The sequence below is a fragment of the Sodalis sp. (in: enterobacteria) genome, assembly GCF_047607725.1.
Taxonomy (GTDB): Bacteria; Pseudomonadota; Gammaproteobacteria; order Enterobacterales; family Enterobacteriaceae; genus JBLKSS01.
Genome location: NZ_JBLKSS010000008.1, coordinates 1 through 50,625 on the forward strand (window position 1 = coordinate 1; position 50,625 = coordinate 50,625).

A 50,625-nucleotide genomic window follows, 5' to 3' on the forward strand; every position below is an offset into this window, starting at 1 on the left:
GCGAATCACTACGCAAAGAGCAAGGAGTAGCCAGCACAGGAAAAATAGACTAAAACTGAGTCAGAAGATGAGCGAACACGTGATCGAATATCACTGGAATGGGTGATCGGAAAATATCGGAATAACTGATCGGATGTCGCTGGAACAGATGATCGGATACGTCGGAATCTGCACTAATTATAAACAACGTGAATTAGTTATTTTTATTACACCCACCCGCATATCAGGATAGACTACCGCCGCTTAAACCGGACGAAAGCGGGTATGTGGTAACAATTTATGCGTTTTTTTCGTTATCAATTTGACGCTGTCGGCGATTTCGCTTACAAGGGTAACCCATTGAGCATCGCTGATTTTGCGGCAAATGTCATACCGGTGGTGATACCGGGGATCCGGCTTGCGGTGTAGGCATCAATTTAATCGGTTGCCAAACTACCCGGAGTGTTGAGATAATTTTCGCCTGATTCTCGCACTAACGCTCATGAGGTTTCAGTTTAGGTCCCGCCGCTAATTTGATTGGCGGGGCGGGTTGTCATTAACGAATAATCTTAGTAATACCGAAAAACATGGCAGAGAAACGCAATATCTTTCTGGTTGGGCCTATGGGTGCCGGCAAAAGCACCATTGGGCGTCAGTTGGCTCAACAACTTAATATGGAGCTTTTCGATTCTGATCAAGAGATTGAGCGACGCACTGGGGCTGATGTAGGCTGGGTATTTGATGTGGAAGGCGAAGACGGCTTCCGCGATCGAGAAGAAAAAGTCATCAACGAACTGACCGAAAAGCAGGGGATTGTGCTGGCTACCGGCGGTGGCTCCGTGAAATCGCGCGAAACACGCAACCGCCTCTCCGCCCGCGGTGTGGTTGTTTATCTCGAAACCACCATTGAAAAACAGCTGGCCCGTACGCAGCGTGATAAGAAACGCCCGCTGTTGCAAGTAGAAGCTCCGCCGCGCGACGTCCTGGAAGCGCTGGCTCGCGAGCGTAACCCGCTGTATGAAGAAATAGCGGACGTCACTATCCGCACCGACGAACAAAGCGCCAAGGTTGTTGCTAACCAAATTATCAATATGCTGGAAAGCAGCTAATCTGAATTAACGAGATGCCGAAAAGGTCATTGAGCGTCCCATGGAGAGGATTACCATTACATTAGGGGAGCGCAGCTACCCGGTTACCATTGCCGCCGGGTTATTCAATGATCCGGCGTCTTTTTGGCCGTTAACGCGTGGCGATAACGCCCTGCTGGTGACCAATGACCGCCTCGCGCCTTTGTATCTGGACTCCCTGAGTGGGCGACTGAGCCAGGCCGGCATCAAGGTCGATCGGGTGGTCTTGCACGACGGCGAGCAGAACAAATCGCTGACGGTGCTGGATCAGGTTTTCACCGCGCTGTTGGCCAAACCCCATGGCCGCGATACCACCATCATCGCGCTCGGTGGCGGCGTCATCGGTGATCTGGCCGGCTTCGCCGCCGCCAGCTATCAGCGGGGCGTGCGTTTTATTCAGGTTCCCACCACGCTACTTTCTCAGGTCGACTCGTCGGTAGGCGGTAAAACCGCGGTCAACCATCCTCTCGGCAAGAACATGATCGGCGCCTTCTATCAGCCCGCCTCGGTGGTTATCGATTTGGACTGTCTGAATACGCTGCCGCGGCGGGAATTATCCTCAGGCCTGGCGGAAGTCATCAAGTACGGTATTATTCTTGATGCGGCGTTTTTCGCGTGGCTTGAGGACAATCTTGACGCGCTGCTGGCGCTGGAGCCCCAGGCGCTCGCCTATTGCATCCGCCGCTGCTGCCAGCTGAAGGCGGACGTGGTGGCCGAGGATGAACGCGAGCAGGGGCAGCGCGCGCTGCTTAATCTCGGTCACACCTACGGCCACGCCATCGAAACCCATATGGGTTATGGCAACTGGCTGCATGGCGAAGTCGTGGCCGCCGGAATGATGATGGCGGTGCGCGCCGCGCGCCGCCTCGGTCAGTTCAGCGATACGGACGCCGAGCGGGTCAGCGCGCTGTTGCTGCGTGCCGGCCTGCCGGTCAGCGGGCCGGCGGAAATGGCTGCGGAAGATTACTTGCCGCATATGATGCGCGACAAAAAAGTCATCGCCGGCCAGCTACGTCTGGTGCTGCCGGTGACGCTCGGCAACGCTGAAGTGCGCGCCGGCGTGGCTGATGATATGGTGGTGGCATCGATTAAGGATTGCCAGGCCTGAGCCGGTCGGCCGCACGCCAGGGCGCGTGGCATGGCCGGTTTAGTGTGATAACCCTTCCCGCGCTCCGGCGCTGGAAAAACCCCTCTCAGTCGGAGAGTTTTATATGGATGAGTTCAAGTCGGAAGACGAACTGAGACCCGATAGCAGCGATCGCCGTCCCCCCCCCGCCAGCGGAAAGGTCCTACCGTGCTGAAAGTGCCGGTATCCAGACAGCATTTGATGATAGGTATCGGCATTCTGGTGCTGCTGTTGCTGGTGATTAGCATTGGTTCGGCGCTCAAATCTCCGTCGCGTACCGATTCAAGCCGCCAAGGCGCTGACAATAACGGCCAGCGTAATATCGATCTCTCCGGCTCGACCTCCGGCTCCGACGCCACGCCGTCCTCCCCTGGCGCCACCGCGCCGCAAGAGCTGCGTGGGCCGCAGGTCGCCCCAACGCCAACGGAAGCCGCGCCGGTCACCACACCGAGCGGGCAGCAGCGCGTGGAATTACCGGGCAATATGGCCGACGCGCTGTCCCAGTAGGGAAATCAGGTTAACGGCGTGGCCGCGCAAATGAACGGTCAGGTGCCGGTTTCGACCCTACCCACCGCGACGGCCACTCTGACGCCGGGCAGCCGCAGCGGCGCACAACAGAACAAATCACCGGCGAAGGCGCCTGCCGCCGCACGCCGCGAACCGAAACAAACGCCAATGGTGCCGAGCGCCGGCCGCCAGCGCGCCGAAAGCGACCTCGAGCGCCCGAGCGCCGTCCGCCTCTTCGCCGTCCGCAGCCGCGGGCAGCACAGCGGGAACGATTCAATCTGCACCTGCCGGTTTATTACACGCTGCAGTTAAGCAGCGCTTCGCAGTCGGCTACGCTTAACGCCTATGCGTGCCAACAGCAGTTGAGCCATTATTGGGTGTATCAGACCCGCCGCGATGGCAAGCCTTGGTACGTGCTGGTAAACGGGGTTTATCCTTCGCTGTCGCAGGCCAAAAACGCGGTGGCGCAATTGCCCGCTGATGTGCAGGCCCAGAAACCCTGGGCGCGGCAAATCGGTCAGGTTAAAAAGGACCAAAATAATTAAGCGTTCCTGAAGATAGCGCTGTAGCGCTATGGTAAACAGGGTACAATCCGCGGCTCTGAAGAGTGTGAGTAAGTAGCGAAGGCATGAAGAAGAACCGCGCGTTTTTGAAATGGGCCGGCGGCAAGTACCCGCTGATTGAGGCTATCCGCCGTCACCTGCCGGCGGGCGATTGCCTGATAGAGCCTTTTGTCGGCGCCGGCTCGGTGTTCCTCAATACGGATTACGACCGCTACATCCTCGCTGACATAAACAGTGATCTCATCAATCTGTTCAATATCGTTAAAGAGCGCCCGAACGACTTTATCCGCGACGCCCGTGAGTTATTTGCCGCTGACGCCAACATCTCGGAGGTTTACTACCTGCTGCGCCGCGAGTTTAATCTCTGTACGGACGCCCACCGGCGCGCGGTATTGTTTCTTTATCTCAACCGGCATTGCTACAACGGCCTGTGCCGATATAACCTGAGCGGTGAGTTCAACGTCCCTTTCGGCCGCTATAAAAAGCCGTATTTTCCGGAGTTGGAACTTTACCGGTTCGCCGAGAAAGCCCGCCGGGCAGTGTTTGTCTGCGAGCACTATCAGCAAACGCTATCTCGCGCCGTACCGGGCTCGGTGGTGTATTGTGATCCGCCCTATGTGCCGCTCTCTACCACCGCGAACTTTACGGCATACCATACTAATAGCTTCAATTTGACCGAACAGCAGAATCTGGTGCGCCTCGCCAGCCAGCTGGCTCGCGAAAGCCGGATACCGGTGCTGATTTCCAATCACGATACCGCGCTGACCCGGAAATGGTATGGCGATGCGGTGCTGCATCATGTCACGGCGCGACGGACCATCAGCAGCAATATCTTCGGGCGCAGCAGCGTAAATGAGCTGTTGGCGTTATATCTTTGAGCGGGGTCGCCCCGCCGCAGACTGACCGTAACTGACGGGAGACATGGATGAAAAACTTTTTAATCGCCCCTTCCATCCTTTCCGCGGATTTCGCCCTCCTGGGTGAAGATACCGCCCGAGTGATATCCGCCGGGGCGGACGTCGTGCATTTTGATGTGATGGATAATCATTATGTTCCTAATCTGACCATGGGGCCGATGGTGCTTAAAGCGCTGCACAGCTATGGCATTACCGCTCCCATTGATGTGCATTTGATGGTGAGACCGGTCGATCGCTTGATCCCGGATTTTGCCGCCGCCGGCGCGAGTTATATTACCTTTCACCCGGAGGCATCGGAACATATCGACCGCTCGCTGCAGCTCATCAAGGAGCACGGTTGCAAGGCCGGACTGGTATTTAATCCCGCCACGCCCCTGAGCTGCCTTGAGTATGTGCTGGATAAGCTTGATGTCATCCTGCTGATGTCAGTCAACCCCGGTTTCGGCGGTCAGTCGTTCTTACCCTCTACGCTGGATAAACTGCGCCAGGCGCGGCGGCTAATCGATCTTAGCGGCAGGGATATCCGGCTGGAGGTGGACGGCGGCGTCAAAGTGGACAACATCGGCGCTATCGCCGCCGCGGGCGCCGATATGTTCGTCGCCGGCTCCGCCATATTCAGCCAGCCGGATTACCGTACCGTCATCGATGCCATGCGTCACGAATTGGCGGGAGCGGTGGGGAATGCGTGAAGAACGGCCTATCCACGGTATCGTGTTTGATCTTGATGGCAACCTAACCGACAGCGCCCCCGGCTTAACCGCCGCTCTCGATCGGACGCTTTCAGAGCAGGGCCTGCCCCCGGCCGGCCTGGCGCGTATCGCCACCTGGATCGGCAACGGCGCCGATGTGCTGGTGGCGCGCGCGCTGCGCTGGGCTACCCAGACGGAACCGGACGCCGTGCTGCAGCGCGCCACCCGCCGGCGCTTCGATGAGCATTATGCCGGAACGGTGGCGGCGGGCAGTACACTGTTTCCCGAGATCGCGGATACGCTGGCGCGGCTGGCGCTTCAGGGGCTGCCGATGGCGGTGGTGACCAACAAGCCCACGCCCTTCGTCGCGCCGCTGCTGGCCTCGCTCGGCATTGAGCGCCATTTCGCGCTGATTATCGGCGGCGATGACGTTTCGGCCAAAAAGCCGCACCCGGCTCCGCTTTATCTGGTGCTCGGCCATTTGGGGCTTTATGCCCGCGAGCTGCTGTTCGTCGGCGATTCACGTAATGATATCCTCGCGGCCAAAGCTGCCGGCTGCCCAAGCGCCGGCATGACCTATGGCTATAACTACGGTGAAGCGATCACCTTGAGTCATCCGGATTACGTTCTGGACCGTTTTGCCGATCTTTTGCCCGTGCTCAGGCTGTCACCTTCCGTTAATCAGGACGTTTAAAATGAGTAAGCCCATCGTATTCAGCGGCGCGCAGCCGTCAGGAGAATTGACCATTGGCAACTATATGGGTGCGCTGCGTCAGTGGGTCAGTATGCAGGATGATTATGACTGTATTTATTGTATCGTTGACCTGCATGCCATCACCGCCCGTCAGGATGCCCCGCAGCTGCGCAAGGCGACGTTGGATGTTCTGGCGCTGTATCTGGCCTGCGGTATCGATCCCGCCAGAAGTACGGTTTTCATTCAGTCGCACGTGCCGGAGCATAGCCAGCTGGGCTGGCTGTTGAACTGTTATACCTATTTCGGCGAACTGAGCCGGATGACCCAGTTCAAGGATAAATCGGCCCGTTACGCCGAAAACATCAACGCCGGGTTGTTTGATTATCCGGTGCTGATGGCGGCGGATATTCTGCTCTATCAGACCAATCAGGTGCCGGTCGGGGAAGATCAGAAACAGCACTTGGAGCTCAGCCGCGATATCGCCAAGCGGTTCAATGCGCTATATGGCGACATTTTTACCATTCCGGAGCCGTTTATTCCTAAATCCGGCACACGGGTGATGTCGTTGCTGGATCCGACGAAAAAGATGTCGAAATCAGATGATAACCGCAATAACGTGATTACGCTGCTTGAAGATCCGAAATCCGTGGTCAAGAAACTCAAGCGTGCGGTAACCGATTCCGACGAACCGCCGGTGGTGCGATACGATCCCGTGACGAAACCCGGCGTTTCCAATTTGCTGGATATTCTCTCAGGCGTGACCGGCACGCCGGTGGCTGAGCTGGAGCAGGCGTTTGCCGGCAAAATGTACGGCCATCTGAAAACCGCCGTCGCGGATGCGGTGTCGGAAATGCTGACCTCGTTACAGGCCCGCTACCATGCCCTACGCGCCGACGAAGCCTATCTGAATCACGTCCTGCGCGACGGGGCGGAAAAAGCCCGCGCTCAGGCCAGCGTGACCCTGGCCAAGGTCTATGAAGCGGTGGGCTTTGTCGCCAAACCCTGAGTTATTCACCCCCCACGCGCGCCCAGCCTGATGCCGGTATGCTCAGGCCGGACACGCCTTTTCTCACGCTTTTTCTGCGCCGCCCGGTAAAGGTAATGAATTATAAGCGGTTGTTATTCTGCCGCGGTTACGCTATCTATCATTCAGGCCCCTGATAAAAGCGAGGTAACCCGTGCCTAATCCCCTGCTGCAGACTATCAGTCACGTCCGACTGCCCTGGCGTGAAGGTTTATGGCAAATCACCCTCGAGCAGGGAATCATCCGCCGTCTGGCGCCACAAAATTACGGCCAGCGGGACGGCGAAGGGGTCCTCAACGCCGAGGGCGGATTGGCTATACCACCCTTTGTGGAACCCCATATTCATCTTGATACCACCCAAACCGCTAGCGACCCGCGCTGGAATGAGTCCGGCACGCTGTTTGAGGGTATTGCCCGCTGGGCGGAGCGCAAGGCCGAGCTGACCCACGAGGACGTCAAAACCCGCGCCTGGCAGACGCTGAAGTGGCAGATCGCAAACGGCATTCAGCACGTACGCAGCCATGTGGACGTCTCCGATCCGTCGCTGACGGCTTTAAAAGCGCTGTTGGAAGTCAAGCAGGAAGCGGCGCCCTGGGTGGATTTACAGCTGGTGGCGTTTCCCCAGGAGGGGATCCTCTCTTTCCCGGACGGCGAGGCCCTGTTGGAGGAGGCGTTGCGGCTGGGCGCGGATGTGGTTGGCGCGATCCCCCATTATGAATTTACCCGCGAGTATGGCATCGCGTCTTTGCATAAAGTTTTCGCGTTGGCGCAAAAGTACGATCGGCTGGTGGACGTTCATTGCGACGAGATAGATGACGAACAGTCGCGCTTTGTGGAAACCGTGGCGCCGCTGGCGCTGGAGGCCCGCCTGGGCGGCAGGGTCACCGCCAGCCATACCACCGCCATGCATTCCTATAATGGCGCCTATACCGCGCGCCTGTTCCGCCTACTGAAAATGTCGGGCATCAATTTCGTCGCCAATCCGCTGGTGAATATCCACCTGCAGGGCCGTTTCGATGATTACCCAAAGCGCCGCGGCGTCACTCGCGTGAAAGAGATGCTGGCACAGGGCATCAATGTCTGTTTCGGCCATGATGATGTGTTTGACCCCTGGTATCCCCTCGGCACCGGCAATATGCTGCAGGTGCTGCATATGGGCCTGCACGTATGCCAATTGATGGGGTATGAGCAGATTAATAACGGGCTGAACCTGATTACCGGCAACGGCGCCCGGATGCTCAATCTGAGCGAGTACGGCATCAAATGCGGTTATCAGGCCAATTTGCTGATCCTGCCGGCGGAAAATGGTTTCGATGCCGTACGGCGCCAGACGCCGCCGCGCTATGTTATCCGCCGCGGGCGGGTGATAGCTCAGACCCAGCCGTCGCAGTCGATGCTCTGTTTGCAGGAGCCGGAGAGCGTAAATTTCCGCTAAAAGGATCGCTCGCTATTGCCCGTCCTGCGCCGCTTCCGCCGCCGGGGTCAGCAAAGCGCAGGCTTCCAACTGCTGCGCTACCGTTTCGCCGATGCATTTTACCGCCGCCTCAATAGCCGGGGTCATGCGATTGGCGTAATTGAGGCGCAGGCAGTGGCGGTATTTCCCGGAAGCGGAGAAAATGGGCCCCACCGCCACCTGTACGCCTTTGCTTTCCAATTGACGGTTTAGCCGCAGGGTATCAAACGCCGGCGGCAACTCTATCCACAGCAGAAATCCCCCCTGCGGTCGGCTGATCCGGGTCCCCGCCGGAAAATAACGCTGCACCCATTCCGTCATGATGTCGCGATTTAGCTGATAGCGTGCGCGCATCCGGCTTACGTGCTTCAGGTAATGCCCCTGACGCAGAAATTCGGCAATGGCCAACTGCGGCTGTGTGGAAGTGGCGCCGGTGCCGATATATTTCATATGCAATACCTGCTCCATATAGCGTCCCGGTTCGATCGTAAGCGCCCCGTGGAGGACGTCTTGAATTATTGGTGGGTTTGTTGTATGGCCCGGTAAGAATATGTTCCACTACGATGCCTAGTGAACCCACATCCTATAAGGGACGGCTGTCAGATCATGGATAATCCGGCGATGATAGTGTCCACTTAAATTTTAATGGACACTATCACAAACTTCAGAACCACTAATTTTATATCACTCAAATCGGGATGGAAATAAAAGTTATTAAAATCAATACAATGTGAAAATGCAATGAGCATAAGCGTGTAACGTAGGTTTACTGTCTCGTACAACAAACCCACCAATAATTCAAGATGTCCTTCACGGGGCGCTTACGTTAAAAGAGGGTGAGAATTTCAAAGAGTCAATTATCAGCATCTATGAAAAGGGACTGAAAAATAAAGCATCATCGACTGAAATTCTTATCGACATTATCGTAAACACCTACGCGGCATTAGGTCATCAAGGGGGTAGCCATGAGCAGATATTATAATCAGACACGCGTTGTCCATAATGGCCTTGAAAAATGGGAATCAATCCATAACGGGTTTAACGTTTCTCGTAATGATAAAGGTCTTATCGTTATTGAATCTAACGAGATGGGCGTTGCGCACGTTAAATTTGAACTCACCGATGAGCAGCGCGACGATTTTGTGAAAGTCATTATGCAGGCATAAATAAGTCAGACATTCATATGCGCAAAATACTCAGGCGTAGAAAATTCCGTCTTTACGGCGGACCTTACCACGGAGCTACTATTATGCTGTATTCTGAAAACACATTAATTTTCACGGCGAAAGGCCAGCACGGAAGATACAAAGGCACCCACCCCGATTTATATTGGGAGGCGCTGCGTGTCGGCTAGAAAAGTATTTACCCCGCGCCCTTATCAGGCGCGGATGGTGACACATATTCTCACGCATCCACGCTGCAATATCTGGGCAGGCATGGGTATGGGCAAAACCGTCGCGACATTAACGGCGCTGGACACTTTATTCAAATCGGGCAGCGAAACGCGACCGGCTCTGGTACTGGCCCCACTGCGCGTCGCGACATCCACCTGGCCGGATGAAGCGCTTAAATGGACGCATCTGCGTGGTCTTGAGGTGCAACCCATCACAGGCACGCCAAAACAGCGGCAGGCGGCGCTGGCGAACAGCAACGCCAACTACGAAAACGTGCTGTGGCTGGTTGAAACGCTGCGCGGGCGCTGGCCATTCGGCAACGTTATCGCTGACGGGAGCACCCGTCTTAAGTCTTTCCGGCTGAACTCCGGTGGAAAGCGTGCGGCGGCGTTGGCGAAGATCGCACATAAATTCGTTGACCGCTGGGTCAATCTGACCGGCACGCCCGCCCCTAACGGCTTAATCGACTTGTGGGGGCCGGTGTGGTTCGTTGACCAAGGTAAAGCACTGATGAAAAACTTCGGTTCGTTTGAAAGCCGCTGGTTCAGGAAGCTACAGTTCCCCGGCCAGCCGTTCTCAAAGCTGATACCACTGGAGTACGCGCAAGAGGAGATACACGAAGCACTGGCCGAGTTCACGCTATCGCTCAACCCTGCCGACTGGTTCGACATCGACCAGCACATTCACAACACCATTAACGTCACCCTGCCGTCAAAAGCCCGCAAGCAGTACGAGGAGATGGAGCAAAAAATGTTCCTCGAACTGGAAGATACCGGTATCGAAGCGCCCAACGCTGCCGCCCGCACGATGAAGTGCCTGCAACTTGCCAGTGGCGCTGTGTATACCGACGACAACGGCGAGTGGCTGAGCGTGCACGATGAAGAGCTCAAGGCACTGGAGAGCATCATCAGCGAATCCGGCGGTACGACCGTGCTGGTCGCCTATCACTATCACTGGAAGCACGACCTTGAGCATCTGCTTAACGCCTTTCCCGATGGCTGTCATCTGGATGCCAACCCCCAGACCATCAGCGACTGGAACGCCGGACGGATACCGCTACTGTTCGCCCACCCTGCCAGCGCCGGGCACGGGCTGAACCTTCAGGACGGCGGTAATGTCCTGGTGTTTTTCTCCCACTGGTGGGGCCTTGAGCAGTACCAGCAGATTATCGAGCGCATCGGCCCTACCCGGCAGGCACAGGCCGGGCACCCGCGCCCGGTATTCATTCACCACATTGTCGCCACCGATACCGTCGATGAACTGGTCATGGAGCGGCGCGACTCGAAGCGCAAGGTGCAGGACATTTTATTAGAGGCGATGAAGCGGAAAAAGAAGAGAGGTTTGAAATGATTGAGCAACCCGACAATCTGCTCACCCCGGACGAAGTATGCCGAAAGCTAGGTATCACGCAGAAAACATTATGTGAATGGAATATAAAGCACCGTCATCGCGCTGTACTAGTGCCCATACGTTTCAGCGCGAAAGTGGTTCGCTATGAGCGCCGTAACGTCGACGCTTTTATTCAGAAATACCGCAGTCAATATTAACCTCGTCTCCTGAGCAGTGCAATTTGCGCGAGTATGCTCCGTTCGTGGGCCTCGAATGCTTCACGCTTTAGCACGATCTCTTCCTGTAATATCTCATCTGAAAAATCGTAGTGCTTTGCCATAGGGTCATCGGACTTACTGGAGTGGTGAAGGCACAGGAGGCTTATTTCCCTTCGCTCTGATCGGGAATAGCCTCTCTCCTTCATCAAGGCGATAATATTACTCTTTAAGAATTTGCGGCACATAGTATTAAACGCCCCTTCTTTCCCCTTAATTGTCCCGTCATGCCTCATACCTTTAACAGCACCTTCAGGGCTGTATGTTTTCACCAATTTATCCAGCGATCTTTTTGAAAAGGGCTGCATTGGGTCACGTGGCTGCAGGAATACGAAATCTTTATTGCACTCGGGAACTGAATCTCGCCAAGATTTCTGCTCGCCGATAATATGCCGGAGCTCTGGTGTTATCGGCAAGCGGAAGGCCTTTTGTGTTTTCATGGCCCCACACATGCCGATAACTCCTTCTGGATAAACAATCTCGCCAGATTCCTCATAAACGTAGTCCCAGCGCAGGTTATGAACGTTTATCGGACGAACGCCTGTGATGATTATGAAGCGAACTGCATTCTTTTGGTGTATCGAGGTACACGCGGCCACATTACACCAGAGCTGGGCAATTGATTCGATGTCTGTAAAAAGCCGTGTAGAGGTTGGCTTCTGAACACGTGAGGAAACATAATCATCGGGCAGACTGGCAGCTACATTGCGGCCATTGCAAAGCTTCGGGGCGCAGAATTTCCAGAACCTGCGAAGCTCGGCGAACAGCTCAAGTGCGTTATTGTTCGAGCGGGTAGCGATCCATTTGTCCAGCACATCCACCAGTCGGTTGTATGTCACATCGCTGAATACTTCGCACTCGTCGAACGTCGCCTTAATCCGGTCGATGCGTACTCCGTAGGTAGTAAGACTGTCGGAGCTAAGTTTCTGCCTAGATACTTTGGCTTTAAGGTCATCCCGGTACATTTCCAGCGCAGCATGAACAGACTCGGCGCGCAAACCACCCTCCGCCATTCCTAACACTTTTTCGCGCGCCAGCTGGATTGCGAGCTCTGGCCATTCGCCGAGCTTTTTACCTTTGAGCCCCATCTTTTTTGGGAACTCGGCATAAAATGTAGCCTTACCCGCTTTACTGAAATCGATGCGGAGATAGTTCTCTTTTTCGTATTTGGATCGGCGGACTACACCGCAGGCTGTGAGGATGATTTTTGCAGCAGCAACACAGATTTTCATGTGTGCACTGGTATAGGGCGGCTTACAGGCGTCCCACTTTTCAGATGCGGCTAAAACATCGTCATTATTAGGGCTATCCGGTTTATGTGTTACAGTGCGTGGCATTCTCAATCCTTATCTGCTAAGGCGCAGAAAACAGGCTCACACATGCAGGTTTTTTCGACGGGACAAAATGCAATGTGTTGCGGTTTTGTGTTACGGAATTGAGTTTATTAGCGTTAAATACACTGGATAAACACACAGTAAGTTAATAATGGTGAATAATACAAAATCGCCATAAATTATTGATTTTAAATTGTTATCATGGTAATGCGTTGAAATGACTTTACTTATTACTAAGCGCTGCATCAACTGCGATATGTGCGAACCGGAGTGCCCGAACGAGGCCATCAGTATGGGCGCGGAGTATTATCAAATCGATGCCGACCGCTGTACGGAGTGTATCGGTCACTATGATCGCCCCACCTGCCAGCAGGTATGCCCTATCGACCACACGATTATTGCCGATCCTCAGCGTGTGGAAAATAGCGATGCGCTGTGGGAAAAGTTTGTGCTGCACCACCACGCCGATAGGCTTTAGCCCGATGACCACAGCCGCGCGGCGTCAGCGTTCAAAAATGACCGTCGCGCAAGTGTAATGCCGCTCATCGGCCAACGTGACGTATATGCCGGTAACGCCTAATCGGCTGGCCAGTTCCGCCGCCTGGGCAAACAACCGTAATGAAGGTTTACCCAGCGCATCATTGCAGGCCTCAAACTGCGCAAAAGCCAGCCCGTCACGAATACCGGTGCCAAGCGCCTTAGACGCCGCCTCTTTTACCGCGAAACGTTTGGCGAGGAAGCGTACTGGCTGATTGTGCTGCTGATATTGCAACCATTCAGCGGGACTGAGGATCCGGCGCGCAAGCCGATCGCCGCTGCGGGAAACGACCGCCTCAATACGTCCAATCTCGACGATATCGGTACCTATACCGACAATCGCCATCAGCCGCGCGCTTCACGCATCAGGCGTTTCATGTCTCTTACCGCTTCCGCCAGGCCGCCAATCACGGCGCGGCTGATAATCGCGTGGCCGATATTCAGCTCCTGCATAGGTGCCAGCGCGGCCATGGGCTTGACATTATGATAATCAAGACCATGGCCGGCATTGACCTTGAGGCCCAGCGTCGTGGCGTACTGCGCGCCCTGGCTGATGCGGGCGAACTCCGCGGCGCGCGATGTCTCATCGGCCGCGTCGGCATAGGCGCCGGTATGGATTTCAATGTAGGGCGCGCCCACCTCCGCCGCTGCCGCGATCTGACGCTCATCGGCATCGATAAACAGCGAGACCTGGATCCCGGCATCGCTCAAACGGGCCACGGCCTGACGCAGTTTGTCGCGCTGGCCGGCCACATCCAGCCCGCCTTCGGTGGTGACTTCCTGGCGCTTTTCCGGCACCAGGCAACAAAAGTGCGGCGACAAGGAGCAGGCAATAGCCACCATCTCCTCCGTCACCGCCATTTCCAGATTCATTCGGGTCTGAATCGTCTTGCGCAGCAGATGGACATCCCGATCGGTGATATGCCGGCGATCTTCACGCAGATGCACGGTAATGCCGTCGGCCCCCGCTTGCTCGGCGATAAAAGCCGCTTGAACTGGATCCGGCCAGGCCGTCCCGCGCGCATTGCGTAACGTTGCAATATGATCGATATTCACGCCCAGCAGCAATTCAGACATCCCCTTCCCCTGACTGTTGTCGATACTGTGTCGCAGTGTAAACCAGCGTGGTGGCGCAGGCCAGTTTATTGCTCACCCGCTTCACCGGCTGGCCCCGGCGGACCTGCATCGCGCGCCGCCGCATCGCCGGCGCCGGCCGGGCGCCGGTCGAGAAACTGGCGAAACAGTTCGCGGCTCTTTAGCGGTTTGCCGCCCAGATAGGGTTTCAGCGCCATACGGGTGAACCGCTTGGCCGCGCGCAGCGTGTCAACGTCGGGAAACTCGCGCCCGCTGAAGCTATAGCGATCCAAGAGGACGCTGGCGATAAAGCCTTTCTCCTCCCGGTAACGATAGGTCATGGCGTCGTCGACCGGCTCGCCGGAGCCGGCGCAATGCAGGAAATTGACGCCGTAACCCAGATGCGTCAGCAACGCCAGTTCAAAACGGCGCAGCGCCGGCTCCGGCGAACCGGTGGCACCCGCCAGCCATTGCAGACACTGGAGGTAATCGTAAAACAGCGTGGAGTAATCGGTTTCATGGGCGAGCACGCGCGACAGCAGCTCGTTAATATAGAGTCCGCTATACAGCATTAGCCCGGTTAGCGGCAGGCCCAGCGAGACGGGTTCGGCGCTACGCAGGGTCTTTATCTCGCCGCGGCCGCCCCAGCGAGCCAGCAACGGCGTAAACGGCTGCAGCGCGCCTTTAAGCGCGGAGCGGCGCGAACGCGCGCCCTTGGCCAGAACGCGCACCTGTCCTTGATGCTCAGTGAAAAAGTCCTGAAGCAGCCTGGTTTCGCTGTAGGGGCGTGCATGCAGCACGAAAGCGCGTTGCCAACCTTCCATCGGCGCTCCTAGAGGTCGTCGACATAGCCCAGGCTGCGCAGGGCACGTTCATCATCGGCCCAGCCCCTATTTGACTTTCACCCACAGCTCCAGATGCACCCGTGTCTCGAACATGGCTTCCATATCCTGCCGAGCTTCAATGCCGATTGTCTTGATTTTACTGCCCTTATTGCCGATAACCATTTTCTTCTGACCCTCTCGCTCCACCAGAATCAGACCGTGGATGTCGTAACCGCCGCGATCATTGGCGGCGAAGCGCTCAATTTCCACCGTAACGGAATAAGGAAGCTCATCACCCAGAAACCGCATCAGCTTTTCACGGATAATTTCCGATGCCATGAAGCGCTGCGAGCGATCGGTAATATAATCTTCGGGAAAATGATGCTCGGCTTGCGGCAGCGCCTTGCGCACGATACCGGCCAGAGTATCGACGTTCATGCCGTTCTCGGCGCAGATAGGCACAATGTCATGGAAAGACATCTGCTGACTGAGAAACTGCATATGGGGCAGCAGCTTTTCCTTGTCAGCGACGTTATCCACTTTGTTGATCGCCAGTACGACCGGGCAGCCAACGTCGCGCAGTTTGTTCACCACCATTTCATCGTCCGGCGTCCAGTGGGTGCCTTCCACCACGAAAATCACCAGTTCCACGTCGCCGATGGAGCTGCTGGCGGCGCGATTCATCAAACGGTTTATCGCCCGTTTCTCTTCAATATGCAGCCCTGGGGTATCCACATAGATAGCCTGGTAAGGCACCTCGGTGTGGATCCCCATAATGCGGTGACGGGTGGTTTGCGGTTTGCGCGAGGTAATAGAGACCTTCTGCCCTAACAACTGATTCAGCAGCGTGGATTTGCCGACGTTCGGCCGGCCCACAATCGCCACAAACCCACAATAGATCGTCTGTTCGCTCATTCAAGTTCCAACAGTTTAAGTGCTTGTTCCGCCGCAGCCTGCTCGGCTTTGCGGCGGCTTGAGCCATTGCCGACCACCGGCTGCACCAGCCCGCTGACCTGGCAGTGTATGGTAAATTCCTGATCGTGCGCCTCGCCGCGCACCTGCACCACCAGATAGGTAGGCAGCGGCAAATGGCGTCCCTGAAGGTATTCCTGCAGCCGGGTTTTAGGATCTTTTTGCTTATCGCCGGGGCTGATTTCATCCAAGCGTGTTCGGTACCAGTCAAGGATCAGCTTTTCGACGGTTTGTATATCGCTGTCCAGGAACACGCCGCCAATCAACGCTTCCACCGTGTCGGCCAAAATGGATTCACGACGGAAACCGCCGCTTTTCAGCTCTCCCGGCCCCAGACGTAAACATTCGCCCAGCTCGAACTCCCACGCCATTTCCGCAAGCGTATTGCCCCGTACCAGCGTAGCGCGCATCCGGCTCATGTCGCCCTCGTCGACGCGGGGGAAACGCTGATAAAGCGCATTGGCGATGACATAGCTCAATATAGAATCGCCCAAAAATTCCAGCCGCTCATTGTGTTTGCTGTTGGCGCTGCGGTGCGTTAACGCCTGTAACAAAAGATCGTGCTGTTGAAAAGTGTAGCCCAGTTTCTTCTGGAGCCTATTTATTAAGATGGGATTCATGCGTTACCAATAACTCAACCATGCGTGAAAAACCGCAGTTGACGGAACAGGCCTGGGAACGACACGCCTGTCCAAAACTGTTTCGTTTGCAGTGGCTCCCGCGAAGGGAGCCCGCCTTTCCTAACCTGAGAGGTATTCTACATCGGTAAGCGAAATAATGCTTCGCTAAAAAAGGAATTAATGAATGCCGCCAATACGACTTAAGCGTACGCCGGTCGGCCATTGGCCTTCCAGCTTATCGAAGCTCATCCAAATCGCCGTCGCTTTACCCACCAGATTTCTTTCCGGCACGAATCCCCAATAACGGCTGTCGGCGCTGTTATCACGGTTATCGCCCATCATGAAATACTCTCCCTGCGGCACCACCCACTCTGCCAGTGAACTGCCCGGCTGCTGATAGTAAATGCCCAGTTGATCCTGCTGTCCCGGCACCGTCAGCACATTGTGCACCACCCCACCCAACGACTCTTTGCGCTGCGCCAGGCGAATGCCGCCGTCCACCTGCCTATCGGGCGGGACCTGCAGAAAACCGCTACTGGCTTCGCCGTTGCCGGTCGAGTTGAAGGTCTGTACAAAATCGCTTGGGGCGAATTCGCTATAAGTAATGGGCAACGCCGTGGCGCAGTCCTGCCCGCTGGCGCAGCCAGACTGCACCGTCACGCGTTTGTTGACCGGATCATAGCTGACCCGGTCGCCCGGCAACCCCACGACCCGTTTAATATAGTCCAGGCTAGGATCGGGCGGGTATTTGAAAACCACTACATCACCGCGTTTGGGATGGCCGGTTTCAATGAGCGTCGTCTGGGTGATCGGGTCTTTAATGCCATAAGCAAACTTTTCCACCAGAATGAAATCACCGACCAACAGCGTCGGCATCATTGATCCCGAGGGAATTTGAAACGGCTCGAAAATAAATGAGCGCCCCACAAACACCAATAACAGTACCGGGAAAATGGACGCGCAGGTCTCGATCCAACCAGGTTTATGGCTGACCTTCACGGCGACGTCATTCCCGGCCGGCACTCCGGCGGCGTCAGCACGCTGCTGGCCGGGTTGCTGCGCCAGCCGGCGGCGGCGCGCAGGCGCCAGTTTAAAACGTTCCAGACACCAGAGGATCCCGGTGATAAGCGTCGCGATTGCCAGAATCAGGGCAAACATATTGGCCATGCCATCTCCTCAAACTTATTTGCTGTCTTTACCCACATGCAGAATCGCCAGGAACGCTTCCTGCGGTAGCTCAACGTTACCCACCTGCTTCATGAGCTTTTTACCTTCTTTCTGCTTTTGCAGCAGCTTTTTCTTACGGCTGACGTCGCCGCCATAGCACTTCGCCAGGACGTTCTTGCGCAACTGCTTGACGGTGGAACGGGCGATAATATGGTTGCCGATGGCCGCCTGAATGGCGATATCAAACTGCTGACGCGGGATCAGTTCCTGAAGTTTATCGACAAACTCGCGGCCGCGATACGGCGCGTTCTCGCGATGGGTAATCAACGCCAGCGCATCGACCCGCTCACCGTTAATCAACACATCCACCCGCACCATGTCCGAGTTCTGAAAACGCTTGAACCCATAATCCAGCGAGGCATAGCCGCGCGAGGAGGATTTCAGCCGATCAAAGAAATCCAGCACCACTTCGGCCATGGGAATTTCATAGGTCAGCGCCACCTGATTGCCGTGATAAACCATATTGGTCTGCACGCCGCGCTTTTCGATACACAGAGTGATGACATTACCCAAATAAGCCTGCGGCAGCAGCATATGACATTCGGCGACAGGCTCGCGCAGTTCGGCGATATTATTTAGCGGCGGCAGCTTGGACGGGCTGTCCACATATACCGTGTTGTTGTCGGTGGTCAGCACCTCATAAATAACCGTCGGGGCGGTCGTGATAAGGTCAAGATCATATTCCCGTTCCAGCCGTTCCTGGATGATTTCCATATGCAGCAGGCCGAAAAAGCCGCAGCGGAAGCCAAAACCCAACGCGGTAGAGCTTTCGGGCTCGTAAAACAGCGAGGCATCGTTCAGGCTGAGCTTGCCGAGGGCGTCGCGAAACGCCTCGTAGTCGTAGGAACTCACCGGGAACAGGCCGGCATACACCTGCGGCTTCACTTTTTTAAAGCCCGGCAGTACTTTATCCGCCGGCTGGCGCGCAAGCGTGAGCGTATCGCCTACCGGCGCGCCGTGAATATCTTTAATGGCGCAGACCAGCCAGCCGACCTCGCCGCAGTTCAGCACTTCGCGGTCGATACGTTTGGGAGTGAAAATACCCAGCCGGTCCGCGTTGTAGAGTTGACCGCTACTCATTACCTTAATTTTGTCGCCTTTGCGCAGCGTGCCGTTTTTGATGCGCACCAGCGATACCACGCCTAGATAATTATCAAACCAGGAGTCGATAATCAGCGCCTGCAGCGGTGCGGCGGGATCGCCCTCCGGCGGCGGAATATCGCGCACCAGCCGTTCGAGCACATCTGAGACACCGACGCCGGTCTTCGCCGAACAGCGCACCGCGTCGGTGGCGTCAATGCCGACGATATCTTCGATTTCCTGCGCGACGCGATCGGGATCGGCGGTGGGCAGGTCGATTTTGTTCAGCACCGGCACCACTTCTAAATCCATTTCCATCACGGTATAGCAGTTGGCCAACGTTTGGGCCTCTACCCCTTGCCCGGCATCCACCACCAGCAGCGCCCCTTCGCACGCCGCCAGCGAACGGGAGACTTCATAGGAAAAATCCACATGCCCTGGGGTATCGATGAAATTTAGCTGATAAATCTGACCGTCAGGCGCCTTATAATCCAGCGTTACGCTTTGCGCCTTAATGGTGATGCCGCGCTCACGCTCCAGGTCCATGGAGTCCAGCACCTGGGCCGCCATTTCACGCTCGCTCAGGCCGCCGCAGGTCTGGATTAAGCGATCGGATAGCGTCGATTTGCCGTGGTCGATGTGGGCAATAATGGAGAAGTTGCGTATGTTCTTCATCTTAATAAAGTTTTCTCTTAAACAGGCGCTCTATGTCGGTCCGGTGGTCGCCCTGCGGGGAACGTGGCCCCGATGGCCCACAAAATGATGGACGCATCTTACACTGTCTGGGGGAAGCAAGGAAGAATGGCGGGGACATACATTGCCGGGATCCGCCCCCTGATTTGGCGTCGCGGCAAAAGGGCGCGGTCAATCTGTAGCCGTGAGGCGCGTAATAGGCGGCGATGCAAAACGCGGCACGCCGGGCGCGCGCCGGCGTCAATCCCGGACATGCAGAGACGAAGGCGGCAGCGCCACCTGCAGAATCACCAACTGATTATTGTGCGTTTCACGCGTATGACGCGCCAGATAACGCGCGCAAAGAAAGCCCGCCACGCCGCCGCACGCGGCTGCCGGATCGGTACCCAGCGTGCCCTGCAGGATAGCCGCGCCGCCGATAAGCCCCAGTAGCGGCAGCATGTACACCAGAAATGCGGAGCGCAGCAGACTGCCTTCAGTGATGCCGACTTCGACGCGCTGTCCCGGCACCAGCGGCAGCGCGCTGGCCACCTCTAAATGATGCTGCGTTTCGGGCGCGATTTTATTCAGAATGCGGGTACCGCAGGATTGCTTGGCGTGGCAGCTGCCGCAGCCCGCGCGCTGTTCGCAGCGCAATTGCGCAACGCCATGCTGCCAAGTAACGACGGTGGCCCATTCTCTCATCATGGCTGAGCCTTAAATACAACGGCGTCGGCGATGCGTTTCGCGGTGGCCGGGGGCAGTTCGCCCACCACGGTGATTTCCCGGCTGCCGCGCTGTTCGGTATGAATGGTGCGCCGCCCGGTGCGGATCAGGCGCTCCCCATTGCCGGTGGTCGCCTGGCCGACGTTGACGGAGAAGCTGAATAATCCATCGGTGTACAGCCTGGCCTCAATCGGTTCATTGATGCCCGGCAGCGTACGCCGGCTGCGGGAGGCTTCGGTCACGCCCGCCGGCAACCAGTTAACGCGCCAGTCAAAATCCGCGGTCGTGGACGCCGGCAACGCCAATTGGGGCGGCAGGGTGACCTTTTCCAAACCGGCCATCGTGTTTTCGACCTGTCTATCGGCGTTGAACGCGATAACGCGGAACTGTTCCAGCGCTTCGCCATCGCGATCCAGCAGATCGACGCGCAGCGGCAATTTGGTCGTGGTATCAATCCAGACGATGTAGCTAAATCGGGTGCCGTCGCGGGCGACGACCCGCACAACCTCGCACAGGCGATCGGCGATGCGGGCGCGGCCTACGGAAATAAAATCGTAGAAGTGCGCTAAGCGCTCGAAATTCGTGTAGACAATAGAGGGAAGAGAATCAACGATATGATCGCCAAGCAGGGTAAACGGCTCCAGCCCAGGCTCAAAATAACTGATTTCACCGTTGCGCTGGACTATCTCGTGGCGTGGGCCGTCCATTTGCAGCAGCTGCGCCAGCCGTTGCTTATCGATAACCACATGGCGATAGCGCAGCGAGTCGACGCCCAGCTTGCTGACCAGCACGTAGGCATATTCATAGTCCAACGTCTGGCTGGCCTGACTCATTTGCGCGAGCAACGCACCGGATGCGGTGGTCTGAGCCGGAGCGTGGATGGAATAGAGCAGGCTGCCCGTCAACAAACACACGGCATACCAAATTTGCTTCATTACTGCGGCTGCATTCCTAATGATTGCGTACCCGGCACCTGTACGGCGGCCTGCTGCGCGTCTTGCTGATCGAACTGCAGCGTATCGGCATGCAGGCGGCGCTGTAGCTCATAATCCTGCAAAATAGCGTTGATGCGCCTGCGCTGTTCCTGCACCTGCTGGTTGCCGTTATCCACCCCGGCGCTGTTGGCCGACGGGACGCCCAGGCTGACCGGCGACGCCTGGCCCATCATCGGCAACGTATTGAACACCGGATTTTCCGGCTGACTGCTGTCCTGACCGACGCCCTGCTGCGTATTGTAATGCTGCACGCCGACGATGACCGCCAACGAGACACAGGCCGCGACGCCGATTTGGGTGAGGTGCGACGCAATGCCGAATTGGGCGATGCGCGCCGTAAACGGACGGGCTCTGCGCCAGAACGGGGACTTCTGCCAGGTTTCCGGCGCAGGCTGCGATTCTTTCACGGCCTGCGGCGCGATACGCACCGGTTCTTCGGCAATGGCGGCGGCCACGCGATCGGCAATGTCGAGATGGAGGACTTCGCCCGCGTCACCGCGCATAACGTCACGAATGAGGTGATACCGTTGCCAGCTTTGCTGCAATTTAACATCCCTGGACAAATCGTTGAACAGTTCGCTGTCGAACGATTCTCCATCCATCAGAGCGGAAAGCTTTTCATTTTGCATGCCTGGGTACCTTCTCCTGCCGCCGTCGTTAACGCTGAATAAGCGGTTGAATTTTATTGTCAATTGCTTCGCGCGCACGGAAAATTCGTGAGCGTACCGTTCCTACCGGGCAATCCATGATGGAAGCTATCTCTTCATAGCTTAGGCCATCCAGCTCCCGTAACGTAATCGCCATACTCAAGTCTTCGGGCAACATCTCGATAGTGCGGAACACTATCTGTCGCAACTCCTCAGACAACATTAAATTCTCAGGGTTCGATATTTCTTTTAATGCGCCCGCACTTTCGTAATTTTCCGCATCGCTGGCGTCCACATCGCTTGAGGGCGGACGCCGTCCCTGAGCCACTAAGTAATTCTTCGCCGTATTGACCGCGATACGGTATAACCAGGTATAGAAAGCACTGTCGCCGCGAAACGACGCTAGGGCACGGTACGCTTTAATGAACGACTCCTGCACCACGTCCGGCACATCCCCTTGCGGGACGTAGCGCGACACGAGGCTCGCCACTTTATGCTGGTAGCGAACGACCAGTAAATTGAACGCTTTCTGGTCGCCTTTCTGGACCCGTTCAACCAGCACCTGATCCGTTAACTGCTCGCTCATCCGAGGTAATGTCTCCTCAAATTTTTCTCCACGCGCAAAAAAATAGTACCGCCAGCTTCTGAACCAATATTACGAGCAAGCTCGCGATTGGAGTTAATGATAATCATAAAGTTCCGCCACGCCTGGTGTATTTCTTAAAATAAAGGGCGCGGCCACAATGACGCCAGGGCCGCCGGCCGGGCTGAGCACCAGATTACCATAAATAGGATGGCCGGTACCCGGATTCTCGTGGAGCCAAAGCCCCACGTGAAACAGCTGCAATAATTAGCGCAGGGTAACGTGAATTTGCCATGCTGTCAGTAAACATGCGTAAATAAAACCGCGTCAAAAAGCGGCAATAAGCGGTACAGCCGGGCTGCATTGGGTGGTACCATTACCAAACAGTCTTTTCTATCGGAATTCACACTATCCGCTATGCAACCATCAACTGAATATGCCACCGATGTCCTGGTTATCGGCAGCGGTGCGGCCGGGTTATCGCTGGCGCTGCGTCTGGCCGGGCATTGCGAGGTCATGGTCCTGAGCAAAGGTCCGCTGGACGAGGGCTCCACGCTGTATGCCCAAGGCGGCATCGCGGCGGTGTTCGATGAAACCGACAGCGTCGATTCCCACGTGGAAGATACACTGATAGCCGGCGTCTGTGATCGTGAGGCGGTAGAATTCATCGCCGGCAACGCCCGCCACTGTGTGCAGTGGCTTATCGATCAGGGCGTGCTGTTCGACACCGAAACCTCGACGCCGACCGCTACCACCTCACCCGCGTGGGCGGCCACAGCCACCGCCGCATTCTGCACGCCGCTGACGCGACCGGCAAGGCGGTGGAAACCACATTGGTCAGTAAAGCGACGGCGCATCCGGGCATTCAGATTCTGGAACGCTGCAACACGGTGGATCTGGTTACGTCCAACCGCATCGGGCTGCCGGGTACCCGGCGGGTGGTGGGGGCCTATATCTGGAACCGCGCCAAAGAGCGGGTGGAGCTGTGCCGCGCGCGGGTGGTGCTCGCCACCGGCGGCGCGTCCAAGGTCTATCAATACACCACCAACCCCGATATTTCCTCCGGCGACGCTATCGCCATGGCCTGGCGGGTCGCCAACCTGGAGTTTAATCAGTTCCATCCCACTTGCCTGTTCCACCCCCAGGCGCGTAATTTCCTGCTGACCGAAGCGCTGCGCGGCGAGGGCGCCTATTTGCGCCGGCCCGACGGCAGCCGCTTCATGCCGGATTTCGACGCGCGCGCCGAACTGGCGCCGCGGGATATCGTCGCCCGGGCAATCGGCCATGAAATGAAGCGGCTGGGCGCCGATTGTATGTACCTCGACATCAGCCATCGGCCGGAGGCGTTTATCCGCCAGCATTTCCCGATCATTTATGACAAGCTGCTGACACTGGATATCGATCTGACTCGCCAGCCGATTCCTATCGTTCCGGCGGCCCATTATACCTGCGGCGGCGTGATGGTGGATAAACACGGGCGCACCGATCTGGACGGTCTCTACGCTATCGGCGAGGTCAGCTATACCGCCCTGCACGGCGCCAACCGGCTGGCCTCCAATTCACTGCTGGAGTGCTTGGTATACGGCTGGTCGGCGGCGGAAGATATCCTGTGCCGGCTGCCGACCATCGCCCAGGTGCGCCAACTCCCCCCTGGGATGAAAGCCGGGTCAGCAATTCCGATGAAGAGGTCGTGCTGCAACATAACTGGCACGAGCTACGGCTTTTTATGTGGGACTACGTGGGCATCGTACGCACCACCAAACGGCTGGAGCGGGCCCTGCACCGCATAGAGCTGCTGACGCGCGAAATCGATGAATACTATTCCAATTTCCGCATCTCGAATAATTTGCTGGAAGTGCGCAATCTGGTGCAGGTCGCCGAGCTGATCGTCAAAAGCGCGCTGCAGCGCAAAGAGAGCCTCGGCCTGCATTTCACGCTGGATTATCCCGCTATGCAGCCTGACCCGCAGCCCACCATATTGCAGCCCTAATTGAGATTATCACCTGTTGAAGACTCGACAGGTGATGACTATCCGGTTTGCTATTGTGTTATAGCATATGGGGCATTCGGAAAACTCCACCCTCATTGTCTTGCGCGCCGATATCAAAAATGGAGAAGGCAGAGCCTTTCTGGGTTGCAAAATATCATGTAACATAAGGAATTACGCCAATCAGCCAACATAGTCTAATTGGCGTTAACGCTTACGCTGAAAACGCGCTGCGGGTAATAAGCCTGGGTCGCAAGAACTATCTGTTCTTCGGTTCGGATAGCGGTGGCGACCGGGCGGCGCTGATGTATACGCTGATCGGCAGTTGCAAACTGAACGGCGTGGAGCCGGAAGCGTATCTGCGCCATGTGCTGGCGATTATCGCGGATCATCCCATCAAAAAAATCAAAGAGCTCCTGCCGTGGAACCTCACTATCCCTGCTGAATAACTGTCAATACGGCGCTGGGCGTACGCTTACTTTAAGCGAACCTCCGCTACCCTTTTTTATCGGGTCATGGCCGTGATGGGGGTTGAACAAATTCAAGATCATGCCGATTTCAGACTCCTCAGCCGGCGTGCGTTAAAAGCGTTGCTGACTTTAAAAGAGAAAAATATTTATCTACGTGGCATGGTGCCGTTGGTTGGATTTAAAAGTGAAAAGGAATTTTATTCACGCGCAGTGCGCGTGGCTGGCGATACGCATTATCCTCTGACCAAGATGATCTCTTTGGCGGTGAGAGGGATCACATCTTCTTCCATCTATCCTCTGCGTATTATCTTTCACACCGGCTTTATCATCTGTTTGCTGTTAGTGTTGATGATTATCTATACCCTATATCAAAAAATAATCGGGAATACGGTAGAAGGATGGACATCGATATCTCTTGCTATTTTGTTTTTCGGTGGCGTGCAATTACTTTGTTTCGGTGTGGTGGGTGAATACATTGGCAAAATATACACTGAAGTCAAAAACAGACCGTTTTTTTTCGTAGAAGAAGAAATTAATTCTGAAGTTATCTCAAAAGCCACTGACGCAGCGCAGGCGGCTGATGCCCTACAGATAACGTATAATACTTTTAATAATAATGCTAAATAGAAAACGGCGCGCAATGAGTAATCCTAATACTTCCTCAACACTGAAAACGCAATTACTGAACGGTAAGCTTGCCATGCTCATCGCCGTTTTTCTGGTTGGGTTTACTATCTGATTTATCCATCAGCATTTTATCTATCCTATCTATTTTCATGGCGACTCCGCGGCCATGCAGGTTCTTGCCCGCGCTATCGTTGAAAAACACAGCCTACTGCCTGCGGATTTTTCCTATGGCAATCAGATTATTTTCCTACGTTCTAATTATTTCATCGCACTTGTAATGCTGTTGGGGATGTCTGGCTATAAAGCTTATATATTCGGCTCTGCGCTTAGTATTGCCTTCTGGTTTGTTATTACTTACCTCGCTCTATCTTCGGTATTCACGCGCCGTTCTAAAGCGTTGGCGCTCGCTGCGGCGTTGTTCATCCCGTTGGGATACAACGATCTGGATATGGTATAGGGCAACAATCGCAATTGGCAAATATTGTGTTAGCGCTTGTAGCGGCGATAATGACGTTTCAAGCGTCGCAGCGCCCATGCCGACATTATCTATTTTTGAGTTTTCTGCTAATAGCGCTGATGGCTTTAGAGGCACCCATTAGAGGTGCATTGGTTGCACTACCACTGATTGTGGTTTTATTTATTTGTTTCGGTTTCCGCAAAAGCGTTTATCCTTCCGCGTTATCATTAGCGGGTATCATCGTCGGTTATGTTGGCAACGCGGCATTGCTTAGACACACCGGTCCTCTTGAAGTAAATTATTTGCAGTCGTTAACGTTGTATAATCTACCCGATGTGATGACTAACCTATCACAACTCGTGATTGCCCTTCTTGGCTCAACAATGGCCACGGATGTTTTTGCAGGAATGAAGATTGTCAGCGAGGGTTTCCTGCTTTATATCTTAAGCATTGAAATGCTACTCTGTTACGTGGCCGATTTTATTTATGGCATTGTAAGGACCACGGAAAGAGTGAAAGAAAAGTTAGCCGCTGTTAATGATAATGAGCCTAGCTTACTCGACTTCTTCTTTATTCTCGCAGCGATAGGTATTGTAATTGGTTTATTCGCGGTGGCAAGTCTAAATCCTGATTCACCCCGCCACGTGCAATAGGCTATGTCGCTGCTCAAAATAACGTTGTACCTTTGGCTTTATGAACAATTATCACGCATTATCAAAACGAAAAGTACGCTGGCGATCATAACAATCATCATGGCTCTTTTGACATCGTGCTGGTATTCCGTGGTCAGCAATAAACATCTTAGTCTCAGTATTCATATTACGTTTCATCGCAATCGTGATTTCAATCGCGAAATTCTGGCGTTGATGCGGCAAAATAATATTTACCAAATTTACAGCGCAGACTTTTGGGGGATATTACCGCTGAATGCGATTGATAATCGGGTAAACGCCGGTGAACTTGCCATGAATGGTGACAACTTTGTTCCTCGACATTGGCTGTCGCGCCCAAGTTGGTTCTGCGCCACAGGGGAAGTGTTTTACTATTTAAACCAGGATGTCGAGGCAGACAGGTTGATAAAAGATCGGATAATGAAGCGCCATGGCGAATTACTTCTCACTAAAGGGGATGTGTGATTTGGAAAGGACCGGTGATTTGGGAAAATGACCGGCAATGCGTTAACTGAGCCCTGCTCGACTACGGGCGCAAACACCCGCGCCCGAGTCCCGCGCCGCGAGGGCTTCGCTATCACAACTGTTATCTTTTAAGACACCAGCTCCACCAGAATCAACAGCGCCGCGCTGCCGCCAAATTCCTTCGGCGCCTGATGAAAGCCCTTGACGTCAGGATGTTGCACTAGCCAAAGCGGCGTCTGCTGCTTCAAGATATGTTTACCGTGTCCGTGCATGACGCAAGGCGCAATATACATGTTCACGCCGGCAGGCGGCGATGAGCGCGCCCAGTTCCTGTTTTGCCTCCGCCTGCGTGAGCCCGTGCAGATCCAAAAACAGCTCTGGCGTAAATCACCGCGCCGCAGCTTTTTTACCTCATAGGGGCTCACGTCCGGCCGGACATAGCCCGGCGGCCCCTCTTCCTGAAGCAGCGGCTGGAATTCATCGGAAAAGTAGAAACTGGCGTCCACCTGCTCCTGGATCAATCGTCGCGGGGGCAGGGCGGTTTTCGTGCGCCGCGGCGGGGACGGTCTTACCCGGTCCTGGGGCAGGGGCTTAGCGCCCACCACCGTCTGCCTGAACAGCAGCAGATCATCCTCCGCCAGTGTAAATCGTTTTTTCATTGTTTCGCTCTGCGCCTAGCCTTTTATATCAGTTTACCCTTTCCTTACCGTTGACGGCGAAAAAAGTGGCGCCGTTTCCCTCCAAGGCTTACTGGCTGCTGCTTTGTCCGTCACTTCATGGCACACTAGCGCCTGTTGAAGAAAGTGAAGGCCGCGGAGGGCAGATTGGACAAAATTTTTGTGGATGAAGCGGTAGCGGAAATGCATACCATACAGGATATGCTGCGCTGGACGGTCAGCCGGTTTAACGCCGCGCAACTCTATTACGGCCACGGTACCGACAATCCCTGGGACGAAGCGCTGCAGCTGGTGTTGCCCAGTGTGTTCCTGCCGCTGGATTTGCCGCCGGAGATGCACGGCGCGCGCCTGACCTCCAGCGAGCGTGCCCGCGTGGTCGAGCGCGTGATCCGCCGGGTCAATGAGCGCATACCCGTGCCGTACTTGACCAACAGGGCCTGGTTCTGCGGCCTGGAGTTTTATATTGACGATCGCGTGCTGATCCCGCGTTCTCCCATTGGCGAACTGATTACCGATCGTTTTCGCGATTTGTTGCCGCATCCTCCGGCGCATATCCTCGATATGTGTACCGGTAGCGGCTGCATCGCCATCGCCATCGCCTGTGCCTATCCCGAGGCGGAGGTGGACGCGGTGGATATTGCCCCCGGTGTATTGGCGGTGGCGGAGCAAAATATCAAGGCGCACGGCGTTGAGCATCGGGTCACCCCGATTCGCTCCGATTTATTCCGTGACTTGCCGCCGCTGGCCTATGACGTGATCGTCACCAACCCGCCCTATGTGGATGAAGAGGATATGAACGATCTGCCGGCGGAGTTCCACGCTGAACCGGTGCTGGGCCTGGCCGCCGGCAGCGATGGTCTCAAGCTGGTGCGGCGTATTCTGGCCTGTGCGCCCGATTACCTTGCCGCGGATGGCGTACTGATTTGCGAAGTGGGCAACAGCATGGTGCATTTGATGGCGCAATACCCACAGGTGCCGTTCCGCTGGCTGGAATTTGCCCACGGCGGCGACGGTGTATTCATGTTGACGCGGCAGCACTTAATCGCCTGCGGCGAACTTTTCAAGCTGTACCGTGATTAAAACCCCTGGCCCGGCCGCGGAACCCGCGTGCGGCTGTGGCGTGTCTCTTTTATTTATCAGGAATTGGTAAGGAGTCCCGATGGCAGGGAACAGTATTGGACAATTTTTCCGCGTCACCACCTTCGGAGAATCCCACGGCCCGGCGCTGGGCGGGATCGTCGACGGCGTACCGCCGGGTATCCCGCTCAGCGAGGACGACCTGCAGCGCGATCTCGACCGCCGGCGGCCCGGCACGTCGCGCTATACCACGCAGCGGCGCGAGCCGGATCGCGTGAAGATCCTCTCCGGCGTCTTTGAGGGCGTCACTACCGGCACCAGCATCGGGCTGCTTATTGAAAATACCGATCAGCGCCCGCAGGATTACAGCGCCATCAAGGATCTCTACCGTCCGGGCCACGCCGATTACAGCTACGAACAGAAGTATGGCCGGCGCGATTATCGCGGCGGCGGTCGTTCATCGGCGCGGGAAACGGCGATGCGCGTCGCCGCCGGGGCCATCGCCAAAAAATATTTGGCACAACACTGCGGGGTGCAGCAGATACGCGGTTTTCTGGCGCAAATGGGCGATATTCGCTGCGAACTCAAAGATTGGGCGCAGGTGGAACAAAATCCGTTCTTCTGCCCTGATGTCGACTGTCTGGAGGCGCTCGATGCGCTGATGCGCGATTTGAAAAAGGCCGGGGATTCCATCGGCGCCAAGGTCACGGTTGTGGCGGAGAATTTGCCCGCCGGCCTGGGCGAGCCGGTGTTCGACCGCCTTGATGCCGATCTGGCCCACGCGCTGATGAGCATCAACGCCGTGAAAGGGGTGGAGATAGGCGATGGTTTCGCGGTGATCGGCAAGCGCGGCAGCGAAAACCGCGACGAGATCACTCCCGAAGACTTCCAAAGTAATCACGCCGGCGGCATTCTCGGCGGCATCAGCAGCGGCCAGCCGGTTATCGCTCATCTCGCCCTGAAGCCCACCTCCAGTATCATGGTGCCCGGCCGGACGGTGAACCGCAACGGCGAGGCGGTGGAGATGGTAACCCGCGGCCGTCACGATCCCTGCGTCGGCATCCGCGCGGTGCCTATCGCCGAGGCCATGATGGCGATCGTGCTAATGGATCACTTGTTGCGCCAGCGCGCGCAGTGCGCGGACGTTGTTGCGGCGGCGCCGGTATAGTGACCATGATGCGTAGGCTATTCACGGTTTGGCTGGCGCTGGCGGCATTCGGTGCGGGCGCCCCGCGCAGACGCCGTGGCAAAAAATCGAGCATCCCATCGCCGGCGCGCCCAGCGCCATCGGCAGCTTCGCCAACGGCTGTATTGTCGGCACCCAGCCGTTGCCGCTGGAGGCGGGGAATTATCAGGTGCTGCGGCCGGATCAGCGGCGCTACTTCACTTCGGCCATCCCGATCTGCTGTTGTTCATCCAGCGCCTGAGTAATCAGGTGAAAAATTTGGGGCTGGGAGAGGTGCTGGTCGGTGATATGGCAATGCCGGCCGGCGGTCGGTTCAGCAGCGGGCACGCCAGCCACCAGTCGGGACTGGATGCGGATATCTGGCTACAGACGCCGCGTCAGCGCTGGACCGCCTCCCAACTGCTGAAAACCCAGCCGCTGGATCTGGTGTCGGCCAACGGCCGCGGCGTGGTGCCGCGCCTGTGGCGGCCGCAAACCGCCGCGTTGATTAAACTGGCGGCGGAGGATAACCAGGTCACCCGTATCTTTGTCAATCCGGCCATTAAAAAAACAGCTGTGCCTGGATGCGGGTAGCGATCGTGACTGGCTGCGCAAGGTCCGGCCCTGGTTCGGGCACCGGGCACATATGCACGTACGGCTGCGCTGTCCGCCGGGCAGCCGCGATTGTGTCGATCAGCCGGCACCGCCGCCGGGCGACGGTTGCGGTGCCGAACTGGAGAGCTGGTTCCTGCCGGCCAAACCCGGCACCGGCGCACCGGTGAAAAAAACGCCGCCGCCGCTCCCTGCCGCCTGTCAGGCGCTACTCGACCGGCATCTGGTGCTGCCCTGAAAAGCAGGCCGCCGCGCCAGCGTCGCCGGTGCCAGTGATGGCCCCGCGCTAACGTCATTAGGGAATTGAGTATGGATTGGGTAGTGGTTTCGCCCTGGCTGCTGGCGGGGCTGTTTTTCGTCGCAGTACTGGCCGGGTTTATCGATACGCTGGCCGGTGGCGGCGGGCTTATCACCATCCCGGTGCTGCTGGCCGCGGGGCTGGCCCCAACGCAGGCGCTGGCGACCAATAAATTACAGAGCGTGGACGGCAGCTTTTCTGCTAGTCTTTATTTTGTGCGTCGGGGGGACGGTGAAGCTCGCCGGCCAGAAACGCAACATCGCCATGACACTGCTGGGATCGGCGGCGGGCGCCGTTCTCATTCAGCATTTGCGCGCCGATTTGCTGCGCCAGCTGCTGCCGCTGCTGGTGATAGCGATGGGTCTCTATTTCCTGCTGATGCCGCGTATCGGCGCCGAAGATCGGCAGCGCCGGTTGTCTGGCTGGCCATTTGCCCTGGTGGCCGGCGGCGGCGTGGGGTTTTACGATGGCTTTTTTGGGCCCGGCACCGGTTCATTTTACGCCCTGGCCTTTGTTATGCTAAGCGGGTATAACCTCGCTCCCGCTCCCGCTCCCGCTCCCGCTCCCGCCACCGCACACGCCAAAGTGCTGAATTTTACCTCCAATTTCGGCGGTCTGATGCTGTTTGTCCTCTCGGGCAAAGTGATATGGGCGGTCGGTCTGGTGATGCTGGCGGGGCAAATTCTGGGCGCACGGCTCGGTGCCCGCATGGTGCTGGCGAAAGGGCAGCAGTTGATCCGGCCGATGATCGTGGCGGTGTCGCTGCTGATGAGTATCAAACTGATTTATGACAATCACGGCGCCGCTATTGCGCACTGGCTGGCCGTGTGGCTGTAAAGGTAAAGCATGTCCGTTAAACCCATCATTATCAGCAGTTAATTGACGCCTTCGACGGCTGTTTCGCCGACACGCTGAATACGCGGTTAATTAAAGGCGACGAAGAACCCCTCTATTTGCCCGCCGACGACGCGGCGCCCTATCATCGCATCATTTTCGCCCACGGCTATTATGCCAGTGCGCTGCACGAAATAGCACATTGGTGCATTGCGGGCGCTCGCCGACGGCTTTTGGTTGATTTCGGCTACTGGTATTGCCCTGACGGGCGCGATGCCGACACGCAGGCGCGGTTTGAGCGCGCCGAAATTAAACCGCAGGCGCTGGAGTGGATGTTTTGCGTCGCCGCCGGCTTCCCCTTTCATGTCAGCTGCGATAATCTCAATGGAGATTGTGAGCCTGATCGCATTTTATTCCAGCGGCAGGTGCATGCGCAGGTCATGTTGAATCTGGAAAACGGGGTAGGGCCACGCCCGGCGGCATTTATACAGGCGCTGCATCTCTATTATCACACGCCGCCGCTGGCACAAGGGCAGTTCCCCTTTCCATCAGACCTTAACGAATAGCATTACAACATCACCAAGAGGATGAGTATGATCGCGGATTTTGAAGCGCGCATTCTGGCGCAGATCGACGAAATGGTCGAGCATGCCAGTGACGATGAACTGTTCGCCGGCGGCTATCTGCGCGGTCATCTGACGCTGGCGGTCGTGGAAACCGAACAGAACGGCGAGCATACCCTGGAGGCGCTGCATAGCCGGGTGCAGGAAAGCCTTGACCGCGCCATCAGTAAAGGGGAGCTGTCGCCGCCGGATCAGATTTTAGTCAAAACGATGTGGCAAACGCTCTATCAGCGCGCCGTGGGCTGAGTCGCGCCACCGTGACGCTAACCCTAACCCCCTTTACGCGCCACTCGTGGGACGCCGATGGACGACGGCAGGGGAGTAGCCCGGTTTCGCGCCGTGCGGGACGCCAAGGGGTGGTGGCAGGAGAATAGTCCGGTTACGCTCCCCAGTCAGCGGCGGCAGTGGACATTAAGCGTTCAGCCGTCCCGCGCCACGGCTTACGACAACGGCTATCTGGCCGGAGATCGTGGACGTAGCCATCTTTGAGTCCTGCGCTCGCATGACCCGCTTATTCATCCTCTTCGCGCGGGGGGAGAGGCCGCCGCTGGACGATATCTTTCCCCTTCAATAATTTGCGTATCCAGAAACGGTTAGGATTCAAAGCCTGCACCACGGTGCGGTTTACCGGCAAGGGCTCGCCGAAAATCTATGCCGCCACGATTTCCGCCGCCAGCGGCGCGCTGTCCGGTGTTTGCTGCGCAAGGTTACCGTAGGCGCGCAAGGTCGCCTCAAAATCCGGTACGTTGCCCACTAGCGGCAAATGGTCGCGGACCGCGCTGCGTACGCCGCAACACGCCTGCTGGCCGCTGATATCCACCGCGTCCAGCCAAGGCGCCTCTGGCAGGCAATCTCGCAGTCGCTGCAGATTTTGTTGCTGTTCGCTTTCACGATAATCCGTACCGGCGTCGCCGCGTTGATAGCTGGCGCCCAGGCAATAGCAAGCGTCGCCGGGGCTTTGCGGCGTCAGATAGCCATCAAAACACAGGACCTGGTGCAGCGCCGCCAGCGGCGCCGTCGTCGGCGGGAGATGGCTCACTTGGCCGCGTACCGCATACAGCGGCAGCAACGCGGTAGGGGCCAGCGCGCTCATTCCCTGTCCATTGGCCAACACGACCGTGGTGTGGCGCGCTTCAAGCCCGTCGGCGAACCTCAGCCGCCAGCCGCCGTTGTCGTCGGTGCTCAGGGCGGTGACCGACCGGCGGTAGTGGGTTTGCAGCCCCTGGCGCTCGGCGAGCTGCAGCGCGCCGGCGGTGAACTGCGCCGGATTGAGCCAGCCTCCTGCCGGATACATTAGGCCGTCCCGGCCGGTTTCTACCCCGACCAGGGCGGCCATGTCCTCACGCGCCACCGGCCGCACCAGGGTGGTTGGCCAGCCGGCGCCAAGGATCTGGGCATTCTTGGCGGCGCTTCTCTCGTCCCAGGCCAACTGGGTGACGCCGCACCAATGATGTTCAAATACCACGCCTTGCGCCGCCAGCTGTTGATAGCAGCGCAGCGCATAGGGAAAGGCGCTGGCGATACCACCGCCGATAACTGCCACATCGTCGGGAGAAACGGCCGCGGGACGGGCATACCAGGGTGCGGCGTCGGGGACGGGATACGGCAGGCGCGTGCCGGTAAGCATCTCCCGCTTACGGCCGAATCCTTTAACCTTCGCCACGGCGAATCCGGCCTGCTGAAGCCCGCGGCGAACAAAGCCGGCGGCGGTAAAGGTGGCGAAACTGCCGGTCGGTGCCGCTAACCGGGCCATGGCGGCAAACAGCGTTTCCCGCCACATATCGGGGTTTTTCGCCGGCGTGAAGCCATCGAGAAATCAGGCGTCGACGCGACAGTCAAGGCTGGGATCCAGCGTGGGAATCAGCGCGTTAACATAGCCGAAGCCGATATCGAGAATGACTCGGCCCTGCGCCAGCTCTTCCCACGGCTCAAGCGCGCTGCGTAAATCCTCCGGGCCGAGCGGGAATTTCTCAAAGCTGATGAAGTGCAGGCGCCGCGCGCCCGTTATTGGCTGTTGCCGGCAATGTTGGTCAAAAGCATGCCATAACGCCAGAAAATTGAGGCCGGTGCCAAACCCGGTTTACGCCACCCTGAAGACCGGGCGCGGATGATGGCTAAAGCGGGTGGGCAAGCCGTTTCCGTTGAGAAAAACATGGCGCGTTTCCGCTAGCCCATCCTGATTGGAAAAGTAAACGTCATCAAATTTTGGGGATACAGGTGTACCCTGTTTGTTCCAGCGCACTACGGCGGGTACAATGGCGTGGCGGTTCACGGCAGCAGGCTCACGGCAGGGAAAGTGGCATGATTCTAACCACGCGGGCTTTCCGGTGCAAATTTTGCTAACATCCGCTGATCGGACTTGTTCAGCTTACATCTGTAAGCTAAAGTGCGTGACTGAAACTCAAATATTATTACAAGAGGTATTAAATGAAACGTGCTGTGATTACCGGCCTGGGGATCTTATCAAGTATCGGTAACGACCAAAAAGAAGTCCTGGCCTCGTTGCAACAAGGCCTCTCCGGGATTACCTTTTCCCAGGAATTGAAAGATTCCGGCATGCGCAGCCATGTCTGGGGCAATGTCAAACTCGATACTACCGGGCTGATTGATCGCAAAATGGCGCGCTTTATGAGTGATGCCTCTGTCTACGCCTTCCTGTCCATGGAGCAGGCGATTGCCGATTCCGGGTTAACGCCCGACATGGTCTCCAACGATCGCACCGGCCTTATCGTGGGCTCCGGCGGCGGCTCGCCGCGCAATCAGGTTGCTGGATCCGACGGCATGCGTGCCCGCGGTCTGCGCGGCGTGGGGCCCTATATGGTCACCAAAGCCATGGCCTCCGGCGTGTCGGCGTGTCTGGCGACGCCTTTTAAAATCCGCGGTGTCAATTATTCCATCAGTTCCGCCTGTTCGACCTCCGCGCACTGTATCGGCAATGCGGTGGAAATGATCCAGCTCGGCAAACAAGATGTGGTCTTCGCCGGCGGCGGCGAAGAGCTGTGCTGGGAAATGGCCTGTGAATTCGATGCTATGGGGGCGTTGTCCACCCGCTACAACGAAACGCCGGAGAAAGCGTCGCGCACCTATGACGTCAACCGCGACGGCTTTGTTATCGCCGGCGGCGGCGGTATCGTGGTCGTGGAAGAGCTGGAGCACGCCCTGGCTCGCGGCGCCCATATCTATGCCGAAATCATCGGTTATGGCGCGACCTCCGACGGCGCGGACATGGTAGCGCCGTCCGGCGAAGGCGCCATCCGTTGTATGCAGATGGCGCTGAAAGATATGGATACGCCGGTGGATTATCTTAACGTCCACGGCACCTCCACCCCGGTCGGCGACGTGAAAGAGCTGTGGGCGATTCGTGAAACCTTCGGCAGCCAGCATCCGGCGTTCTCCTCCACCAAAGCAATGACCGGCCACTCGCTGGGCGCGGCAGGGGTGCATGAGACGATCTTTACGCTGCTGATGCTGGAGCATGGTTTCATCGCCCCGAGCATTAATATTGACGAACTCGATCCGCAGGCGGAGGGGATGAACGTCATCTCCGAACCGACCCAGCGCACATTGACCACCGTCATGAGCAACAGCTTTGGTTTCGGCGGCACCAACGCAACGCTTGTCATGCGGAAATACCGCTGAGCCGCGTCGGATGCGGTCGCGCCGTGGGGCACCGGCATTCGGGGCCCCTTTGCCGCACACAGGCGTAAGCATTCACGCTAACCAACGCTTCCCTCTCTACCGTGACGGCCTCGGCAGGGAAAGGGCGTTGGTTTTTTTATGCTCTCTTTGCCGTTAATTTGTCAGGAGCAAGCCCGCACTATGCATGCTGAACCGACTACATTGGGCACCATTCTGGCGAATAAGACGCTGTTCTCGCTGTGTAGCTCGGAGTTTCTGTGTTATTTGACCGTAGCGTTGCCGTTACCGGTTATCCCGCTTTACGTCCATGACGAGCTGGGGCTCAGTAATACCCTGGTGGGCGTCGCGGTCGGTGTTCAGTTCCTGGCCACGGTACTGACCTGCAGTTATGCCGGCGTGTTCTATCTGCTTTCCGCCCTGCTGCCGTTGCCGGTCTATCCACGTTACGGGCTGTTGCTGATAGGGCGCGTGATGCTGGGTTTTGGTGAGAGTCAATTGCTGACCGGCACCCTAAGCTGGGGGTTCGGTTTGCTGGGGCAGGCGCGGGCGGGCAAGGTCATGTCGTGGAACGGCGCCGCGATTTATGGCTCGCTGGCGGTGGGCGCGCCGGTCGGCCTGCTGCTCTATCACCGCTCCGGTGGTTTCATTACTCTCGGGTTAACGACGCTGCTATTGCCGCTGCTGGCCCTGGCCTGCAATGCCCGCGTCGTGTCGATTCGACCGCATCCCGGCAATCGGCCGTCCCTCAAAGCGGTGTTCAAGTTGATTTGGCTGCCGGGGATGGCGCTGCAGGGGGTGGGTTTTGCCGCCATCGGCACCTTCGTTTCACTGTATTTCAATCTGCGGCATTGGGATCATGCCGGTTTCGCTTTCAGCGCCTTCGGTATTGCCTTTGTCGCCCTGCGCTTTTGGGGCAGCCATTGGCCGGATCGTTTGGGGGGCGTACGGCTGACGCTCATCTCGCTGGCGGTGGAAGCGCTCGGCCTCGCGCTGTTGTGGCTGGCGGCGGATCCCGGTTTGGCGCTGCTCGGGGCGGGGTTGACCGGCGCAGGCGCAGGCGCGTGCGACGGCGGTAGGCGGCTATAGCGCGTTTCAGGATGTCGCCTATGCCGTGACCGGACCGCTAACGGGCATGCTGGCGACCGCCTTCGGTTACGCCTCGGTATTTGGTGCCGCCATGCTATGCGCGCTGGCGGGCATTGCCGTAACGCTGCTGTTCGCCCGGCAGCGACAACTGGCAAGCGGCTACCCCGGCGTTTGACGGACACGTGGGGGATGCGCGTAAACGGCGCATTGCGCGCCCTCCCACAAAAGTAACGGCCTCCTGCGCGTCGCTAAGGCGCCTCGCTCTTCGGCGCGCGGTGATAACCATGTAAAACCGAGTTTGCCGCACCAAAAAAGCCATTGTCGCCCGCGCACCCTGCGCCGACTCACCGCAGGCCGGCGCGCGTTGATACCGGCGTATAAACCGCGTCAGCCGCGCTCATCAGTCACTCTTCCCCGCGCCTAACATGTAGTGCCGCGCCCGGCCATCAGCGGGCCAGCAGCCAGATAACCAGCAGCACTACGGCGACGAACACCCCGATCACCAGCGGCGAACGCGCCGCGGCGCGTGTTCCGTCGCGATGAGCGGATGGGTCACCGGCTGGAGCAGCCGGACATCGGGGGTTTGGTGCTGGCTCTGGGTGCGGCTCAGGCGATAAATAAACAGATATTGTATCACCGCGTTGACCTGAGTGCTGGTCAACGGCGTCTGTCGGTGGCGAAATGTTGCCGGCAGTATTGTTCCACCGCCTGCTGCTGCTCGCCGTGGATGGGATGTTTGAGCACCGCCGAGAGCGTCGCCAGCGTGGGATGTCCCTGCTGCGACAGCGTGAGATGGCTTTGTAAAAACTGGCTTAACAGCGGGAAATGGCGGGCGGGAATCGGATTGCCGGATTTCAGCCCCATCATGCGGTGCAGACTTTCCCAAAGCTCGGTCGGCGTTTCGCCGGTCAGCGCCGCCAGCCGGGTAATGAGCTGGCTGATGGCCTGGTGTTCCGCCGGAAGCAGGGTGCGATCGGTCATGGCGGCCTGCTGCGGCGCCGGAATATCCAATTGCCCGCTTTGCAGTAACTGCAGCACCTGACGCAGTTGGCCGGCGTCCAGCTGGCTTAAGACGGTGTGGCCGAACTGGCTGCGGATATAGTCACTCACCGCCTGCCGATTGTTGCCCTGGGGCAACAGATCGGTCAGCTGCTGCAACAGCTGTCGGCCGGCGAGCATGTCCTGCGCCGTCAATAATCGCCCCTGCAGCATCTGTTCGGCGGCGATAAAATGCCGCACCCGTAACTCGCCGTTGCCGGCAATGTGCAGGTGGTGGAATAGCGCGGCCCAAATTTCCGCCGGTTTACTGGGGCTCAGGGCCAAAATGCGGGTAATCAGCTGCTCAAGCGTGGTGCGCTGGGCGGTGGTCAAAGGCTGATCCGGGCCGGTCGGCGGCGGCGTCTGACCCCGTGGCGGCGTACCGGGACCGATAGCTGGTTGCATAGTACATGTCCTCTCGGGATGGCAGACGGTGAAGATCCGGCGCGGCGGCGCGAACGCACGCTGTTGGGGGCTGATAAATAGCAAGCCCCCGCCGGCAGCGGTAGCCTCTGGCGCCGGGATGGCATTTTCTGCCGGACAGGCATCTTTAGACCGTGCCCCTGCAAGTTTAGCGGGTTGCGCCGGCGGCAATGGCAAAATGAAGCGTGATAGGGTTGGGATTCTTACGCATTCGGTGGCAGAATATTCCCCCTTTAACGTTTGATGGTATTGTACTGCCGGAGCCTGATGTGAAAATCCTGGTGGATGAGAATATGCCCTACGCCGAGGCGCTGTTCGGTCGCTTGGGCGACGTACAGGCGGTAGCGGGCAGGGCCATTCCCGCGCCGGCGCTGGCGCAGGCTGACGCGCTAATGGTGCGTTCGGTGACCCGCGTCGACGGCGCACTGCTCGACGGCAGCCGGGTCGCGTTCGTGGGTACCGCCACCGCCGGCACCGATCATGTGGATGAAGATTGGCTGGCGCAGGTGGGAATTGGTTTTTCTGCGGCCCCGGGCTGCAATGCGATTGCGGTGGTGGAGTACGTCTTTTCCGCGCTGCTGTGGCTGGCTCAGCGGGATGGTTTCGCGCTGCGCGACAAGACCGTCGGCATTGTCGGCGCCGGTAACGTCGGCGGCCGTCTGCAGCGGCGGCTGAATGCGTTCGGCGTGCGCACCCTGCTGTGCGATCCGCCGCTGGCGGAAGCGGGGGCGCCCGGCGACTGGCAGCCGCTGGAAAAGCTGGTGGCTGAGGCGGATGTGCTGACTTTCCATACGCCGCTCACCCGCGCCGGCCGGCATGTGACCTGGCATCTGGTGGACGAGGCGCTGCTGGCGGCGCTGCCGGCCGGCCGTATTATCATTAATGCCTGCCGCGGCGCGGTAGTGGATAATACCGCCCTGCTGCGCACGCTGGAGCGGGGTAAGCCTCTGTGCGTGGTACTGGACGTCTGGGAGCCGGAGCCGGCGTTGTCGTTGCCGCTACTGGCCCGCGTTGATATCGGTACCGGCCATATCGCCGGTTATACTCTGGAAGGCAAAGCGCGCGGCACGACGCAGGTCTTCGATGCCTACAGCGCCTTTGTCGGCAGCGACGCGCGCGCGAGCCTGGCGGCGGCGCTGCTGCCGGCGGTGGAGCGTATCCGTCTGCGCGGCGCCATTGACGAAGAAGCGCTGCGCCTGTTGGCTCATCTGGTCTATGATGTGCGGCGTGATGATATGCAGTTGCGTCGCGCGACCGGTCTGCCGGGCGAATTTGATCGCTTGCGTAAACAGTATTATCAGCGTCGGGAGTGGTCGTCGCTCTGCGTAGAGACCGACGACGACGCCGGCGCGGATACCCTGCGGCAGCTGGGATTCCAGGCCCGGCCGGCCGTCGGCTGAGGCCGCGCAACGCACAGGACGCCCTTGCCGCCGGCAGCGTCTGCCCCCAATGGCGGGCGGCGGGTGCACCAAGGACGTCCCACCACATTTTGACTGATGGATGCCGCCGCCGCAGAGCGTCGCGGGGCATCCCAATAACGGGAGATGAAATGATGTCTGACGGCTGGAATATCGCCCTGCTAGGGGCTATAGGCGCAGTCGGTACGGCGCTGCTGGATATTATGCAGGAGCGCCAATTCCCGTTCGGGGAGCTTTTTTTATTGTCCAGCGAGCGCAGCGCCGGTGAAACGGTGCGGGTCAACGGGCAAAGTCTGCAGGTCAGCGAAGCGGCGCAATTCGACTGGTCGCAGGCGCAGTTGGCGTTCTTTGTCGCCGGCGCCCAGGCCTCGGCGCTGTACGCCGCTGACGCTGACGCCGCCGGCTGTCTGGTTGTGGATGTCAGCGGCCTGTTCGCCCTGGAGCCGGACGTGCCGCTCGTGGTGCCGGGGGTCAATGACGACGTGCTGGCCGATTACCGCAATCGGAATATGGTGGCGGTGGCGGATGCGCTGACCAGTCAGTTACTGCTGGCGGTAAAACCCCTTACCGATTTGGCGGGCCTGAGCCATTTGCACGTCAGCACTATGCTGTCCGTGTCCGCCCACGGTAAGGCGGCGGTAGACGACTTGGCGGTGCAGAGCGCTCGCCTGCTGAATGGCTTGGCCGCCGAGCCCGGCTTCTTCCCGCGTCAGCTAGCGTTCAATTTGCTACCGCTGCTGCCCGACGATGCGGGATCGGTGCGCAGCGAGCGCCGTCTGCTAGACGAAGTGCGCAAAATCCTGCGCGATGAAGGGCTAACGATTTCGGTCAGCAGCGTGCAGGCGCCGATATTCTACGGTCATGCGCAACTGGTGCATCTGGAAACGCTGCGTCCGATGGCCGCGGAAGAGGCACGCGTGGCGCTGGCGGCCGGCGAGGGGCTGACTCTGAGCGACGAACTGGACTACCCGACGCCGGTGGAAGATGCCTCGGGGAACGTCGTGCTGAATATTGGCTGTCTGCGTAACGATTATGGCATGCCCGATTTACTGCAATTCTGGTCAGTGGCGGATAATGTTCGCTTCGGCGGCGCGCTGATGGCGGTACTCACCGCGGAGAAACTGATGGCCGAGGCCAGCGCATGGTGACGGCGCAAACGGCGCCGCTCCCCGAGGTAGACGAGGCGATGCTGGCGGCGGCCAATGATGGCGCGATGAAGCTGGCCCTCGGGATTGAGTATGACGGCAGTGCGTATTACGGCTGGCAGCGTCAACAGGAAGTGCCGAGCGTGCAGGCGTGCCTTGAGCGCGCGCTGTCGACGGTTGTCGACGAGCCTGTCGTGGTCCACTGTGCCGGCCGTACCGATGCCGGCGTACACGCGACGGGGCAGGTGGTCCATTTCGACACCCGGGCGCGCCGGCCGGACGCCGCCTGGACGCTGGGCGTCAACGCCAACCTGCCCGGCGATATCGCCGTGCGCTGGGTGGCGCCGGTGGCGGACGATTTTCATGCGCGTTTCAGCGCCACCGCCCGGCGCTACCGCTATATTATTTATAATCATCGCCTGCGTCCGGCGCTGCTCGGCCGCGGGCTGACCCACTACTACCACCCGCTTGATGCGCCATCGATGGCGCGCGCCGGCCAATGTTTGCTGGGGGAGAACGATTTCACCTCTTTTCGCGCCCTGCAGTGCCAATCGCGTAGTCCCTGGCGCAACGTGCACCATTTGCACATCACGCGCCAGGGGCAATATGTGGTGGTAGATATCAAAGCGAATGCTTTTGTTCATCATATGGTTCGTAATATTGTAGGCAGTCTGCTGGAGGTAGGATGCGGCAACCGGCTGGAAAGCTGGATAGCCGAACTGCTGGCGTGCCACGACCGGACGCAGGCCGGCGCTACCGCACCGGCGGAGGGACTTTATCTGGTGGCGGTGGAGTATCCATCGCGTTTCGCCCTGCCTGCGCCGCCGCCGGGGCCGTTATTTCTAGCGGAGTGACCGCTAATGTCTATCGCGTTGCGTTACCGGGATAAATGGATGGAATATATAAAATTTATCATCGATTTTATTCTACATATCGATGTCCACCTGGCAGAACTGGTGGCGCAGTACGGTGTTTGGGTGTATGCCTTTTTGTTTCTGATCCTGTTTTGCGAAACCGGTTTGGTGGTCACGCCTTTCCTGCCGGGAGACTCGCTGCTGTTTGTCGCCGGCGCGCTGGCGGCTTTGCCGAGCAACGGGCTTGATATTCATGTAATGGTGCTTTTGATGGTCTTGGCGGCGATAGCCGGCGATGCGGTCAATTATGCGATTGGCCGCCTGTTCGGCGAAAAGCTGTTTAGCCATCCCGACTCGAAAATTTTCCGCCGAAACTATCTGGAAAAAACCCACCAGTTTTACGCCCGGCACGGCGGTAAAACTATTATTCTGGCGCGTTTTGTGCCTATCGTGCGGACTTTCGCGCCGTTCGTGGCCGGCATGGGACATATGCGCTACCGCCATTTCGCGCTGTACAATGTCGCGGGCGGTCTGCTGTGGGTTTTACTGTTTAGCTATGCCGGCTATTTCTTTGGCAATATGCCGATGGTGCAGCAAAATTTGAAGTGGCTTATCGTGGCGATTATCCTGCTGTCGGTGCTGCCGGGCGTGGTGGAAGTGTGGCGCCAGCGCCGAATTGCCGCCAACGGAAAAAATGAGTAATTTCCCGATGTCGGCGGGTAAAATGTGACCAATGTACAGAGTTTTCTGTGCCAAGTCGCTGGCCGTTATGGTTTAATGGGCAACCTTTGGCGCGCCACCCCCGGCGGTGAGCGCGCAAAACGGCGGCCTTCTCGCCGCGGTAAAAGGTCAAGTAGATATAGCGGACTGGCGGATGCCAGGTTCAAACAGAAAGGTTATCGATGAGTTGGATTGAACGAATTCTCAATAAGAGCACTATCACCCCGGCGCGCAGGGCGAACATTCCCGAGGGCGTATGGACCAAATGTGATAGCTGTGGCCAGGTGCTTTACCGCGCGGAGCTGGAGCGCAATCTGGAGGTCTGCCCCAAATGCGATCACCACATGCGTATGACCGCGCGCGCGCGCCTGCACGCTTTCCTGGATAAAGGAAGCGAGTCCGAATTCGGTAGCGAGCTGGAGCCGAAAGATATCCTGAAATTCAGGGACTCGAAAAAGTATAAGGATCGCCTGGCGGCGGCCCAGAAAGCCACCGACGAGAAAGACGCGCTGGTGGTGATGAAAGGCACGCTATACGGCATGCCGGTGGTGGCCGCGTCCTTTGAATTTGCCTTTATCGGCGGCTCGATGTCCTCGGTGGTCGGCGCACGCTTTGTGTGCGCGGTGGAGCAGGCGATGGCGGACGACTGTCCGCTGGTGTGCTTTTCCGCCAGCGGCGGCGCCCGCATGCAGGAAGCGCTGATGTCGCTGATGCAGATGGCCAAAACCAGCGCCGCGCTGGCCCGGCTGCGCGAGCGGCGGCTGCCCTATATTTCGGTGCTGACCGATCCCACCATGGGGGGCGTTTCGGCCAGTCTGGCAATGCTGGGAGATTTGAACGTCGCCGAGCCGAAAGCGCTGATTGGCTTTGCCGGTCCGCGCGTGATTGAACAGACGGTGCGTGAAAAACTGCCGGCCGGCTTTCAGCGCAGTGAATTTCTGCTGGAAAAGGGCGCCATTGATCTTATCGTGCACCGCCCGGAAATGCGTCTGCGTCTTGCCAGCCTGCTGGCGAAACTGACCAATCGGCCGCAGCCGCAGGATCAACTGCCGCCCGAACCGCGCTCTGATGCGGTCCCGGGGGATCATCAGGACGAGGTCTAAACGGACGGCGCAAGCCTGCCCGCGGCCATCTGCCGGGGCGGGGCAGGCTTAGTGAGAACCTAGCATAAGCCAATGAACGGACGTATGGAAAATCTGCCTATCCCTCAAGCCCCGTCGCCACTGGCCGCGTGGCTTTATTATCTTGAACGTCTGCATGCCAAACCCATCGATCTGGGCCTGGAGCGGGTAAGCCATGTGGCCACCGGCCTGAATTTGCTGCGCCCGGCTTCCTGGGTCATTACCGTCGGCGGCACCAACGGCAAAGGCACCACCTGCCGGCTGCTGGAAGCCATCTTGCTGGCCAGCGGCATGCGGGTCGGGGTCTATAGCTCACCACATTTGCTGCGCTACACCGAACGGGTGCGTATCCAGGGCGGCGAATTGCCGGAAGCCGCCCATAGCGAAGCGATGGCGGTTATCGAAGCCGGCCGCGGCTCAACCTCCCTTAGCTATTTCGAGTTCGGCACGCTCACGGCGCTGCAGCTGTTCCGGCAAGCGTCGCTGGATGTGGTGATCCTCGAGGTCGGGCTGGGGGGACGGCTGGACGCCACCAATATCGTTGACCCCGACGTCGCCGTGATCACCTCCATCGCACTCGATCATACCGATTGGCTGGGGCCGGATCGCGCCAGTATCGCGCTGGAAAAAGCCGGCATCTTCCGTCGCGGCAGACCGGCGGTTGTGGGTGAGCCCGATCGGCCGGCGACGCTCGACGCCGCCGCGGCCGATAGCGGCGCGGTCCTGTACGCCCGCGATCGCGATTGGTGGTGGCACAACGACGGCCAGCACTGGCGCTGGTGGGACGGCTTGCGCGATCTCACGTCGCTGCCGCTGCCTGCCATTCCCCTGGAAAATGCCGCCACTGCGTTGGCCTCTGTCGGCCGCCTGCCGTTCGCGGTGCCGGAGGCGGCGGTACGCCAAGGATTGCGCGAGGCCGCGCTGCCGGGACGTTTCCAGTGTATCGGCCAAGCGCCGCTAACGATACTGGACGTGGCGCACAACCCCCACGCCGCCGGCTATCTGGCCCGGCGTCTGGCGGCGCTGCCCCGCACCGGTAAGGTGCGGGCGGTGGTCGGCATGCTGGCGGATAAAGATATCGCCGGCACGCTCGCGTGTCTGCGCGGGCAGGTGGATGTCTGGTATTGCGCCTCCCTTGACGCGCCGCGCGCCGCCAGCGCCGCGCAGCTGGCCGCCCATCTTGACAGAGACGCGCAACGGTTCGAGGATGTGCTAAGCGCCTGGCATCAGGCCATAGCGGACGCCGCGCCGGAGGGTTGTGTGCTGGTTTTCGGCTCTTTCCATACCGTGGCACCGGTCATGGCGCTGGCTGAAAGGGAGAATTATTGTGGCGAGTAAATTTCAGAACCGCCTGGTGGGGACCATTATTCTTGTCGCCCTTGGCGTCATCATTCTGCCCGCTCTGCTGGACGGTAAAAAGAAACACTATCAGGACGAGTTTGCCGCCATTTCGCTGGTGCCGAAGCCCGGCGATAGCAATGAGCTCGATGCGACGCCGTCAGCCAGCCAGCAACTGCCGAGCCAGCCGCCGGAAGGGGCGGGAGAAGCGGTAGAACAATCCAGCCGGCCGGCCGATAGCGGTCAGCCAGCGGCGCCGTTGCACGACGCCGCCAGCAGTTCCCGCCAGCCGGAAACCGTGGTGCCGCCGGAGATGAAAACCACGCCGCCCGCGGCGGTCAAGCCTGAGCCCAAACGGGCCGCGCGGCCGGAGAGCAAACCGGTGCCCAAACCGCAGGCGCCGAAGCACGACAATGGACTGGCCGCCGAGCAGGCGCCGAAGGGGCAGGCGTGGGTGGTGCAGTTGGGCGCGCTGAAAAACACCGATAAAGTGTCGGAAATCGTCGCTAAGCTGCGGCGGTCGGGCTATCGCGTTTATACCTCGCCGTCGGCGCCGGTACAGGGGCAGATTACGCGGATATTTGTTGGCCCGGATGCATCCAAGGAAAAACTGCAATTCGCGCTCGGCGAATTGAATCAATTGAGCGGCCTTAACGGCCAATTGCGACCTTATAGCGTACGCTAAACTTTTGCCGTTCCTCTGTGCGGGTGCGGCACAATGCCAAGGGGCCCGACGTGAGGCGGTGCCGTGGCGCGGGTTGTGACCATCACGCTTTGGCGCGGCAGGATGCTCAGCCTTCTCCTCGCGGGGCGCTGGGCGGTCGGTCGGTGCGCCGCTTCGCGCTATCTGATTGCGGCGATTGGTTTTTTTTTAATCGCCGTTATTTATTTAAACAGGGGGAATAAATCCCCTACGCAAACGTTTTCTTTTTCTGTTAGAATTCGCCGCGAACCAGCTGACCGGGCGAATGATCAAGGGATTCATGCATGATCTGGGTTGATTACGTCATTATCGGCATCATTGTTTTTTCCGCTCTGGTGAGTCTGATTCGCGGGTTCGTGCGCGAGGCATTATCTTTAGTGACCTGGGCCAGTGCATTTTTTGTCGCTAGCCACTACTATAGTTACCTTGCGGTATACTTCACCCGTTTTGAAGAGCAGATGGTGCGCAACGGTATCGCGATTGCTCTGCTGTTCGTGGCGACCCTGATTGTTGGGGCGATCGTCAATTACGTAATTAGTTCGCTGGTGGAGCGGACCGATTTATCCGGCACCGACCGGGTGCTTGGCGTCTGTTTCGGCGCGCTGCGGGGCATTTTGATCGTGTCGGCGGCGCTGTTCTTTCTTGACACCTTCACCGGTTTCTCCCACAGCCAGGACTGGCAGCAGTCCCAGCTGATACCGCAATTCAGCGGTATCATCAGATGGTTTTTTGACTATCTGCAAAGCACGTCGAGTTCTTACCGAGGCAGTAGTTGTCCCGGTAACGCTGATGAGGAAATGACAACATGTGCGGTATTGTCGGAATCGCCGGTTTTATGCCGGTCAACCAGTCTATCTATGATGCATTAACGGTGTTGCAGCACCGTGGGCAGGATGCGGCAGGCATCGTTACCATTGATGCATTAAATTGCTTTCGCCTGCGTAAAGCCAATGGACTGGTTAAGGATGTTTTCGAGGCCCGGCATATGCAACGCTTGCAGGGCAATATGGGCGTGGGCCATGTCCGCTACCCGACCGCCGGCAGCTCCAGCGCCTCCGAGGCGCAGCCGTTCTACGTCAACTCCCCGTTCGGCATCACCCTGGCGCACAACGGTAACCTGACCAACGCCCCCGAATTGCGTAAAAAGCTGTTTGAAAATGGTCGGCGCCATGTCAATACCACCTCCGACTCGGAAATCCTGCTTAACATCTTCGCCGCGGAGCTGGATCGTTTCCCGGATTACCCGCTGGAGGCGGACAACATTTTCGCGGCGGTGGCGGCGACCCATCAGCAAATCCGCGGTGCCTACGCCTGCGTCGGCATGATAATCGGCCACGGCCTGTTTGCTTTTCGCGATCCCAACGGCATCCGCCCTCTGGTTATCGGCAAACGCACGCTGGCGGACGGGCGCAATGAGTATATCGTGGCCTCCGAAAGCGTGGCGCTGGATACGCTAGGATTCGATTTCCTGCGCGACATCGCGCCGGGCGAGGCGGTGTACGTCACGGAAAAAAGGCAGCTGTTTACCCGGCAGTGCGTCGAGAACCCCCGGCATCATCCGTGCCTGTTCGAGTATGTCTATTTCGCCCGGCCGGATTCGTTCATCGATAAAATTTCGGTCTACAGTGCCCGCGTGCGCATGGGCCAGATGCTGGGCAAGAAAATCGCCCGCGAGTGGGAAGATCTCGATATCGATGTGGTGATCTCGATTCCGGAAACCTCCTGCGATATCGCGCTGGAGATAGCCCGCATCCTCAACAAACCCTATCGTCAGGGTTTTGTGAAAAACCGTTACGTCGGCCGCACCTTTATCATGCCCGGTCAGCAAGTCCGCCGGCAGTCGGTACGTCGTAAGCTCAACGCCAACCGCGCCGAATTCCGCGACAAAAATGTGCTGTTGGTGGACGACTCCATCGTGCGCGGTACGACCTCGGAGCAAATCGTTGAAATGGCGCGCGAGGCGGGCGCCCGCCACGTTTACCTGGCCTCCGCCGCGCCGGAAATCCGCTTCCCGAACGTGTACGGCATCGATATGCCCAGCGCGTCCGGGCTGATTGCCCACGGTCGTGAGGTGGACGAAATCCGGCAGCTTATCGGCGCTGATGCACTGATATTCCAGGATTTGGCCGATTTGGAACGGGCGGTGCGGGAAGATAATCCCGACGTGGAGCAATTTGAATCCTCGGTATTTAACGGTATCTACGTCACGCGTGACGTGGATCAGCGCTATCTCGATTATCTGGAGTCGCTGCGCAACGATGATTCCAAAGCGCTGCGCGCCCAGACTGAGGTCGAAAACCTGGAAATACATAACGAAGGTTGATCGGTACCGCGCGGGTACAGTAGGCTGTGCCGCTGTACCCGCGCTTTATGGTAACTGGTCATCTCTACCCGGGCGGTCAAACGCGCCGGGTTTTTTTATCGTCTTTCCTACTGGCGGGAGTTGAGGTATGAAACGTCTGATTGTCGGTATCAGCGGCGCCAGCGGCGCCGTGTATGGCGTCCGCCTGCTACAGGTGCTGAGCACGCTGCCGGAGATTGAAACCCATCTGGTCATGAGCCCGGCCGCGCGGCAAACCCTGGCGCTGGAGACGACGTATAGCCTGCGCGAAGTGCAGGCGCTGGCGGATGTGGTGCATGATTCCCGCGACATTGCCGCCAGCATCAGCTCTGGTTCATTCCAGACCCTCGGGATGGTTATCCTGCCCTGTTCGATGAAAACCCTCTCCGGTATCGTCAATAGCTACAGCGATGGGCTGCTGACGCGCGCGGCGGATGTGGTGCTAAAGGAGCGGCGCCGGTTGGTGCTCGGGGTGCGTGAAACGCCGTTGCATCTGGGCCACCTGCGCCTGATGACCCTGGTGGCCGAGCTCGGCGCGGTCATCATGCCCCCGGTTCCGGCCTTTTATCACCGGCCCGCCCAGGTCAGCGACATCATAGACCAAACGGTCAACCGCACGCTGGATCAATTCGATCTGGTACTGCCGCAAGATCTGTTTCAGCGTTGGCAGGGCGACTGACGCCAGCGGCCAGGCATATACCCAATTTAGCAATAATTCGTATAATAATTGTTAATTAAAATAACATTTATTAAATAATGAATATGCTGGGTAAATGGATGGTGCAGCGCCGCCGCGTTCAGCGCGTACGCGGCGCGACACATGGCATGAAATGTGCAATGGTTCCGGCGGAAAAGGACACACGCTATGCCGGGCAATGAATAATTATACTGAGGGTCATTTATGAAAAAGCTGGTAAAAGTTCTTCCTTTGGTGGCGGCGCTGGCTTACGCGGGCAGCGCGTTTGCCGCAGTACCCAAAAACATCAAAATTGGCACCGATCCGACCTATGCCCCTTTTGAATCGAAAAACGCCAGCGGCGAGCTGGTCGGTTTCGACATCGATTTGGCCAAAGATCTGTGTAAACGTATTGAGGCCAAGTATACCTTCGTCGAAAGCGATTTCGATGCGCTGATCCCGTCGCTGAATGCGAAAAAAATCGACGCAATTATCTCCTCGTTGTCGATCACCGAAAAACGCCAGCAGGAAATCGACTTTACCGATAAGCTTTACGCCGCCAACGCGCGCCTGATCGCCAAAGCCGGCAGCCCGATTACCCCGCCGCTGGACTCCCTGCACGGCAAACGCGTGGGCGTATTGCAGGGGGCGACCCAGGAAGCCTACGCCAATGCGATGTGGCAGCCGAAGGGAGTGGATGTGGTCGCCTATCAAAACCAGGATCTCATCTATGCCGATTTGACCTCCGGCCGTATCGATGCGGCATTTCAAGACGAAGTCGCCGGCTGCGAAGGCTTCCTGAAACAGTCCGCGGGCAAAGGCTATAGTTTCGCCGGTCCAGCGGTGAAAGACGACAAATTCTTCGGCGTCGGTACCGGCATGGGATTGCGTAAAGACGAAACCGATTTGAAAGACGCGCTGAATAAAGCCTTCACCGAGATGCGTAAGGATGGGACTTACGAGAAATACGCGAAATAATATTTTGATTTTGACGTCTACGGTGGTTAATCCTGTCATAGAGCAACGGCCCGTGGTGTCACGGGCCACGCCGGTATTTCTCCTCCGCCAGGACAGATATGATCGATGCTTTTTGGTTATTCGCAATTAATTATCAACGGCGCGCTGGTGACGCTTGAGCTGGCGCTCAGCTCCGTTTTACTGTCGGTGGTCATCGGTCTTATCGGCGCCGGCGCCAAACTTTCCCGCAGCAGCGTGTTGGCGTGCTGCTTTGAAGGCTATACCACTCTGATTCGCGGCGTGCCCGACCTGGTGCTCATGCTGCTGATTTTTTACGGTTTGCAAATCGCCCTGAACAGCCTGACGGAAGCCGTCGGTCTGGATCAGATCTATATCGCCCCGATGAGCGCAGGCATTATCACGCTGGGTTTTATCTACGGGGCCTATTTCACGGAAACCTTCCGCGGGGCGTTTTTGGCGGTGCCGCGCGGTTAAATCGAAGCGGCCACCGCGTTTGGTTTCAGCGGCGCGCAGACCTTCAGACGCATTCTGTTTCCCGCCATGATGCGCTTCGCGCTGCCCGGTATCGGCAATAATTGGCAGGTTATTTTAAAGGCCACCGCCTTGGTATCGCTGCTGGGGTTGAATGACGTCGTGTAGGCCACCCAACTGGCGGGGTAAGCGTACGCCCAGTGCCGTCTGTTAATTCCCCATCAAGTTATTGAAGATGATGTCCATTATTTTTTTAATGGGCGCAATTCATGAAACAAACCCCACCAAAACCCTCAAGACGTCGGCCCAATTTCCCGCTGGACTTTAAAATTAAGCTGGTTGA

Annotated in this window: 44 protein-coding genes and 11 pseudogenes; 38 read left to right on the top strand and 17 right to left on the bottom strand. The window is 57.8% G+C overall.

Translation table 11 applies throughout. The features are described from left to right. Nucleotides 1–566: 566 nt before the first annotated feature. The 8 genes and pseudogenes from aroK (at nt 567) to ACMX3H_RS00560 (ending at nt 8,061) form a co-directional block, all read left to right on the top strand. Entirely contained in the window at nt 567–1,088 is a 522-nt protein-coding gene (aroK, locus tag ACMX3H_RS00525) for a shikimate kinase AroK (protein ID WP_415209387.1), read from the top strand. A 40-nt stretch (nt 1,089–1,128) separates the two neighbouring features. Further along, the gene (gene aroB, locus ACMX3H_RS00530) at nt 1,129–2,214 is read left to right on the top strand and encodes a 3-dehydroquinate synthase (protein ID WP_415209388.1); all 1,086 of its coding nucleotides are present in this window, start codon (nt 1,129–1,131) and stop codon (nt 2,212–2,214) included. Between the two features lie 103 nt (nt 2,215–2,317). Next, nucleotides 2,318–3,284, top strand: a pseudogene (locus tag ACMX3H_RS00535) (SPOR domain-containing protein). Nucleotides 3,285–3,367: 83 nt separating this feature from the next. Then, entirely contained in the window at nt 3,368–4,180 is an 813-nt protein-coding gene (gene dam / locus ACMX3H_RS00540) for an adenine-specific DNA-methyltransferase (RefSeq protein ID WP_415209389.1), read from the top strand. A gap of 47 nt (nt 4,181–4,227) precedes the next feature. Further along, nucleotides 4,228–4,908 (top strand): ribulose-phosphate 3-epimerase, encoded by a 681-nt coding sequence (gene rpe, locus ACMX3H_RS00545; RefSeq protein ID WP_415209390.1) that lies wholly within the window; start codon nt 4,228–4,230, stop codon nt 4,906–4,908. Beyond that, on the top strand, nt 4,901–5,602 hold the full coding sequence (locus ACMX3H_RS00550; protein ID WP_415209391.1) for a phosphoglycolate phosphatase: 702 nt from the start codon (nt 4,901–4,903) through the stop codon (nt 5,600–5,602). The genes rpe and ACMX3H_RS00550 overlap by 8 nt, the downstream gene beginning before the upstream one ends. Nucleotide 5,603: 1 nt before the next feature. After that, on the top strand, nt 5,604–6,608 hold the full coding sequence (gene trpS / locus ACMX3H_RS00555) for a tryptophan--tRNA ligase (protein WP_415209392.1): 1,005 nt from the start codon (nt 5,604–5,606) through the stop codon (nt 6,606–6,608). A gap of 172 nt (nt 6,609–6,780) precedes the next feature. After that, on the top strand, nt 6,781–8,061 hold the full coding sequence (locus tag ACMX3H_RS00560; RefSeq protein WP_415209393.1) for a cytosine deaminase: 1,281 nt from the start codon (nt 6,781–6,783) through the stop codon (nt 8,059–8,061). A gap of 12 nt (nt 8,062–8,073) precedes the next feature. Here the strand turns inward: ACMX3H_RS00560 and ACMX3H_RS00565 are convergent. After that, nucleotides 8,074–8,565: pseudogene (locus ACMX3H_RS00565) on the bottom strand (aminotransferase class I/II-fold pyridoxal phosphate-dependent enzyme); the annotation flags it as partial. A 479-nt stretch (nt 8,566–9,044) separates the two neighbouring features. Between ACMX3H_RS00565 and ACMX3H_RS00570 the strand changes: the two are divergent. Next, nucleotides 9,045–9,245 carry a hypothetical protein gene (locus tag ACMX3H_RS00570; RefSeq protein ID WP_415209394.1) on the top strand — a complete coding sequence of 67 codons (201 nt, stop codon included), beginning with the start codon at nt 9,045–9,047 and terminating at the stop codon, nt 9,243–9,245. Nucleotides 9,246–9,467: 222 nt separating this feature from the next. Then, complete coding sequence (locus tag ACMX3H_RS00575) at nt 9,468–10,823, top strand: SNF2-related protein (protein ID WP_415209395.1); 1,356 nt, start codon at nt 9,468–9,470, stop codon at nt 10,821–10,823. Nucleotides 10,824–11,016: 193 nt separating this feature from the next. Here ACMX3H_RS00575 and ACMX3H_RS00580 read toward each other — a convergent pair whose 3' ends face one another. Then, nucleotides 11,017–12,414, bottom strand: coding sequence for a recombinase (locus ACMX3H_RS00580; RefSeq protein ID WP_415209396.1), 1,398 nt, complete (start codon nt 12,412–12,414; stop codon nt 11,017–11,019). Nucleotides 12,415–12,628: 214 nt separating this feature from the next. On the opposite strand from ACMX3H_RS00580, the gene ACMX3H_RS00585 reads away from it, so the two are divergent. Further along, nucleotides 12,629–12,889: a YfhL family 4Fe-4S dicluster ferredoxin gene (locus ACMX3H_RS00585; RefSeq protein WP_415209397.1), complete on the top strand. Its 261-nt coding sequence runs from the start codon at nt 12,629–12,631 to the stop codon at nt 12,887–12,889. Nucleotides 12,890–12,913: 24 nt separating this feature from the next. Here ACMX3H_RS00585 and acpS read toward each other — a convergent pair whose 3' ends face one another. The 11 genes and pseudogenes from acpS to rpoE all read right to left on the bottom strand — a co-directional run bounded on the left by acpS (nt 12,914) and on the right by rpoE (nt 22,371). Then, entirely contained in the window at nt 12,914–13,294 is a 381-nt protein-coding gene (gene acpS, locus ACMX3H_RS00590) for a holo-ACP synthase (protein WP_415209398.1), read from the bottom strand. Further along, the gene (gene pdxJ / locus ACMX3H_RS00595; protein WP_415209399.1) at nt 13,294–14,025 is read right to left on the bottom strand and encodes a pyridoxine 5'-phosphate synthase; all 732 of its coding nucleotides are present in this window, start codon (nt 14,023–14,025) and stop codon (nt 13,294–13,296) included. The genes acpS and pdxJ overlap by 1 nt, the downstream gene beginning before the upstream one ends. A gap of 65 nt (nt 14,026–14,090) precedes the next feature. Continuing rightward, the gene (gene recO, locus ACMX3H_RS00600) at nt 14,091–14,846 is read right to left on the bottom strand and encodes a DNA repair protein RecO (protein WP_415209400.1); all 756 of its coding nucleotides are present in this window, start codon (nt 14,844–14,846) and stop codon (nt 14,091–14,093) included. Between the two features lie 8 nt (nt 14,847–14,854). After that, nucleotides 14,855–15,761 (bottom strand): annotated as a pseudogene (gene era, locus ACMX3H_RS00605) (GTPase Era). Continuing rightward, the gene (gene rnc, locus ACMX3H_RS00610; RefSeq protein WP_415209401.1) at nt 15,758–16,438 is read right to left on the bottom strand and encodes a ribonuclease III; all 681 of its coding nucleotides are present in this window, start codon (nt 16,436–16,438) and stop codon (nt 15,758–15,760) included. The pseudogene era and the gene rnc overlap by 4 nt, the downstream one beginning before the upstream one ends. Before the next feature lie 177 nt (nt 16,439–16,615). Continuing rightward, nucleotides 16,616–17,605: a signal peptidase I gene (lepB, locus tag ACMX3H_RS00615; protein WP_415209402.1), complete on the bottom strand. Its 990-nt coding sequence runs from the start codon at nt 17,603–17,605 to the stop codon at nt 16,616–16,618. Between the two features lie 15 nt (nt 17,606–17,620). Continuing rightward, nucleotides 17,621–19,420 carry a translation elongation factor 4 gene (gene lepA, locus ACMX3H_RS00620; RefSeq protein WP_415209403.1) on the bottom strand — a complete coding sequence of 600 codons (1,800 nt, stop codon included), beginning with the start codon at nt 19,418–19,420 and terminating at the stop codon, nt 17,621–17,623. 258 nt (nt 19,421–19,678) lie between these two features. After that, nucleotides 19,679–20,125, bottom strand: a complete 447-nt coding sequence (gene rseC / locus ACMX3H_RS00625) for a SoxR-reducing system protein RseC (RefSeq protein WP_415209404.1) — start codon at nt 20,123–20,125, stop codon at nt 19,679–19,681. Then, the gene (gene rseB / locus ACMX3H_RS00630) at nt 20,122–21,078 is read right to left on the bottom strand and encodes a sigma-E factor regulatory protein RseB (RefSeq protein ID WP_415209405.1); all 957 of its coding nucleotides are present in this window, start codon (nt 21,076–21,078) and stop codon (nt 20,122–20,124) included. The genes rseC and rseB overlap by 4 nt, the downstream gene beginning before the upstream one ends. Next, nucleotides 21,078–21,767 carry an anti-sigma-E factor RseA gene (gene rseA, locus ACMX3H_RS00635; RefSeq protein WP_415209406.1) on the bottom strand — a complete coding sequence of 230 codons (690 nt, stop codon included), beginning with the start codon at nt 21,765–21,767 and terminating at the stop codon, nt 21,078–21,080. Before rseA ends, rseB begins: the two co-directional genes overlap by 1 nt. Nucleotides 21,768–21,795: 28 nt before the next feature. Continuing rightward, entirely contained in the window at nt 21,796–22,371 is a 576-nt protein-coding gene (rpoE, locus tag ACMX3H_RS00640) for an RNA polymerase sigma factor RpoE (protein WP_415209407.1), read from the bottom strand. 414 nt (nt 22,372–22,785) lie between these two features. On the opposite strand from rpoE, the pseudogene nadB reads away from it, so the two are divergent. The 6 genes and pseudogenes from nadB to ACMX3H_RS00670 all read left to right on the top strand — a co-directional run bounded on the left by nadB (nt 22,786) and on the right by ACMX3H_RS00670 (nt 27,045). Then, a pseudogene (gene nadB, locus ACMX3H_RS00645) lies at nt 22,786–24,358 on the top strand (L-aspartate oxidase). Between the two features lie 206 nt (nt 24,359–24,564). Beyond that, nucleotides 24,565–24,804 (top strand): annotated as a pseudogene (locus ACMX3H_RS00650) (transposase domain-containing protein); the annotation flags it as partial. A gap of 75 nt (nt 24,805–24,879) precedes the next feature. Next, nucleotides 24,880–25,452: a hypothetical protein gene (locus ACMX3H_RS00655; protein WP_415209408.1), complete on the top strand. Its 573-nt coding sequence runs from the start codon at nt 24,880–24,882 to the stop codon at nt 25,450–25,452. 166 nt (nt 25,453–25,618) lie between these two features. After that, complete coding sequence (locus ACMX3H_RS00660; RefSeq protein WP_415209409.1) at nt 25,619–25,909, top strand: hypothetical protein; 291 nt, start codon at nt 25,619–25,621, stop codon at nt 25,907–25,909. Between the two features lie 14 nt (nt 25,910–25,923). Continuing rightward, nucleotides 25,924–26,562: a hypothetical protein gene (locus ACMX3H_RS00665; protein ID WP_415209410.1), complete on the top strand. Its 639-nt coding sequence runs from the start codon at nt 25,924–25,926 to the stop codon at nt 26,560–26,562. Nucleotides 26,563–26,565: 3 nt separating this feature from the next. Then, entirely contained in the window at nt 26,566–27,045 is a 480-nt protein-coding gene (locus ACMX3H_RS00670) for a hypothetical protein (protein ID WP_415209411.1), read from the top strand. 128 nt (nt 27,046–27,173) lie between these two features. On the opposite strand, the gene smrB is transcribed toward ACMX3H_RS00670, so the two are convergent. Beyond that, nucleotides 27,174–27,704, bottom strand: a complete 531-nt coding sequence (gene smrB, locus ACMX3H_RS00675) for an endonuclease SmrB (protein WP_415209412.1) — start codon at nt 27,702–27,704, stop codon at nt 27,174–27,176. 165 nt (nt 27,705–27,869) lie between these two features. Here smrB and prmB point away from each other — a divergent pair, with 165 nt between their 5' ends. From prmB to ACMX3H_RS00705, 6 genes and pseudogenes are all read left to right on the top strand, one after another. After that, nucleotides 27,870–28,802, top strand: a complete 933-nt coding sequence (prmB, locus tag ACMX3H_RS00680) for a 50S ribosomal protein L3 N(5)-glutamine methyltransferase (RefSeq protein WP_415209413.1) — start codon at nt 27,870–27,872, stop codon at nt 28,800–28,802. Nucleotides 28,803–28,881: 79 nt separating this feature from the next. Next, nucleotides 28,882–29,967 carry a chorismate synthase gene (aroC, locus tag ACMX3H_RS00685; protein ID WP_415209414.1) on the top strand — a complete coding sequence of 362 codons (1,086 nt, stop codon included), beginning with the start codon at nt 28,882–28,884 and terminating at the stop codon, nt 29,965–29,967. A gap of 19 nt (nt 29,968–29,986) precedes the next feature. Beyond that, nucleotides 29,987–30,814: pseudogene (mepA, locus tag ACMX3H_RS00690) on the top strand (penicillin-insensitive murein endopeptidase). A gap of 71 nt (nt 30,815–30,885) precedes the next feature. Then, nucleotides 30,886–31,711: pseudogene (locus tag ACMX3H_RS00695) on the top strand (TSUP family transporter). A gap of 41 nt (nt 31,712–31,752) precedes the next feature. Beyond that, the gene (locus ACMX3H_RS00700; RefSeq protein ID WP_415209428.1) at nt 31,753–32,274 is read left to right on the top strand and encodes an elongation factor P hydroxylase; all 522 of its coding nucleotides are present in this window, start codon (nt 31,753–31,755) and stop codon (nt 32,272–32,274) included. 27 nt (nt 32,275–32,301) lie between these two features. Next, entirely contained in the window at nt 32,302–32,577 is a 276-nt protein-coding gene (locus ACMX3H_RS00705; RefSeq protein WP_415209415.1) for a YfcL family protein, read from the top strand. A gap of 265 nt (nt 32,578–32,842) precedes the next feature. On the opposite strand, the pseudogene mnmC reads toward ACMX3H_RS00705, so the two are convergent. Then, nucleotides 32,843–34,603, bottom strand: a pseudogene (gene mnmC / locus ACMX3H_RS00710) (FAD-dependent 5-carboxymethylaminomethyl-2-thiouridine(34) oxidoreductase MnmC). A 155-nt stretch (nt 34,604–34,758) separates the two neighbouring features. Between mnmC and fabB the strand changes: the two are divergent. Both fabB and ACMX3H_RS00720 read left to right on the top strand, forming a co-directional pair. Beyond that, entirely contained in the window at nt 34,759–35,970 is a 1,212-nt protein-coding gene (fabB, locus tag ACMX3H_RS00715) for a beta-ketoacyl-ACP synthase I (protein ID WP_415209416.1), read from the top strand. Between the two features lie 180 nt (nt 35,971–36,150). Next, nucleotides 36,151–37,231 (top strand): annotated as a pseudogene (locus tag ACMX3H_RS00720) (MFS transporter). 324 nt (nt 37,232–37,555) lie between these two features. Here the strand turns inward: ACMX3H_RS00720 and ACMX3H_RS00725 are convergent. Next, nucleotides 37,556–37,717 carry a hypothetical protein gene (locus tag ACMX3H_RS00725; protein WP_415209417.1) on the bottom strand — a complete coding sequence of 54 codons (162 nt, stop codon included), beginning with the start codon at nt 37,715–37,717 and terminating at the stop codon, nt 37,556–37,558. Continuing rightward, entirely contained in the window at nt 37,714–38,499 is a 786-nt protein-coding gene (gene flk, locus ACMX3H_RS00730; RefSeq protein ID WP_415209418.1) for a flagella biosynthesis regulator Flk, read from the bottom strand. Before flk ends, ACMX3H_RS00725 begins: the two co-directional genes overlap by 4 nt. 287 nt (nt 38,500–38,786) lie before the next feature. Between flk and ACMX3H_RS00735 the strand changes: the two genes are divergently transcribed. The 13 genes and pseudogenes from ACMX3H_RS00735 to hisQ all read left to right on the top strand — a co-directional run. Next, nucleotides 38,787–39,917 carry a DUF3410 domain-containing protein gene (locus ACMX3H_RS00735; protein WP_415209419.1) on the top strand — a complete coding sequence of 377 codons (1,131 nt, stop codon included), beginning with the start codon at nt 38,787–38,789 and terminating at the stop codon, nt 39,915–39,917. A 152-nt stretch (nt 39,918–40,069) separates the two neighbouring features. Next, nucleotides 40,070–41,083 carry an aspartate-semialdehyde dehydrogenase gene (locus ACMX3H_RS00740; RefSeq protein ID WP_415209429.1) on the top strand — a complete coding sequence of 338 codons (1,014 nt, stop codon included), beginning with the start codon at nt 40,070–40,072 and terminating at the stop codon, nt 41,081–41,083. A gap of 38 nt (nt 41,084–41,121) precedes the next feature. Beyond that, nucleotides 41,122–41,934, top strand: coding sequence for a tRNA pseudouridine(38-40) synthase TruA (gene truA, locus ACMX3H_RS00745; RefSeq protein WP_415209430.1), 813 nt, complete (start codon nt 41,122–41,124; stop codon nt 41,932–41,934). A 39-nt stretch (nt 41,935–41,973) separates the two neighbouring features. Beyond that, nucleotides 41,974–42,636 carry a DedA family protein gene (locus ACMX3H_RS00750; protein ID WP_415209420.1) on the top strand — a complete coding sequence of 221 codons (663 nt, stop codon included), beginning with the start codon at nt 41,974–41,976 and terminating at the stop codon, nt 42,634–42,636. A gap of 200 nt (nt 42,637–42,836) precedes the next feature. Then, on the top strand, nt 42,837–43,757 hold the full coding sequence (gene accD, locus ACMX3H_RS00755; protein ID WP_415209421.1) for an acetyl-CoA carboxylase, carboxyltransferase subunit beta: 921 nt from the start codon (nt 42,837–42,839) through the stop codon (nt 43,755–43,757). Between the two features lie 84 nt (nt 43,758–43,841). Further along, the gene (gene folC / locus ACMX3H_RS00760) at nt 43,842–45,113 is read left to right on the top strand and encodes a bifunctional tetrahydrofolate synthase/dihydrofolate synthase (RefSeq protein ID WP_415209422.1); all 1,272 of its coding nucleotides are present in this window, start codon (nt 43,842–43,844) and stop codon (nt 45,111–45,113) included. After that, entirely contained in the window at nt 45,103–45,798 is a 696-nt protein-coding gene (dedD, locus tag ACMX3H_RS00765; protein WP_415209423.1) for a cell division protein DedD, read from the top strand. The genes folC and dedD overlap by 11 nt, the downstream gene beginning before the upstream one ends. Nucleotides 45,799–45,873: 75 nt before the next feature. Beyond that, complete coding sequence (locus ACMX3H_RS00770; RefSeq protein WP_415209424.1) at nt 45,874–46,104, top strand: hypothetical protein; 231 nt, start codon at nt 45,874–45,876, stop codon at nt 46,102–46,104. Then, nucleotides 46,101–46,571: pseudogene (cvpA, locus tag ACMX3H_RS00775) on the top strand (colicin V production protein); the annotation flags it as partial. The gene ACMX3H_RS00770 and the pseudogene cvpA, both read left to right, overlap by 4 nt. A gap of 50 nt (nt 46,572–46,621) precedes the next feature. Further along, nucleotides 46,622–48,139 (top strand): amidophosphoribosyltransferase, encoded by a 1,518-nt coding sequence (gene purF, locus ACMX3H_RS00780; protein ID WP_415209425.1) that lies wholly within the window; start codon nt 46,622–46,624, stop codon nt 48,137–48,139. Nucleotides 48,140–48,266: 127 nt separating this feature from the next. Beyond that, on the top strand, nt 48,267–48,836 hold the full coding sequence (locus ACMX3H_RS00785) for a UbiX family flavin prenyltransferase (RefSeq protein WP_415209426.1): 570 nt from the start codon (nt 48,267–48,269) through the stop codon (nt 48,834–48,836). A gap of 222 nt (nt 48,837–49,058) precedes the next feature. After that, nucleotides 49,059–49,811: a lysine/arginine/ornithine ABC transporter substrate-binding protein gene (locus tag ACMX3H_RS00790; RefSeq protein ID WP_415209427.1), complete on the top strand. Its 753-nt coding sequence runs from the start codon at nt 49,059–49,061 to the stop codon at nt 49,809–49,811. A gap of 105 nt (nt 49,812–49,916) precedes the next feature. Further along, nucleotides 49,917–50,447, top strand: a pseudogene (gene hisQ / locus ACMX3H_RS00795) (histidine ABC transporter permease HisQ); the annotation flags it as partial. Nucleotides 50,448–50,625 lie beyond the last annotated feature (178 nt).

Bases quoted from the DNA above. Each gene is read 5' to 3' on its own strand.
- aroK (WP_415209387.1), top strand. From the start codon at position 567: ATGGCAGAGAAACGCAATATCTTTCTGGTTGGGCCTATGGGTGCCGGC.
- ACMX3H_RS00575 (WP_415209395.1), top strand. From the start codon at position 9,468: ATGGTGACACATATTCTCACGCATCCACGCTGCAATATCTGGGCAGGC.
- rseC (WP_415209404.1), bottom strand. From the start codon at position 20,125: ATGATGAGAGAATGGGCCACCGTCGTTACTTGGCAGCATGGCGTTGCG.
- ACMX3H_RS00785 (WP_415209426.1), top strand. From the start codon at position 48,267: ATGAAACGTCTGATTGTCGGTATCAGCGGCGCCAGCGGCGCCGTGTAT.
- ACMX3H_RS00750 (WP_415209420.1), top strand. From the start codon at position 41,974: ATGGAATATATAAAATTTATCATCGATTTTATTCTACATATCGATGTC.
- acpS (WP_415209398.1), bottom strand. From the start codon at position 13,294: ATGGCGATTGTCGGTATAGGTACCGATATCGTCGAGATTGGACGTATT.
- aroC (WP_415209414.1), top strand. From the start codon at position 28,882: ATGGCAGGGAACAGTATTGGACAATTTTTCCGCGTCACCACCTTCGGA.
- folC (WP_415209422.1), top strand. From the start codon at position 43,842: ATGGAAAATCTGCCTATCCCTCAAGCCCCGTCGCCACTGGCCGCGTGG.
- ACMX3H_RS00655 (WP_415209408.1), top strand. From the start codon at position 24,880: ATGGGGGTTGAACAAATTCAAGATCATGCCGATTTCAGACTCCTCAGC.
- recO (WP_415209400.1), bottom strand. From the start codon at position 14,846: ATGGAAGGTTGGCAACGCGCTTTCGTGCTGCATGCACGCCCCTACAGC.
- ACMX3H_RS00660 (WP_415209409.1), top strand. From the start codon at position 25,619: ATGCAGGTTCTTGCCCGCGCTATCGTTGAAAAACACAGCCTACTGCCT.
- flk (WP_415209418.1), bottom strand. From the start codon at position 38,499: ATGCAACCAGCTATCGGTCCCGGTACGCCGCCACGGGGTCAGACGCCG.
- smrB (WP_415209412.1), bottom strand. From the start codon at position 27,704: ATGAAAAAACGATTTACACTGGCGGAGGATGATCTGCTGCTGTTCAGG.
- lepA (WP_415209403.1), bottom strand. From the start codon at position 19,420: ATGAAGAACATACGCAACTTCTCCATTATTGCCCACATCGACCACGGC.
- ACMX3H_RS00790 (WP_415209427.1), top strand. From the start codon at position 49,059: ATGAAAAAGCTGGTAAAAGTTCTTCCTTTGGTGGCGGCGCTGGCTTAC.
- rpoE (WP_415209407.1), bottom strand. From the start codon at position 22,371: ATGAGCGAGCAGTTAACGGATCAGGTGCTGGTTGAACGGGTCCAGAAA.
- rseA (WP_415209406.1), bottom strand. From the start codon at position 21,767: ATGCAAAATGAAAAGCTTTCCGCTCTGATGGATGGAGAATCGTTCGAC.
- ACMX3H_RS00570 (WP_415209394.1), top strand. From the start codon at position 9,045: ATGAGCAGATATTATAATCAGACACGCGTTGTCCATAATGGCCTTGAA.
- ACMX3H_RS00550 (WP_415209391.1), top strand. From the start codon at position 4,901: ATGCGTGAAGAACGGCCTATCCACGGTATCGTGTTTGATCTTGATGGC.
- dam (WP_415209389.1), top strand. From the start codon at position 3,368: ATGAAGAAGAACCGCGCGTTTTTGAAATGGGCCGGCGGCAAGTACCCG.
- ACMX3H_RS00705 (WP_415209415.1), top strand. From the start codon at position 32,302: ATGATCGCGGATTTTGAAGCGCGCATTCTGGCGCAGATCGACGAAATG.
- rpe (WP_415209390.1), top strand. From the start codon at position 4,228: ATGAAAAACTTTTTAATCGCCCCTTCCATCCTTTCCGCGGATTTCGCC.
- rseB (WP_415209405.1), bottom strand. From the start codon at position 21,078: ATGAAGCAAATTTGGTATGCCGTGTGTTTGTTGACGGGCAGCCTGCTC.
- trpS (WP_415209392.1), top strand. From the start codon at position 5,604: ATGAGTAAGCCCATCGTATTCAGCGGCGCGCAGCCGTCAGGAGAATTG.
- fabB (WP_415209416.1), top strand. From the start codon at position 34,759: ATGAAACGTGCTGTGATTACCGGCCTGGGGATCTTATCAAGTATCGGT.
- truA (WP_415209430.1), top strand. From the start codon at position 41,122: ATGCTGGCGGCGGCCAATGATGGCGCGATGAAGCTGGCCCTCGGGATT.
- accD (WP_415209421.1), top strand. From the start codon at position 42,837: ATGAGTTGGATTGAACGAATTCTCAATAAGAGCACTATCACCCCGGCG.
- pdxJ (WP_415209399.1), bottom strand. From the start codon at position 14,025: ATGTCTGAATTGCTGCTGGGCGTGAATATCGATCATATTGCAACGTTA.
- purF (WP_415209425.1), top strand. From the start codon at position 46,622: ATGTGCGGTATTGTCGGAATCGCCGGTTTTATGCCGGTCAACCAGTCT.
- aroB (WP_415209388.1), top strand. From the start codon at position 1,129: ATGGAGAGGATTACCATTACATTAGGGGAGCGCAGCTACCCGGTTACC.
- ACMX3H_RS00740 (WP_415209429.1), top strand. From the start codon at position 40,070: ATGTCTGACGGCTGGAATATCGCCCTGCTAGGGGCTATAGGCGCAGTC.
- ACMX3H_RS00585 (WP_415209397.1), top strand. From the start codon at position 12,629: ATGACTTTACTTATTACTAAGCGCTGCATCAACTGCGATATGTGCGAA.
- lepB (WP_415209402.1), bottom strand. From the start codon at position 17,605: ATGGCCAATATGTTTGCCCTGATTCTGGCAATCGCGACGCTTATCACC.
- ACMX3H_RS00580 (WP_415209396.1), bottom strand. From the start codon at position 12,414: ATGCCACGCACTGTAACACATAAACCGGATAGCCCTAATAATGACGAT.
- rnc (WP_415209401.1), bottom strand. From the start codon at position 16,438: ATGAATCCCATCTTAATAAATAGGCTCCAGAAGAAACTGGGCTACACT.
- ACMX3H_RS00670 (WP_415209411.1), top strand. From the start codon at position 26,566: ATGTCGCTGCTCAAAATAACGTTGTACCTTTGGCTTTATGAACAATTA.